Annotated in this window: 48 protein-coding genes and 1 pseudogene; 34 read left to right on the top strand and 15 right to left on the bottom strand. The window is 60.8% G+C overall.

What is annotated here, in order from left to right; translation table 11 throughout:
* The first annotated feature begins 155 nt into the window (after positions 1-155).
* The 18 genes and pseudogenes from polA (at position 156) to nfi (ending at position 21,828) form a co-directional block, all read left to right on the top strand.
* The gene (gene polA, locus BQ4888_RS05520; protein WP_092054720.1) at positions 156-2,828 is read left to right on the top strand and encodes a DNA polymerase I; all 2,673 of its coding nucleotides are present in this window, start codon (positions 156-158) and stop codon (positions 2,826-2,828) included.
* A gap of 93 nt (positions 2,829-2,921) precedes the next feature.
* Complete coding sequence (locus BQ4888_RS05515; RefSeq protein WP_092054717.1) at positions 2,922-3,335, top strand: response regulator; 414 nt, start codon at positions 2,922-2,924, stop codon at positions 3,333-3,335.
* A gap of 133 nt (positions 3,336-3,468) precedes the next feature.
* The gene (locus BQ4888_RS05510; protein WP_092054714.1) at positions 3,469-3,909 is read left to right on the top strand and encodes a FecR family protein; all 441 of its coding nucleotides are present in this window, start codon (positions 3,469-3,471) and stop codon (positions 3,907-3,909) included.
* 124 nt (positions 3,910-4,033) lie between these two features.
* Positions 4,034-4,552, top strand: coding sequence for an OmpA family protein (locus tag BQ4888_RS05505; protein WP_170232966.1), 519 nt, complete (start codon positions 4,034-4,036; stop codon positions 4,550-4,552).
* The gene (locus tag BQ4888_RS05500; RefSeq protein ID WP_092054710.1) at positions 4,552-6,573 is read left to right on the top strand and encodes a CHASE2 domain-containing protein; all 2,022 of its coding nucleotides are present in this window, start codon (positions 4,552-4,554) and stop codon (positions 6,571-6,573) included. Before BQ4888_RS05505 ends, BQ4888_RS05500 begins: the two co-directional genes overlap by 1 nt.
* Positions 6,574-6,690: 117 nt before the next feature.
* Positions 6,691-7,596, top strand: a complete 906-nt coding sequence (locus tag BQ4888_RS05495; RefSeq protein WP_092054707.1) for a SphA family protein — start codon at positions 6,691-6,693, stop codon at positions 7,594-7,596.
* 321 nt (positions 7,597-7,917) lie between these two features.
* The gene (locus BQ4888_RS05490; RefSeq protein WP_170232965.1) at positions 7,918-9,207 is read left to right on the top strand and encodes a sensor histidine kinase; all 1,290 of its coding nucleotides are present in this window, start codon (positions 7,918-7,920) and stop codon (positions 9,205-9,207) included.
* Between the two features lie 127 nt (positions 9,208-9,334).
* Positions 9,335-10,201, top strand: a pseudogene (locus tag BQ4888_RS18020) (NAD(P)-dependent oxidoreductase); the annotation flags it as partial.
* 180 nt (positions 10,202-10,381) lie between these two features.
* A complete protein-coding gene (mgtE, locus tag BQ4888_RS05480; RefSeq protein ID WP_092054698.1) occupies positions 10,382-11,737 on the top strand; it encodes a magnesium transporter in 1,356 nt (451 codons plus the stop codon).
* A 12-nt stretch (positions 11,738-11,749) separates the two neighbouring features.
* Complete coding sequence (gene recO, locus BQ4888_RS05475; RefSeq protein ID WP_092054695.1) at positions 11,750-12,523, top strand: DNA repair protein RecO; 774 nt, start codon at positions 11,750-11,752, stop codon at positions 12,521-12,523.
* A 148-nt stretch (positions 12,524-12,671) separates the two neighbouring features.
* Positions 12,672-13,547 (top strand): glycine--tRNA ligase subunit alpha, encoded by an 876-nt coding sequence (gene glyQ, locus BQ4888_RS05470; protein ID WP_092054692.1) that lies wholly within the window; start codon positions 12,672-12,674, stop codon positions 13,545-13,547.
* Positions 13,547-15,613: a glycine--tRNA ligase subunit beta gene (glyS, locus tag BQ4888_RS05465; RefSeq protein WP_092054689.1), complete on the top strand. Its 2,067-nt coding sequence runs from the start codon at positions 13,547-13,549 to the stop codon at positions 15,611-15,613. Before glyQ ends, glyS begins: the two co-directional genes overlap by 1 nt.
* 69 nt (positions 15,614-15,682) lie before the next feature.
* The gene (gene ppdK / locus BQ4888_RS05460; RefSeq protein WP_092054686.1) at positions 15,683-18,343 is read left to right on the top strand and encodes a pyruvate, phosphate dikinase; all 2,661 of its coding nucleotides are present in this window, start codon (positions 15,683-15,685) and stop codon (positions 18,341-18,343) included.
* A gap of 169 nt (positions 18,344-18,512) precedes the next feature.
* The gene (locus BQ4888_RS05455) at positions 18,513-19,049 is read left to right on the top strand and encodes a YeeE/YedE thiosulfate transporter family protein (RefSeq protein ID WP_170232964.1); all 537 of its coding nucleotides are present in this window, start codon (positions 18,513-18,515) and stop codon (positions 19,047-19,049) included.
* Entirely contained in the window at positions 19,046-19,573 is a 528-nt protein-coding gene (locus tag BQ4888_RS05450) for a YeeE/YedE thiosulfate transporter family protein (RefSeq protein WP_092054683.1), read from the top strand. Before BQ4888_RS05455 ends, BQ4888_RS05450 begins: the two co-directional genes overlap by 4 nt.
* Positions 19,574-19,590: 17 nt before the next feature.
* Positions 19,591-20,580 (top strand): D-2-hydroxyacid dehydrogenase, encoded by a 990-nt coding sequence (locus BQ4888_RS05445; RefSeq protein ID WP_092054745.1) that lies wholly within the window; start codon positions 19,591-19,593, stop codon positions 20,578-20,580.
* Between the two features lie 102 nt (positions 20,581-20,682).
* Positions 20,683-21,135: a hypothetical protein gene (locus BQ4888_RS05440; RefSeq protein WP_092054681.1), complete on the top strand. Its 453-nt coding sequence runs from the start codon at positions 20,683-20,685 to the stop codon at positions 21,133-21,135.
* A 6-nt stretch (positions 21,136-21,141) separates the two neighbouring features.
* Positions 21,142-21,828, top strand: a complete 687-nt coding sequence (nfi, locus tag BQ4888_RS05435) for a deoxyribonuclease V (protein WP_092054678.1) — start codon at positions 21,142-21,144, stop codon at positions 21,826-21,828.
* A gap of 141 nt (positions 21,829-21,969) precedes the next feature.
* On the opposite strand, the gene BQ4888_RS05430 is transcribed toward nfi, so the two are convergent.
* Genes BQ4888_RS05430 through BQ4888_RS05420 form a run of 3 tightly spaced genes read right to left on the bottom strand, consistent with a single transcriptional unit; the run spans position 21,970 to position 24,154 of the window.
* Positions 21,970-22,842, bottom strand: a complete 873-nt coding sequence (locus BQ4888_RS05430) for a Rossmann-like and DUF2520 domain-containing protein (RefSeq protein WP_092054675.1) — start codon at positions 22,840-22,842, stop codon at positions 21,970-21,972.
* On the bottom strand, positions 22,839-23,495 hold the full coding sequence (locus BQ4888_RS05425; protein WP_092054671.1) for a fumarylacetoacetate hydrolase family protein: 657 nt from the start codon (positions 23,493-23,495) through the stop codon (positions 22,839-22,841). The genes BQ4888_RS05430 and BQ4888_RS05425 overlap by 4 nt, the downstream gene beginning before the upstream one ends.
* A gap of 47 nt (positions 23,496-23,542) precedes the next feature.
* Positions 23,543-24,154, bottom strand: a complete 612-nt coding sequence (locus BQ4888_RS05420) for a trimeric intracellular cation channel family protein (protein WP_092054668.1) — start codon at positions 24,152-24,154, stop codon at positions 23,543-23,545.
* 146 nt (positions 24,155-24,300) lie between these two features.
* Between BQ4888_RS05420 and BQ4888_RS05415 the strand changes: the two genes are divergently transcribed.
* Together BQ4888_RS05415 and BQ4888_RS17895 are read left to right on the top strand one after the other, a co-directional pair.
* Positions 24,301-25,488, top strand: a complete 1,188-nt coding sequence (locus BQ4888_RS05415; protein ID WP_170232963.1) for a rhomboid family intramembrane serine protease — start codon at positions 24,301-24,303, stop codon at positions 25,486-25,488.
* A gap of 69 nt (positions 25,489-25,557) precedes the next feature.
* Positions 25,558-25,662: an RCKP-type rubredoxin-like domain-containing protein gene (locus BQ4888_RS17895; protein WP_092054663.1), complete on the top strand. Its 105-nt coding sequence runs from the start codon at positions 25,558-25,560 to the stop codon at positions 25,660-25,662.
* Positions 25,663-25,745: 83 nt separating this feature from the next.
* Here the strand turns inward: BQ4888_RS17895 and BQ4888_RS05405 are convergent, their stop codons facing one another.
* From BQ4888_RS05405 to BQ4888_RS05390, 4 genes are all read right to left on the bottom strand, one after another.
* On the bottom strand, positions 25,746-26,015 hold the full coding sequence (locus BQ4888_RS05405; RefSeq protein WP_092054660.1) for a type II toxin-antitoxin system RelE family toxin: 270 nt from the start codon (positions 26,013-26,015) through the stop codon (positions 25,746-25,748).
* Positions 25,999-26,211 (bottom strand): type II toxin-antitoxin system RelB family antitoxin, encoded by a 213-nt coding sequence (gene relB / locus BQ4888_RS05400; protein ID WP_092054657.1) that lies wholly within the window; start codon positions 26,209-26,211, stop codon positions 25,999-26,001. The genes BQ4888_RS05405 and relB overlap by 17 nt, the downstream gene beginning before the upstream one ends.
* Before the next feature lie 190 nt (positions 26,212-26,401).
* Positions 26,402-33,589, bottom strand: a complete 7,188-nt coding sequence (locus BQ4888_RS05395; protein ID WP_092054655.1) for a CxxxxCH/CxxCH domain c-type cytochrome — start codon at positions 33,587-33,589, stop codon at positions 26,402-26,404.
* A gap of 297 nt (positions 33,590-33,886) precedes the next feature.
* Positions 33,887-34,756, bottom strand: a complete 870-nt coding sequence (locus BQ4888_RS05390; protein WP_092054652.1) for a right-handed parallel beta-helix repeat-containing protein — start codon at positions 34,754-34,756, stop codon at positions 33,887-33,889.
* 313 nt (positions 34,757-35,069) lie between these two features.
* Between BQ4888_RS05390 and BQ4888_RS05385 the strand changes: the two genes are divergently transcribed.
* The 4 genes from BQ4888_RS05385 to hisF all read left to right on the top strand — a co-directional run bounded on the left by BQ4888_RS05385 (position 35,070) and on the right by hisF (position 39,748).
* A complete protein-coding gene (locus BQ4888_RS05385; RefSeq protein ID WP_170232962.1) occupies positions 35,070-36,041 on the top strand; it encodes an ABC transporter substrate-binding protein in 972 nt (323 codons plus the stop codon).
* The gene (locus tag BQ4888_RS05380; protein ID WP_092054646.1) at positions 36,038-38,503 is read left to right on the top strand and encodes an EAL domain-containing protein; all 2,466 of its coding nucleotides are present in this window, start codon (positions 36,038-36,040) and stop codon (positions 38,501-38,503) included. Before BQ4888_RS05385 ends, BQ4888_RS05380 begins: the two co-directional genes overlap by 4 nt.
* An 84-nt stretch (positions 38,504-38,587) precedes the next feature.
* Positions 38,588-38,932 (top strand): zinc ribbon domain-containing protein YjdM, encoded by a 345-nt coding sequence (locus tag BQ4888_RS05375; RefSeq protein ID WP_092054742.1) that lies wholly within the window; start codon positions 38,588-38,590, stop codon positions 38,930-38,932.
* 51 nt (positions 38,933-38,983) lie between these two features.
* On the top strand, positions 38,984-39,748 hold the full coding sequence (gene hisF, locus BQ4888_RS05370; protein WP_092054643.1) for an imidazole glycerol phosphate synthase subunit HisF: 765 nt from the start codon (positions 38,984-38,986) through the stop codon (positions 39,746-39,748).
* Here hisF and BQ4888_RS05365 read toward each other — a convergent pair.
* Positions 39,745-40,116 carry a hypothetical protein gene (locus tag BQ4888_RS05365; RefSeq protein ID WP_092054641.1) on the bottom strand — a complete coding sequence of 124 codons (372 nt, stop codon included), beginning with the start codon at positions 40,114-40,116 and terminating at the stop codon, positions 39,745-39,747. The genes hisF and BQ4888_RS05365 overlap by 4 nt on opposite strands.
* 293 nt (positions 40,117-40,409) lie before the next feature.
* Here BQ4888_RS05365 and BQ4888_RS05360 point away from each other — a divergent pair, with 293 nt between their 5' ends.
* From BQ4888_RS05360 to BQ4888_RS05335, 6 genes are all read left to right on the top strand, one after another.
* On the top strand, positions 40,410-40,883 hold the full coding sequence (locus BQ4888_RS05360; RefSeq protein ID WP_092054638.1) for a YbaK/EbsC family protein: 474 nt from the start codon (positions 40,410-40,412) through the stop codon (positions 40,881-40,883).
* A 28-nt stretch (positions 40,884-40,911) separates the two neighbouring features.
* Positions 40,912-41,394, top strand: a complete 483-nt coding sequence (locus BQ4888_RS05355) for a hypothetical protein (protein ID WP_092054636.1) — start codon at positions 40,912-40,914, stop codon at positions 41,392-41,394.
* Positions 41,395-41,427: 33 nt separating this feature from the next.
* Positions 41,428-41,871: a DMT family transporter gene (locus tag BQ4888_RS05350; RefSeq protein ID WP_092054634.1), complete on the top strand. Its 444-nt coding sequence runs from the start codon at positions 41,428-41,430 to the stop codon at positions 41,869-41,871.
* A gap of 375 nt (positions 41,872-42,246) precedes the next feature.
* Positions 42,247-43,317, top strand: coding sequence for an ABC transporter substrate-binding protein (locus BQ4888_RS05345; protein WP_092054631.1), 1,071 nt, complete (start codon positions 42,247-42,249; stop codon positions 43,315-43,317).
* Entirely contained in the window at positions 43,317-44,471 is a 1,155-nt protein-coding gene (locus BQ4888_RS05340) for a sensor histidine kinase (RefSeq protein ID WP_092054629.1), read from the top strand. Before BQ4888_RS05345 ends, BQ4888_RS05340 begins: the two co-directional genes overlap by 1 nt.
* A 54-nt stretch (positions 44,472-44,525) precedes the next feature.
* Complete coding sequence (locus tag BQ4888_RS05335) at positions 44,526-44,939, top strand: DUF3617 domain-containing protein (protein WP_092054626.1); 414 nt, start codon at positions 44,526-44,528, stop codon at positions 44,937-44,939.
* Between the two features lie 262 nt (positions 44,940-45,201).
* Here BQ4888_RS05335 and BQ4888_RS05330 read toward each other — a convergent pair whose 3' ends face one another.
* The 7 genes from BQ4888_RS05330 to BQ4888_RS05300 form a co-directional block, all read right to left on the bottom strand.
* Positions 45,202-45,840 carry a hypothetical protein gene (locus BQ4888_RS05330; RefSeq protein WP_092054624.1) on the bottom strand — a complete coding sequence of 213 codons (639 nt, stop codon included), beginning with the start codon at positions 45,838-45,840 and terminating at the stop codon, positions 45,202-45,204.
* A 237-nt stretch (positions 45,841-46,077) separates the two neighbouring features.
* On the bottom strand, positions 46,078-47,949 hold the full coding sequence (locus BQ4888_RS05325; RefSeq protein ID WP_092054621.1) for an ATP-binding protein: 1,872 nt from the start codon (positions 47,947-47,949) through the stop codon (positions 46,078-46,080).
* Complete coding sequence (locus BQ4888_RS05320; protein ID WP_092054618.1) at positions 47,949-48,878, bottom strand: substrate-binding domain-containing protein; 930 nt, start codon at positions 48,876-48,878, stop codon at positions 47,949-47,951. Before BQ4888_RS05320 ends, BQ4888_RS05325 begins: the two co-directional genes overlap by 1 nt.
* An 18-nt stretch (positions 48,879-48,896) precedes the next feature.
* Positions 48,897-49,811 carry a substrate-binding domain-containing protein gene (locus BQ4888_RS05315; RefSeq protein ID WP_092054616.1) on the bottom strand — a complete coding sequence of 305 codons (915 nt, stop codon included), beginning with the start codon at positions 49,809-49,811 and terminating at the stop codon, positions 48,897-48,899.
* 207 nt (positions 49,812-50,018) lie between these two features.
* A complete protein-coding gene (locus BQ4888_RS05310; protein WP_092054613.1) occupies positions 50,019-50,849 on the bottom strand; it encodes an SIR2 family NAD-dependent protein deacylase in 831 nt (276 codons plus the stop codon).
* A gap of 47 nt (positions 50,850-50,896) precedes the next feature.
* Positions 50,897-51,379, bottom strand: coding sequence for a Cys-tRNA(Pro) deacylase (gene ybaK, locus BQ4888_RS05305; RefSeq protein ID WP_092054610.1), 483 nt, complete (start codon positions 51,377-51,379; stop codon positions 50,897-50,899).
* Positions 51,380-51,387: 8 nt separating this feature from the next.
* Entirely contained in the window at positions 51,388-52,200 is an 813-nt protein-coding gene (locus BQ4888_RS05300; protein ID WP_240746420.1) for a rhomboid family intramembrane serine protease, read from the bottom strand.
* Between the two features lie 176 nt (positions 52,201-52,376).
* Between BQ4888_RS05300 and BQ4888_RS05295 the strand changes: the two genes are divergently transcribed.
* From BQ4888_RS05295 to mscL, 4 genes are all read left to right on the top strand, one after another.
* The gene (locus BQ4888_RS05295) at positions 52,377-52,601 is read left to right on the top strand and encodes a MoaD/ThiS family protein (RefSeq protein ID WP_092054605.1); all 225 of its coding nucleotides are present in this window, start codon (positions 52,377-52,379) and stop codon (positions 52,599-52,601) included.
* A gap of 47 nt (positions 52,602-52,648) precedes the next feature.
* A complete protein-coding gene (locus BQ4888_RS05290; protein ID WP_092054601.1) occupies positions 52,649-54,478 on the top strand; it encodes an aldehyde ferredoxin oxidoreductase C-terminal domain-containing protein in 1,830 nt (609 codons plus the stop codon).
* Positions 54,479-54,502: 24 nt separating this feature from the next.
* Positions 54,503-56,056 carry an aldehyde dehydrogenase (NADP(+)) gene (locus BQ4888_RS05285; protein ID WP_092054598.1) on the top strand — a complete coding sequence of 518 codons (1,554 nt, stop codon included), beginning with the start codon at positions 54,503-54,505 and terminating at the stop codon, positions 56,054-56,056.
* Positions 56,057-56,184: 128 nt separating this feature from the next.
* Positions 56,185-56,610 (top strand): large conductance mechanosensitive channel protein MscL, encoded by a 426-nt coding sequence (mscL, locus tag BQ4888_RS05280; protein ID WP_092054595.1) that lies wholly within the window; start codon positions 56,185-56,187, stop codon positions 56,608-56,610.
* The last annotated feature ends 678 nt before the right edge of the window (positions 56,611-57,288 follow it).

Here is a 57,288-nt window from a genome sequence, read left to right as displayed (position 1 = left end):
GGATAAGTCCGCTCCTTAATTTTCCAGTGTTCGCCGCAAGCTAATCATTCCGGCGGGGTTTGTCAACCGGGCGAGTCGTCGATAGGGTTTGGCGATCGGCTCTGTCTGTGAAATAATGCCCGCCGCCATCCACTTGAATCCACCGGGAGACTTTCATGACCGACCAGCCCAAACGTCTTTATCTCATCGACGGCTCCAGTTATATCTATCGCGCCTACTTCGCCATCCGCCATCTTTCCAATTCCAAGGGCTTCGCCACCAACGCCGTTCTTGGTTTCATTAACATGCTGCTCAAGGTGGTGCGCGAGCATGCGCCCGACCATCTGGCGGTAGTCTTCGACGCCAAGGGGCCGACCTTCCGCAAGGAGCTTTATCCCGAGTACAAGGCCAACCGCACGGCGATGCCCGAGGATCTGGTGCCGCAGATCCCCTACATCAAGGAGGTGGTGCGGGCCTTCAATATGCCGGCGATCGAGAAGGCGGGCTATGAGGCGGACGACATCATCGCGACCCTGGCGAAAAAGTTCGCCGCCGAGGGCCTGGAGATCACCGTCGTCACCGGCGACAAGGACCTGATGCAGATCGTCAGCGACCGCATTCGCCTGCTCGACACCATGAAGGATAAGGTCTCCGGTCCAGCGGAGGTGGCGGAGCGTTTCGGCGGCACGCCGGACAAGGTCATCGAGGTGCAAGCCCTGGCCGGGGACAGCTCCGACAATATTCCCGGGGTGCCGGGGATCGGTGAGAAGACGGCGGTCAAACTCATCCGCGAATTCGGCACGGTGGAGAATCTGCTGGAGCGCAGCGCCGAGGTGAAGGGGAAGATGGGGGAGAAGCTGCGGCAGTTCGCCGAACAGGCGCGGCTGTCGAAGCAACTGGTGACCCTGGTCGATGATCTGCCTCTGGAGCTCGATTATTCGAGCTTCGCCTTTTCCGAACCGAACCGTGAGGCGCTGACCGCCCTCTTCAAGGAACTGGAATTCCACAAGCTCATCCAGGAATTCTCTACGGAAACCCGCGCCGACGGCAGTGGTTACCGAGGGGTGCTGGATGCGGCCGGACTCGACGAACTGACAGCCGAACTGCGCCGCGCCGGACGTTTCGCCTTCGACACCGAGACGACCAGTCTCGACGCGGTGCGCGCCGATCTGGTCGGCCTCTCCTTTTCGATCAAGGAGAAAGAGGCCTGGTACCTCCCCGTCGGCCATCGCTACCTGGGCGCCCCTGAACAGCTCGACTCCAAACACGTGCTGGAAGCGCTGCGGCCGCTGCTCGAAGATCCCGCATTGTTCAAGATTGGCCAGAACCTCAAGTACGACCTGCTCGTGCTGCGTCGGGCCGGGATCGAAGTCAAAGGACCGTTTTTCGACACCATGATTGCCTCCTATCTGGCCCAGCCCGCCGCCAAGAGCCACGGCATGGATGCTCTGGCCAGCGACCTGCTCGGGCACAAGACCGTCAGTTACGCCGAGGTGGCGGGCAGCGGCAAGAAGCAGATCGGCTTCGCCGAGGTCGAGGTGGAAAAAGCCATCCACTACGCCGCCGAGGATGCCGACATCACCCTGCGTCTGGAGGCAGTGCTCGAACCCAAGTTGAAGGAAATGGAACAGCGCCGGCTTTTCGATGAGGTGGAAATGCCGCTGGTCGAGGTGCTGACGGACATGGAATGGGCCGGCATCCGCATCGACAGCGACTTTCTCGGGGCGCTGTCGAAAGAGATGGAAGGGAAACTTTCGGCCCTGGAACGGGAGATTTACGAACTGGCGGGCGGCCCCTTCAATATCGCCTCGCCCAAGCAGCTCGGCGAGGTGCTTTTTGAGCGGCTGAAACTTCCCAAGGGGAAGAAGACCAAGACCGGCTGGTCCACCGACGTCGAGGTCTTGAGTGCCCTGGCCGAGCAGAATCCCGTGGCGGCGCGCATCCTTGAACACCGCTCGTTGGCCAAGCTCAAGAATACCTACTGCGACGCTCTGCCGAAGCTGGTCAACCCCGATAGCGGGCGCATCCACACCAGTTTCAACCAGGCGGTGACCGCCACCGGCCGGCTCTCTTCCAGCGAGCCGAACCTGCAGAACATCCCGATCCGCACCGAGGAGGGGGGGCGCATCCGCGAGGCCTTCATCCCCGCCGAGGGGAATGTGCTTCTCGCCGCCGACTACTCGCAGATCGAGCTGCGTATTCTTGCCCATCTGGCCGACGAGGCGGTGCTCAAGGAGAGCTTCGCCCAGGGGGAGGACATTCATAAACGCACCGCCAGCGAAGTCTTCGGCGTCTTCCCTGAGATGGTAACGAGCGAAATGCGTCGTCAGGCCAAGACCATCAACTTTGGGGTGATCTACGGCATGGGCGCCTTCAGCCTCGGCAAGGACCTCGGTATCCCGACCCGCGAGGCGCAAGTCTTCATCGACAACTACTTCGCGCGCTATCCCGGCATCAAGACCTTCATGGAGAGCAAGAAGGAGGAGGCTCGCGCGAAACAGTACGTCACCACGTTGCTCGGTCGGCGCTGCGCCGTTCCCGAAATCGCCAGCAGCAACGGCGCGATTCGCTCTTATGCCGAACGCAACGCCATCAACTACCCGATTCAGGGCTCGGCCGCCGACATCGTCAAGGTCGCCATGGTCCGTATCCACCGGCGGCTTACGGAGGAAGGACTACAGACGCGGATGGTGCTGCAGGTGCATGACGAACTGGTTTTCGACGTGCCGGAAGTCGAGCTGGAGCGGGTGCGGGAACTGGTGCGGAGCGAGATGGAAGGGGCGGTGGCGCTGAGCGTGCCGCTGCTGGTCGACATCGGCGTCGGCGCCAACTGGCGCCAGGCCCATTAGCAAGGGTCCGAATGGGCGAAATAATCCCTTGACAGACAGGGTTTATGCCGTCTAATTTTCATGTCGGCCCCCGCTCCGAAGAGGATGGAAACGATGCAAAAAGTTCTCATGATCGACGATGATCAATTGTTTCTCGACTATATCGAGGACTATGTCCGCGAGCGCTATCCGGCGCTGGAGTTCAGTACCTGTCTCGATCCGATCCGCGGCCTGGCAGCGATTCACGAGGGGCTGGCGCTGCTGCTGCTTGACCTGGAGATGCCGGGGCTCGACGGCCGCAAAATGCTTGGCTACGCCGTGGCCAAAGGGGTCGGCCGCAACCGGATTATCATTCTTTCCGGGCGGGACGCCGAATATCTGCACAAACAGTTTCCCATGGGCAGTTGTCTGGCGGTGCTGAACAAGCATGAGATGCGACAGAAAGCCGTTCTCGACATGATTTTCAGTTCCTTGCACGAAAAGTGCGCCAATTCGGTTGAACAAACCCGGCAAGCGGCTCAAGTCTGATTTTCCCCCCGGTCACAAAGCTGTTCCCCGGAGTTTTCCCGCCAAGTTTCTATCCGTCTTTTATGTTAGAATAGCGTGGTTCCGCCAAGGACTCGGTGGATAAGCCATCAACCTGCGAACGTGGAGGGCGTTTATGAAAGAGTTATGTATTCTTCTGGTGCTGCTGGTCTTTTGTCCCACATTTGTCCAGGCTCAGGATGAGCGTATCGGCAGCATCAAGAACGTTGAGGGTGAGGTTTTTGTCCTGCGCGGCGGCGAGACGATCGCGGCGGAGGCGGGGACGGTGCTCTATCGCGCCGATCAGCTAAAAACCGGCGAGACGGGCCGGGTTGGTGTGGTCTTTCGCGATGATACCCGTCTCTCTCTCGGTGGTAACAGCGACCTGGCTGTCGAGCAGTTCGAATTCGCCCCTGGCGAGGGGCGTTTTGGACTGGTGTTGCGTTTGGCCCGGGGGATGGCGGCCTTTGTTTCCGGGCAGATCTCCAAACTCGCGCCCGATGCCGTGCGTCTGGAAACCCCGGTGGGAACGGTGGGGGTGAGGGGAACGCATTTTGTCATGGATATCGTCGGATAACTTGTCGAGAAGGAGGGATCGCCTGATGGAGTTGTTGTCGCGAATACTGGTTGTGTTTTTTGTCTCTGCAGTGCTGGCGGCATGCAGTGCTCCGCAGGCTCCCCCTCAAAGTTTGTTTGTGCTCATGCCGGACGATAGCGGTACGGTCGGGAGCATTACGGTCAGCAATCCACAAGGTTCGCAAACTCTCGGGGAGGCCTGGCAGGCGACGGCTGTCGCCGATTCTGCGGCTTCCCCCGCCGCCCCGACGATCCTCTCTGCCGATGAAGTCAAGGCCCGTTTCCACGACGCCCTGGCGGTGCAACCGGAGCCGGTGCGGCGCTTTATCCTCTATTTCCAAAAAGGCTCCAAGGCGCTTACCGAAGAATCGCAAGCCCTCATCCCCGAGGTTATCGCGACGATCCGCGAGCGCCGCTCGGTCGATACCAGCGTCGTCGGCCACACCGACACGGTCGGTTCCAACGAAGCCAATATGCGTCTTTCCCAGGAGCGCGCCGCGATCATTGCTACGATGTTGACCGATGCCGGGATTGATCCGACGATGCTTGAAACCAGTTCCCACGGCGAGCGCAATCTGCTGGTGTCGACTGACGACGAGGTTTCCGAGCCGCGCAACCGTCGCGTCGAAATTACCGTGCGCTGATGCTGCATCTTCTCGAATCGCGGATCGGTCGCGATCTCATCCGCGGGCGATGGCTCATCCTGCTGGCCGGGGTGGGGCTCACCCTTTTCGCCTGCCTCCTCTCGGTTTGGCGACCGGCACTGGTCAGCGAACTGGACCAGCGGGTCTATGATCTGCTGCTCCGGGTTTCCGCCGAATCCATCGACGATCCCCAGGTGGTCATCGTTGATATCGACGACCCCAGCTTACAAGAGTACGGCCAGTGGCCCTGGCCCCGTTCGCTGCTCGCTCTGCTCTTGGACCAGGTGCGTCACGGCGAACCCCGTGCGGTGGGGGTGGACATGATGCTCGCCGAGCCTGACCGCATGCACCCCGAGGCGTTGGATTCGCAATTGCGGGAATGGCTTGAGGCGTTGTTTCAAACGCCGACACCGCCCTATTCCGATCAGGCCCTGGCCCGGGTTCTCGCCGACGGCCCCTTTGTCCTGGGGTACAAGGTTCATTTCGACGCACCGGGCGCCGGTGTCTGGACCGGCGCCGAACCGTCAGCCTTGGCCCTGCCCGTGCCCGAATCCCGTCTCTTTGAAGCCCGGGGTCGTCTGGGAATTCTGCCAGAACTGGCCGAGAGCATTTCCGCCGCCGGATTTCTCAATGCCGTTGCTGATCGCGACGGCATCTTTCGTCGCATCCCTCTCTTGATCACCGCCCAGGGCGATCTCTACCCCGGACTGGCCCTGGCGACCCTGCTTCTTGCCGACGGCGTGGAAACGCCAGCGCTACTGGCCGGCCGAAATGAACTCTTCCTGCGGTGGGGAGAGCGCCGGGTTCCTCTGGATAAACAGGGTAATTTTCTTGTCGATTTTCCGGCGGCTCGGGGCGGCTGGCAGCGGATATCCGCCGCGACCCTGCTGGATGATCCCCAGGCCGCCGCTCGGCTCAAGGACAAGGTCGTCTTTGTCGGCGTCGCCGCCACCGGCCTTGATACCCGCCTGGTCTCTCCTTTGGGTGAAACCTTTCTCGGGGTGGAAATCCACGCTCGCATTGCTGCCAACATCCTCAACGGCGATTTCATCCGGGTGCCGGGCTGGTTTCCCGGTGCCGACATCCTCATGCTGGTCGTTTCCGGGCTGCTCTTGCCGATCTTGCTCGCCTGGCTTTCGCCGACCGTCGGTCTGCTGCTGACCGCCCTTTCCGGGCTGCTGCTCTGGACCGGAAGCGCCTGGCTGCTCAACCTGCATGGGCTCTTCCTCTCTCCGGTCATGCCGGTTCTACTCATGTGTGCCATCCTCGGCGCCGCGACCCTGCTGCGTTTCCGCTTCGAAGAGCGCCGCTCTCATCAGCATCAGGAACAGACCGAGTTCATGCAGAACTTCATGATGCAGTCGCTCTGTTCCCTGGCCAGCATCCGCGACAGCGAAACCGGAGCGCACATCCTGCGCACGGAAAAATATCTGCGTTCCGTGGCGGAGGAGCTTGGTCATCATCCCCGTTACGGCAAGATTCTCACCCCCGACACCATCGATCTCCTCTGCCGTCTGGCTTCCTTGCACGATATCGGCAAGGTCGGGGTGCCCGATCTGCTGCTGCTCAAGCCCGGGCCGCTAACCTCTGAGGAGTACGAGGAAATCAAGAAGCACACCACCTACGGGCGGCAGGTGATTGATGAGGCGGAACGCCGTGCCGGGGTTTCCGGCAGCCCGGCGTTACAGACGGCGCGGGAAATTGTCTACTGCCATCATGAGTGGTGGGATGGCAGCGGCTATCCCGAAGGGCTCAAGGGGGAGGAAATCCCCCTGCCTGGTCGGTTGATGGCCATCGCCGACGTTTACGACGCCCTGGTCTGCCAACGGGTTTACAAGCCCTCCATCAGTCACGATGCGGCGGTGCGGATCATCCGCCAACGCAGCGGTACCCAATTTGATCCTGAAATTGTGGAAGCCTTTCTCCGGGTCGAAAAAGACTGGAAGCGGATCTACGGGGATTTGAAAGGGCAGGGGGAGAACGAAGAGTTGCCGAACGGCATTGTTGATCCACTGAAGTAGCCGCGGCCGGAGCGTGGCTGTGGGCGAACAAGGTTTTATTTCTTGACAAGCCCTCGGGTGAACGATGATTCTAGGCCGATTCCTATCGGCCTTTTTTCATGTGAACAGGAGCCAGTCATGCGTCGATTCTACCGGTTGAGCATCTTCCTTCTCTTGGGCGTGGTCCTGTCGGCCGGATCCGTCGCCGCCTTCAACCAGCCGTCGGTCAACCTCGGCTTCACCAGTTTTCTCGACGGCGCGCCTCCCGCCGGCAGCGGGCTCTATCTGACCGAATATCTTCAGTACTACACCGCCGACAAACTGGCGGACCTGCCCTTTGACGATCCCTCGGTCGATGTCACCATCAGTCTCACCCAGGCCACCTACCAGTCGGCGACGGAACTTTTCCCCGGCGCCCGCTGGGGGCTCAACGTCATGCTGCCGCTGGTTTTCATCGACAGCGATCCCCTGCCGGAAACGGATTCGGGTTTCGGCGACCTGCTCGTCGGTCCCTTTCTCCAATGGGATCCGATCATGGGTAAGGAGGGGCCGCGGATGCTCAATCGCATCGAGCTGCAGACCATCTGGCCGACCGGGAAGTACGACGAAAAGAGGGCGCTCAATCCCGGCAGCAACCATTTCTCCTTCAATCCTTATTGGTCAGCGACGCTTTTTCTCACCCAGGAAGTGACGGCCTCCTGGCGCATTCACTACCTGTGGAACGACACGAACGACGATCCCTTCGGCGGGGCCGACGAGCTCAAGGCGGGGCAGGCCTGGCACGGGAATTTCACCCTGGATACGGCCGTCTTCCCCAAAACCCTGCGGGTCGGGCTCAACGGCTACTTTTTCGATCAGCTCACTCATACCCGGGTCGACGGCCGCTCCATCGATGACGACGAGCGGGTTTTTGCCGTCGGCCCCGGCGGCATCTGGCATATCAGCCCCGACATGCACCTCTTTTTCAATGTCTATAAAGAATTCGAGGCGGAAAATCGGCCGGAGGGAGAGCGCTATAACCTGCGCTTCGTCTGGCATCTGTAAGTTTGATCCACCCGGGGAAAAGCGTCTTCGGAAAGGTGTTCCTGATTGCCCAATTTTTAATTTTCACTTAAAAAAGTTTCCAATGGGGGGTTACTCGATTCAGGGTGTTTATGTAACAATAGTCGATGATGTGGCCGTGGAACTGTTTCCATTGGAGAATCAACGATGTCACAAACACCTGATTTATGGCGTCTTCTTCGTGCTTTCCTGGTTGGCTCCCTGGTTGTTTGCGGTGTTTTCCATTTGGCTGAAGGGCGAAATGACGGAATCGATTTCCTTCACGCCTATGTGTTCCCGCTGCTCGTGGGTGGAGCCCTGGGTGTGGCCGGATTTTTCCTGGGGCGCTTTCGCGCCCGGCGAGAGCTCTTTTCACGACAGGAAGGACTCACCCGGATCATGGTGATGATCTTGAGTACCCTGGGGGGCGCCCTGTTGCTGGTGGCACTCTCCGCGCTGCAGAAGGTGATGGCGGGCTTTCCTCTCCAACCGAAAGCTTTCATCGTCCCCTTTGTTTTCGGTTCCGGCAGCGGGGTGTTGCTCGGGCTCTATCTGCAGAAGATCAAGACCTCCCTGCGCCAACAGACCCGGAGTCGGCGGCGTTTGAGCCTCATTCTGCGCTCCCTGCACGATGGCGTCATCGTTACCGATCCTTCGGGGCGCATCGAGTTGATGAATTCGGCGTCGCGGGAACTGCTCCCCGGAATCGAAGCCCTTTCTGCCGTCGAGACGCTTGAACTCGCCCTGCCGCGACTGGTTTGTCCGCTGGATAAATCCAGGGAGTCCCTCCTCTCCTCCGACTGTCCCGTCTTGCTCGCGACCCGACAGGGCGGCAAGGTGTTGCGGGGCAAGTTCGCGAGCCTTCATGACGCGGATGGGGCGGATACCGGTTCGGTGCTGGTGTTGCAGGATGTCACCTTCGAGCACAAGATCGAGCGCTTGAAGTCGGAATTCATCATTGCCGCCGCTCATGAACTGAAGACCCCGATTACGGTACTCAGCGGCTTCGCCGAAATGTTACAGGACGAGCTCCTTTCCCCCGAACAGCGTCAGGATGGATTGCGCCGGATCTATGAAAATTCCTGGCGTCTCAACCACATCCTCGACGTGCTGCTCGATATCAGTTGCGTCGATTCGGGGCTGCCGCTGCCGCTCGAACGGCGGATCCATCCCGTAGCCGAGCTGCTCGACGATGTGCGGGAGTACTGTCAGGGGCTATCAACCAACCAGCGTTTTGATTTTTCCCTGATCGCTTCCGACAGTCGTCTCGATATCGACCGGGTTAAAGTCGAACAAATTTTCACCAGCCTGGTGAGCAATGCCGTCAAGTTTTCGCCGAATCCCGGAGTTGTCCGCATCATGGGCCAACCCGAGGCGGGTTTTTACCGCTTCGAGGTGGTCGACCAGGGGACGGGCATGAACGACGAGGAAAGGTGCCGTGTTTTCGACCGCTTTTTCCGGGCCGACGCCTCCGATACGGCGCTGGGCGGCATCGGACTGGGCATGAGCCTGGTCAAGGCCATCGTCGAGGCGCATGGGGGAAAGATCTCCCTGGAAAGTCAGCCGGGACTCGGTACCCGGGTCGCCTTTTCCTTGCCTTTGGCGCAAGTTTGAACACGCAGCCGGCGCCTGCAGTTGCCTTTGTTTCGGCGGTTTCTGATTTATTTACTCTTGTTTTTTTGTGGATTTGCGGTATAGATAATCCGAATGTGTTTCATTTTCGAGTCTTACGGGGAGGTCGCGGATGGTCAAGGATATCGGTTTTATCGGTCTAGGTACAGTCGGGCGTCACATCGCCGCCAATCTGTTGAAAGCACATTATAAACTGACGGTTTACGACACCAAGTCGGACGCAGTTAGCGATCTGGTCAAACAGGGCGCCAAATCGGCAGCGAGCCCTTTCGAGGTGGCGCAGAACAAGGACATGCTCATTGTCGTGTTGCCCGAAAAGGAAGAAGTCAGTGCGGCCCTGAACGGCAAGGAAGGTTTTATGGAAGGCCTCAAGCCGGGGGCTATCCTGGTCGATATGGGCACCCATTCCCTGGAGGCGACCCTGGATCTGGCCGCCAGATCCTCCGCTAAGGGCGTACAGTTTCTCGAAGCGCCGATCTGGGGGACCAAGGAACACGCCATCAGCGGCCTGCTGACGGTCCTCACCGGCGGCGATCACACCCTGCTCAGTCGCTGCCGCGAAGTCTTTTCCCATTTCGCCCTGAACATCATCCATGTGGGCGAGGTCGGTGCCGCGACGCGCATGAAGTTTGTGGTTAACTTGGTGCAGTCCGAGTTGATGGTGGCGCTGGCCGAGGGCCTGGTGCTGGGTGAAAAACTCGGTTTCAACGCCGAGAAGATCCTCGAAGTCCTTGAATCGGGCGGCGTGGCCTCGCCGCTCTTCAACGCCAAGGGGCGGTCCATCGCCCGGGGGGATTTCTCCCGCAACCTGGCTTTGAAGTACGTTTATGAAGGCCTGATGCAGGCCAAGGAAGTGGCGGATAAATCGAGCCTTGAGTTGCCAGCGGCCAATGCGGTAGCGAAGGTTTATGAAAAGGCGGTCAAGGCCGGTCGGGGCGAGGAAGATTTCTCGGCGGTTATCAAGGAACTCGGCTAGGCCGTTTGGGCCGTTTGCTTCACACATAACACACACAAAAAAGCCTCGCACCTGCGAGGCTTTTTTGTGTCTGGATGCCGCTTTTCCCTCGGGTGGCGAGTCGTTGACACTCTCGCCGGGGGGGTGCTAGTATCGAACCTTCCTTAATCCGCGCAGCGCCGCCGGGGGAGATCGACCGCCATGGACCAGAAACTGCAAATGCTCCTCGACACCGTCCGCAAGCTGATCCGGCGCGGCGCCTATCCTCATATCACCAAGGTTCTCGCCAAGTCCCATCCTGCCGATATCGCCCATCTTTTCCGCTATCTCGACCTCAAGGAACAGCGCATCCTCTTCAATCTGCTGGCTGATCCGGAAATCTCGGCCTACGTTCTTTCCGAGCTCGACCATGCCACCGGCGCCCAGCTGCTGGAACAGATCGATAAGGAAACGATCACCGAAGTGTTGCAGGAGATGCCCTACGACGACGCCGTCGACATCATCCGCAACATGCCTGAGGAGCTGGCCGAGGAAGTGCTGCAGAGCATGGAGGTCGAGCACTCGGAAGAGATCGAGGAGCTGCTCAAATACGATGAGGATACCGCCGGTGGCATCATGGCCACCGAGATCTTCTCTCTACGCGAGGAAATGACGGTTCGGGAGGCGATCGAGGCGGTACAGGGCGCCGAAGACATCGAGATGGTCTTCTATCTCTACGTCACCGACGAATATAATCATCTGGTTGGGGTTTTATCCTTGCGTCAGTTGTTGACCGTGCCGCCGACGGCCCGGCTCAAGGATATCATGACCGCCGATGTCATCAGCGTGCGCACCGATATCGACCAGGAAGAGGTGGCCCATTTGGTGGCCAAATACAACATCCTGGCGATTCCCGTCGTCGACGAGGGGAACAAGCTGATGGGGATCATCACCGTCGATGACGTCATCGACGTTATGCGCGAGGAGGCCACCGAGGACATCTACAAGATGGCCGGCTCCAGCGACGAGGAATTGCTGTACGGATACAAATCTTTCAAAATCGCCCGTCTGCGCCTGCCCTGGCTGATCACCAACCTTTTTGGCGGAGTGATCACCGGCTATCTGATGTGGCTGTTTAAGGCGACCCTGGAGGAAGTTATCGCCCTTATTTCCTTCATCCCGGTCATCACCGGCATGGGTGGCAACGTCGGTGGTCAGTCGGCGACCATCGTCGTGCGTGGCTTCGCCACTGGCCGCGTCGACGTTTCCACCATGCGCCAGGTTTTCCTGAAAGAGTTGCGGGTGGGGGTCATCATGGGTGTGGTCTGCGGTACGACCATCGGCCTGGTCGCCTTTTTCTGGCACCATAATCCCTATCTGGGGCTGGTAGTCGGTCTGGCCATGGTGACCGCCATGTCCGTAGCGGCGACCATGGGCGTCGTAGCCCCGTTTTTTTTCAAGCGTGTTGGGGTCGATCCGGCCATCGCTTCCACTCCCTTTGTGCAGACCGCCAACGATATTACCGGCATTCTCATCTATTTCGGCACCGCCACCCTTTTTCTCAGCTACCTGCGTTAGCTGTCACCGCCGATGCGCTTCTTCCGTTCCGAGGCGATCGTGCTGCGCCATCTCGACTATGGCGAGGCCGATCGCATCGTCACCTTTTTTGCTCCCGGTCATGGCCGACTACGTGGTTTCGCGCGGGGAGCCCGCAACAGCCGGCGGCGCTTCGCGGCTTCTTTGGAACCTTTTGCCGGCGTGATTCTTCATTGGGCGACTCCCCGTTCCGGGGGGCTGGTCACTCTGAAGGAATCGGAATTGGTCGACCTTCGCGCCGGACTGCGCACCGACCTGCCGGCCATCGCTCTGGCGGGCTACGCCTGCGAACTGATCGAGGCGTTCTTCGCCGAAGGAGAGGCCCAGGATGAGGTCTATGCGCTCCTCAAGTCGCTGCTCGATTTCCTTGCCGCCGCCGGGGGAAGTTCGACGGCGCGGTTGTTGTTCGAGTTGCGTCTGCTCAATCTCTCCGGTTACATTCCCCACCTGCTCCATTGCTCTGCCTGCTTCGGTTCCCTGCCCGGACCCCATGTGAGCTTTTCTGCCCGGCGCGGCGGCAGCCTCTGCCCGGACTGCGCAGGGCGTGAGCAAGGACTTTCCCTGGACCTTCTGACCCTCGGTTCCGTCTCGCGGCTGATTCATGCCCCTGCGACCGTTTTCGACGGCATTCGCCTGGGCGAGCGGACCCTGCGCGAGGGGCGGGAACTGGTGGCGAACACCCTGGAGTGCCATCTTTGCCGGCCGTTGCGTTCGCAAAACTTTCTAGAGGGGATATTGCTCGACCTGGGGGCGGGCAAAGGGGGCTAAATACCCTTTCTAGCGATGATTCCAGCTTGACAGTCCGGGTTGGAAAAAGCTAGTATTCGATTTTTTTAAGCAGGTCCCGAGCCAGGGATTTAATCCGGGTTGGGACGGTCGACGGTTGGGCCGGTCTCAGCTTCTTTCTGGAGGTCGCGTGACGTTTCAAGATCTGATTCTCTCCTTGCAGAATTACTGGGCCGGGCAAGGATGCATCATTCAGCAGCCCTACGATGTGGAAAAAGGTGCCGGCACGTTCAACCCCGCGACATTTCTTCGGGTTCTTGGCCCCGAACCCTGGAAGGTCGCCTATGTCGAACCCTCCCGCCGCCCCACCGACGGCCGCTACGGCGAAAATCCCAACCGTCTTCAGCACTACTACCAGTTCCAGGTCATCCTCAAACCCTCGCCGATGAACATCCTCGATCTTTATCTCGACTCCCTCAAGAGCTTCGGGATCGACCCCAAGGCCCATGACATCCGTTTCGTTGAAGATGACTGGGAGTCCCCGACCCTCGGCGCCTGGGGCCTGGGCTGGGAGGTCTGGCTGGATGGTATGGAGATCACCCAGTTCACCTATTTCCAGCAGGCGGGCGGCATCGATCTCAAGCCCGTTTCGGGCGAGATCACTTACGGTTGCGAACGCATCGCCATGTATCTGCAAGGGGTCGATAACGTTTATGACCTCGAATGGGTCAAGGGGGTCAAATATGGCGACGTTCACCATCGGAGCGAGGTCGAGTTTTCGACCTACAACTTCGAAGAGGCCGACGTCGATATGCTCCTCAAGCTCTTCACCATGTATGAAAAAGAATGCATCCGCCTGGTGGAGCGCGGCCTGGTTCTTCCCGCCTACGACTACGTCATGAAATGTTCCCACTCTTTCAATCTGCTCGATGCCCGGGGGGCGATTTCGGTCACCGAACGGGCCAACTACATCGGCCGGGTTCGTAATGTGGCCAAACTCTGCGCCGAAGGCTATCTGCAACTGCGTGAGAAACTCGGCTTCCCGCTGCTGAAAGGAGGCCGCTGATGGCTCAGGAACTGCTGCTTGAAATAGGAACCGAGGAGATCCCCGCAGGATTCCTGCCCAAGGCCATGGCTGATATGGCCGCCTTGATCCGCACGGAACTGGAGAACGCCCAACTCGCCTTTGGTGCCATCCGCACCCTGGCCACGCCCCGGCGCCTGTTGTTGGTGGTCGAGGGGGTCGAGGAACATCAACCGACTCTGCGCAGCGAAGTGATGGGGCCGGCCAAGAGCGTCGCCTTCGCTGCCGACGGCAAGCCGACCAAGGCCGGCGAGGGCTTCGCCCGCGGTCAGGGGGTCACCGTCGACCAGTTGGTTATTGTCGAGACAGAAAAAGGGGCCTATGTCTGCGCCAAGAAGGAACAGGCCGGTCGGCCCACGGCGGAATTGTTGACAGAAATCCTGCCCCGGCTGATTCAGGCCATTCCCTTCAAGAAATCGATGCGCTGGAAGGATCTCGAGGTTCGCTTCGCCCGCCCGGTGCACTGGATCGTCGCTCTTTACGGTGGCGCCGTGGTCCCCTTCGCTTTCGGCAATATCGCGAGCGGCAACGAGTCGCGGGGACATCGCTTCATGGCTCCCGGCACCTTTTCCGTCAAGGACTTCAGCCAGTATCTGCAGGAGTGCGAACGCCATTTCGTCATCGTCGACCCGGAAAAGCGCAAGACGATCATCCGCGCCGAGGTCGCCCGTCTGGCCAAGGAGGCCGGGGGGGAAGTGCTTGCCGACGAGGAACTGCTGGAGCAGGTCTCCTACCTGGTGGAATATCCCAGCGCCGTCCTCGGCACCTTCAATCCCGACTTTCTGCAAGTGCCGAAAGAGGTGCTGATTACCTCCATGCGCAGCCATCAGCGCTATTTCTCCCTGGTGGATGCCGCCGGCAAGCTGATGCCGGCCTTCATCACCATCAACAACACCCTGGCCCCCGATCCTGCGGTGGTGGTGCGGGGAAACGAGCGGGTGCTCCGTGCCCGCCTTTCTGACGCCCGCTTCTTTTTTGAGGAAGACAAGAAGGTTCCCCTCGCGGATCGCGTCGAAGCACTCAAGTCGGTGGTCTATCAGGCCAAGCTTGGCACCTCTTTCGAGAAAATGGAGCGTTTTCGGGCCCTCGCCGTCGGTCTTGCCGAGCAGCTGGCGCCGACCCTCAAGGAGCAGGCCGCCCGCGCCGCCACCCTGTGCAAGGCCGACCTGGTTTCCGGTATGGTCGGCGAGTTTCCCGAAGTGCAGGGGGTGATGGGACGCGAGTACGCCCTGCTTGAAGGGGAGGATGCCGAAGTCGCCCAGGCGATCTACGAGCACTACCTGCCGACCCAGGCCGGCGGCTCCATCCCTTCCGCCGACCTCGGCGCCTTTGTCTCCATCGCCGACAAGCTCGATACCCTCTGCGGCTGTTTCGGCGTCGGTCTCATTCCTACCGGCACCGCCGACCCCTACGCCCTGCGGCGCAGCGCCATCGGCATTCTCAATATCATTCTCGGGCGCGGCTACCGTCTTTCCCTGCCGGAACTTGTCGATCGCAGCCTCGATCTGCTGACCGCCAAGCTGACCCGCCCCCGCCCCGAGGTCCGCGCCGACGTCCTCGAATTTCTCCGCCTGCGTCTGGTCAATCTGCTCACCGGGCAGGGCTATCCCCAGGATGTGGTCGACGCGGTCCTTTCCGCCTCCTTTGCCGATGTCGCCGACGCCCTGGCTCGGGTCAAGGCTCTGGCCGAGCTCAAAGGGCGTGAAGATTTCGAGCCGCTGGCCGTTGCCTTTAAGCGGGTTGTCAATATAATTAAAGGTGGCGTCGATACGCCCGTGGCGCCGGCGCTTTTCGCCTCTCCCTGCGAGGGGGCTTTGTTTGAAGCGACCGGGCAGGCGGCCGGTCAGGTCGCCCAGGCGGTCGCGGCTGGGGATTATGCCGCGGCTTTGCGTGCCATCGCCGGTCTGCGCGGCACGGTAGACGGCTTTTTTGAGGGCGTCATGGTCATGGCCGACCAGGACGCCGTGCGTATCAATCGCCTGGCGCTGCTCACCGGCGTCGCCAGGCTGTTCGAGGGGATCGCGGATTTTTCCCGGATCGCCGCATAAGGGCCGGGGAGCCCGTTACTTGGCCGGGGCAGGTCCCGGCGCTAAAAACTTTTCAGGAGGAGACGGTTGATGGCTGTGAAGTATGTGTACTTTTTTGGCGACGGGAAAGCCGAGGGCAAGGGCGACATGAAAAACCTGCTGGGCGGCAAGGGTGCCAACCTGGCGGAAATGACCTCCATCGGGCTGCCGGTTCCGGCGGGTTTCACCATCACCACCGAGGTCTGCACCGAGTTCTACAAGAACAATCGCCAGTATCCGGCGGAACTTAAAAGGGAAGTCGAGGAGAAGCTCAAGCAGGTCGAGACCCTGATGGGCAAAAAATTCGGTGACCGCAAGAATCCGCTGCTGGTGTCGGTACGCTCCGGCGCCCGCGCCTCCATGCCCGGCATGATGGACACCGTCCTCAACCTCGGCCTCAACGACGAGACCGTGCAGGGGATCATCGAGCAGAGCGGCGACCCCCGCTTCGCCTACGACTCCTACCGCCGCTTCATTCAGATGTACTCCGACGTTGTCATGGAAATGGACGGCGACATCCTCGAACATCTCCTTGAGCAGAAAAAAGAAGCTCGCGGGGTGGAACTCGACACCGATCTGACCGCCGACGATCTCAAGGATCTGGTTGTGAAGTTCAAGCAGAAGGTCAAGGAAGAGCTCGGCCGCGACTTCCCCGAGAATCCCGAGGAGCAGCTCTGGGGCGCCATCGGCGCGGTTTTCGGCTCGTGGATGAACCCCCGCGCCATCACCTACCGCAAGCTTAACAACATCCCCGCTGAGTGGGGGACCGCCGTCAACGTCCAGTCCATGGTCTACGGCAACATGGGGGATGACTGTGCCACCGGCGTCGCCTTCACCCGCGACCCCTCCACCGGCGAGAACTACTTCTACGGCGAATATCTGGTCAACGCCCAGGGCGAAGACGTCGTCGCCGGCATCCGCACTCCGCAGCCGATTAATAAGGCCAAACACAAGCCCGGTGACCTGCCGGCGATGGAAGATGTGCTCCCCGACTGCTACGCCCAGCTGGCGAAGATCCGCGACATCCTCGAGAAGCATTACAAGGATATGCAGGATATCGAGTTCACCATCGAAAAGGGCAAGCTCTACATGCTGCAAACCCGTAACGGCAAACGCACCGCCAATGCGGCGGTGAAGATTGCCGTCGACATGGTCAAGGAAGGGCTGATTGACGACAAGGAAGGGGTCCTGCGTGTCGAACCCTCCCAACTCGACCAGCTGCTTCATCCCTCCCTCGACCCCAAGGCGGCCAAGACAGTGATCGCCAAGGGTCTGCCCGCTTCCCCCGGCGCTGCCTGCGGCGAAGTCGTCTTCTCCGCCGATGAGGCCGAGAACGCCGCCAAAATGGGCCTCAAGGTCATTCTGGTGCGGGTCGAAACCAGCCCCGAGGACATCCACGGCATGCACGCCGCCCAGGGGATCCTCACCGCCCGCGGCGGCATGACCTCGCACGCGGCGGTCGTTGCTCGCGGCATGGGTAAATGCTGCGTGGCCGGCTGTGGCGACATCGTTGTCAATTATCGCGAGCAGCAGTTCACCGCCAAGGGCGGCGTGATTATCAAGAAGGGCGACATCATCACCCTCGACGGCTCCACCGGCGAAGTCATCCTCGGTCAGGTGCCGACCGTTCAGCCGGAACTGACCGGCGACTTCGGTCAGCTCATGCAGTGGGTCGATAAGTACCGCAAGCTCAAGGTCCGCACCAACGCCGACACCCCGCAGGATGCCAAGGTCGCCCGTGAGTTCGGCGCCGAGGGGATCGGCCTGTGCCGCACCGAGCATATGTTCTTCGATGCCGACCGCATCATGGCCGTGCGTGAAATGATCCTTTCCGAAGATGTCGAAGGCCGCAAGCGTGCCCTGATCAAGATCCTGCCCATGCAGAAAAGCGACTTCATTGGCCTCTTCCGCGAAATGAAGGGGCTGCCGGTCACCATCCGCCTGCTCGATCCGCCGCTGCACGAGTTCCTGCCGCAGAAGGATTCGGAGATCGACGAGCTCGCCAAGGTCATGAATGTGACCGCCCAGACCCTCAAGAACAAAGTGGAATTCCTCCACGAGTTCAACCCGATGCTCGGCCATCGCGGCTGCCGTCTCGGCATCACCTTCCCCGAGATCTATGATATGCAAGTTCAGGGGATCATGGAAGCGGCCTGCGAGCTGATCAAGAACGAAGGCTTCTCGATCATCCCCGAGATCATGATCCCGCTGGTCGGCGAGGTGAAGGAACTGGCGATTCTCAAGGCCAACGCGGTGCGCGTGTGCGATGAGGTCATCGCCCGCTACGGCGTCAAGGTCGAATATCTGATCGGCACCATGATCGAGCTGCCCCGCGCCGCCCTGACCGCCGATGCCATCGCCAAGGAAGCCGAGTTCTTCTCCTTTGGCACCAACGACCTGACCCAAACGACCTACGGCCTCTCCCGCGACGACGCCGGCAAGTTCCTGCCCTTCTACGTCGAAAGCGAGATTTATCCCAACGACCCCTTCGTCGCCCTCGACCAGGCCGGCGTCGGCCAGTTGGTGAAGATGGGTTGCGAAAAGGGCCGGGCCACCCGCCCCAACATCAAGCTCGGCATCTGCGGCGAGCACGGCGGCGAGCCGTCGAGCGTCATCTTCTGTCACCATATCGGCCTCGACTACGTCTCTTGTTCTCCTTTCCGGGTGCCCATCGCCCGCCTCGCCGCCGCCCACGCGGCGCTGAAAGGCTAATCGGTCACTCGCCTGACCCCTGCTGCAAACCCGACGCCCCCGGTGGTTTTCCACCGGGGGCGTCGTTGTCTGTGAATACTTGTTTTGCCAAAAAGATTTGTTAATCTTTCTGGGCTGTTATCATTCGTGATTGCGGATGTGGACCTCTGTGAACGAAAGGAGCCTTGTTATGTATTCGCGTTTTTCGTCGCCATCCGACGGCGGTTGGAACCCCTATCTGGCCGGGGCGCTATCCGGTCTGGTGTCGGTCTTTTCCGTGTGGTTCGCCGGAAAGTTCCTCGGCGCTTCCACGACCTTTGTGCGCGTCGCCGGCATGGTGGAGAACGTTTTCTCCCCGGAGCGGGTGGCGCAGATGGATTATTTCATCAAGACCGTGCCCAAGATTGATTGGCAATGGATGTTCGTGGTCGGCATCTTCATCGGTGCCTTGATCGCCTCCTTGAGCGATCGCAGCTTTCGCGTACAGGCTTTGCCCAACCTCTGGCAAGAGCGCTTCGGTGCCGCCAGTACCGGCCGGCGCGCGTTCTTTGCCTTTAGTGGCGGCACCATCGCCATGTTCGGCGCCCGTTTGGCCGGCGGCTGACCGAGTGGTCACGGGCTGAGCGGTTCGCTCCAGCTAGCAATTAGCGGTTTTGTTTCCCTGGTCTGCTTTTTCATCGGTGGCATTATCGTCGCCCGTCTCATCTACGGGGGGAAAGCGTCATGAAAATGCTCATCTACGGTCTGGTGACGGGTATCGCCTTCGGTTTCATTCTGCAGAAGGGGCGGGTGTTGCGCTACGACAAGCAGATTGGCGCCCTCTTGTTCAGGGATATGACCATCATCAAGTTCATGCTGACGAGCGTGCTGGTCGGCATGGTCGGCGTCTATCTGTTGGTCGATCTCGGCCTGGCCCAACTTAGCATCAAAGCGACGGTGCTCGGCGGCAACATCCTCGGTGGGCTGATCTTCGGCCTCGGCTGGGGGCTGCTCGGCTACTGCCCCGGCACTTCGGCGGGGGCCCTCGGGGAAGGGCGCTGGGACGCCGTCTGGGGGCTCTTCGGCATGATCGCCGGCGCCGCCCTCTACGCCGAAGCCTTCCCCCTGATGCAGCGCACCGTGCTGACCTGGGGCAATTTCGGCAAGATCAGCCTGCCGCAAGTTCTGGGGATCAATCACTGGCCGGTCATCATCGTCTTTATCGTCGGAGGGCTGCTGTTGTTCCGTTTTATTGAGAAAAAGGGTTTGTGAGGTTGCGAATGGGGACCATGAAAATTGTCGTGCTGGACGGATACGCCCTCAACCCCGGCGACCTGAGTTGGGACGGGCTGAACGCCTTGGGGGATTGCGTCGTTTACGAGCGGACGCCGGTCGAGCAGATCGTCGAGCGGGCCGCCGGGGCCTGGGCGGTATTGACCAACAAGACGGTCCTTTCGGCGACGACCCTCGCGGCTTTGCCCGACTTGCGCTATATCGGCGTACTCGCCACCGGCTATAACGTGGTCGATGTCGAGGCGGCCGCCCGCCAGGGGATCGCCGTGACCAACGTCCCCGCCTACGGTGCCGCCTCGGTGGCGCAACTGGTCTTCGCCCTGCTGCTGGAGATGTGTTCGCAGGTCGGCCATCATGCCCGGCTGGTGCGGGAGGGGGCCTGGACGCGTTCCCCCGATTTCGCCTTCTGGGACCGGCCGTTGATCGAATTGGAGGGGCTGACGTTAGGGATCGTCGGTTTCGGCGATATCGGACGCAAGGTGGCGGCCCTGGGCCGGGCCTTCGGCATGGAGATTCTCGTGCACACCAAACATCCGGAAAAATACCGGGGGCAAGGGGCGGATGTCGCCTTCGCTGAACTCGATGACCTGTTCGCCCGTAGTGACGTAGTCAGTCTCCATTGCCCGCTGACGGCGGAGACCGAACGGTTGGTCGACACCCGGCGTCTGGCGCTGATGAAATCGACCGCCCGGCTCATCAACACCGGGCGCGGCGCCCTCGTCGACGAGGCGACTCTGGCGGCGGCTCTCAACGACGATCGGCTGGCCGGAGCCGGTCTCGATGTCCTCTGCCAGGAGCCGCCGCCCGCCGACAATCCGCTTCTGCAAGCGCGAAACTGCTTCATCACTCCGCACGTCGCCTGGGCGACCGGTGCCGCCCGTGGCCGGTTGCTGGCGGGGGCGGTCGGTAATCTCCGCGATTTTCTTGCCGGTGTTCCGCGCAATGTGGTGAACGGCGTCGGCCCTGCCGCGCCACCCGTTCCTTGACAGGACCGTCGTCGCGATGCTATAAATCTCTTCACAACTTGAACCTATAACGGCCACGGGACGCTGCGCCTGTGGCCTTTTCTTTCGTTAAGGACAAGCGTCATGCCCGGTAAAAAACGTTCCGCAGGAGATTATATCGATGCCCGCTGCACCAAGTGCCGGGTCATTACCAACCACACCATCATCGCCATGGTCGGCGAGCAAGTGGTGCGTGTGCAGTGTAATACCTGCGGCGGAACCCATAACTATCACGCGCCCAAAGCAGAGAAGCCGGCGGGGGAAGTGAAAACCCGCAAGCCGGCAACCGCAAAGGCGCCCAAAGAAGCCAAGTCCGCCCTCTCCAAGGCGGTGCTGCTGGAGCAGGCCCAGTGGCAGGACGCCAGCCGCGATGCCGATCCGGCCAGTGCCGTGCCTTACCGGATGGATGCGAGCTTCAAGGTGAACAACTGGGTGAGCCACCCGACCTTCGGCTTCGGCCTGGTCCTCGCGGTAACGGGGAACAAGGTGGAAATTCTCTTTCAGGATGGGAAAAAGCTGCTGCGCTGCCAGGGGTAGGGTGGGATGGATTTTGCCGTGCTGCACGACTGGGATCTCGACCCCCGCCAGGCGGTGGCCCTGCAACGGGAGCTGGCGCAGCAGGTCCGGTTGATGCCGACGGTCGCCGAATCACCGGCGACGGTGGCGGGAGTGGATGTCTCCTACGAGAAGCACGGCGACCACTTTTTCGCCGCTGTCGTCGTCCTCGATTTTGCGACCCTGAACGTCGTCGATCAGGCCTGGGCCGACGGCTGGGTCGACTTTCCCTATATTCCCGGCCTCCTCTCCTTCCGCGAACTACCGGTTCTGCTCGCGGCCTTCCACCGACTCAAGACCGTTCCCGACGTCGTGCTGGTCGACGGCCAGGGCATCGCCCACCCCCGCCGTATCGGGCTGGCGAGCCATCTCGGCCTGTGGCTGAATCTGCCGACCGTCGGCTGCGCCAAAAGTCGCCTCTGCGGCGTTCATGACGAACCGGGAGTGATGCGGGGGGAGGCGGCGCCGCTGCTGCTTGCGGATGAAGTGGTGGGGATGGTGCTGCGGACGCGGGAGCGGGTCAAACCCCTGTACGTTTCCCCCGGTCATCTGACCGACGTTGCGAGCGCCACCCGCCTGACCCTGGCCTGCACCCGCCGCTACCGCATGCCCGAGCCGACCCGCCTGGCCCATCATTTGACGAATCAACTACGCAGAGCCGCTTTGTCCAGTTGATACAGAACCTGAAATACACAGAGGCGCGGAGTTCTCAGAGAAATCGACTTATTGAATGAAGCGAAAGCTTCGGCGAGTACGCTTTGACGATTTGTTTTTCTCGGCGTTCCTGGTGTCTCCGTGGTGTAATTGTTTTTTGGTTTATCCTTTCAGCAACTCCCGCAACGCGCCCGCCCGTTCCTCCCCCAAGCTTCCCTTCCGTAATGCCAGGTTGACCGTTTCTCGTCCGAGAATCCGATAAACCTCCCGCAGTTCTTCCGGCAGTTCCGCCAGGGCCTCCAGGTGCCGGGCCACGGTTCCGACATCGCCGCGAGCGATGGGGCCGGTCAGCGCCCGGGGGGGATCGAGGGCGGTGAGGTTGTGCACCGTTCCGTGCAGCAGGGGGATGAGCAGCTTGACGGCCTCCTCCTCGGGGAACCCACAGTGCGCGAGAATCCGCCCCGACAGGGAGGCGAGGGTGACGAGATAGTTGGAGGCGACACAGGCGGCAGCGTGGTAGAGGGCTTTCTGTTCGCCGCGAATGCGGAAGGGGCTGCCACCCATGTCCCGCACCAGTTGTTCGCCGAAGGCGAGGAGGTCTTCATCCCCTTCCACCGAAAACGGGCTGCCGGGCAGATTGCGGACACCGGCGACGGCGTCGGCAAAGGTTTGCAGCGGGTGCAAGGAGAGGGCGCGGACCTGGGAGCCTTCTCCCGCGTTGAGGATGGCGGCGGCATGCAGGCCGCTGAAATGGATCAGCACCGCCCCCTCGGCCAGCTGACCTTCCCGGCGCAAGCCCGACGCTGCTGTCGCGAGGGCGTCGTCGGGGACCGCCAGCAGCACGACGTTGCCCTGGGCGGCGCGGGCAAGGTCGGTGGTTGCCGCGTTCCGGCTGCCGACGAAACGGGCGGCGGCCAGGGCGCGAGCGGCATCGCGGCCGATGACGGCGCGCACCGAATGGCCGGCCTCGGCGAGCAGGGCGGTCACCGCTTGTCCCAGGCGGCCGGGGCCGATCAGGACAATGCGTTGCTTCATTGTACCGGAGTCTCCAGACAGCCGACCTTCTCGATCTCCGCCAGCATGCGGTCGCCGCTCTTCACCGCGCCGACGCCGGATGGGGTGCCGGTGAGAATCACATCCCCTTCCTCCAGGGTGAAGATTTCCGATACCGCCTGAATGATCTCGGGGATGCGCCGCATCATCTGCGCGGTGTTGCCGTCCTGCCGCAGCTGCTCGTTGACCTTGAGGGTGATGCGCAGATTGTGCGGGTCGCCTACCTCGGCGGCGGGAACGAAATCCGAAAGGGGGCAGGCGGTATCGAAACCCTTGGCGATTTCCCAGGGCAGGCCTTTCTGTTTCAGTTCGTTCTGCACGTCGCGCAAGGTCATGTCGAGGGCGACGCCGTAACCGGCGACGTGATTCAGGGCCTCTTTGGCGCTGATGTTCTTCCCCCACTTGCCGATCAGTACCGCCAGTTCCACCTCGTGCTGGCAGTCCTGGGAGAAGGCGGGAATGACGACCGCTTCGTGCCGGCCGATGATGCTGCTGGCGGGCTTGATGAAAAGCACCGGCTTCTCGGGCACGGCGTTGCCGAGTTCCTTGATATGTTCCGAGTAGTTGCGGGCCAGGCAGATGACCTTGCCGACGCGCAGGGTTTTCGAGGTTCCTTTCAGGCGGACGGTATGCATGCAGGGTCCTTTCGTATGGTCATTTGGGTGGGATAGAAGAAGATGATTCAGTTCGGCACTTTGGCCTTGGGCAGCGACCAGTTGTGGCGGATCGCCAGTAGGCGTAGGAGGATGACGGTCAAGGCCGCCAAGGATGCCGTCAGGCTCGGGTGCAGAGCGGTCTTGTGCAGCACCGTCATGAGTACCGCCCCCGCCAGACAGGCCGAGGCGTAGACCTCTTTGCGCAGAATCAGCGGAATGCGGTTGGAGAGGACGTCGCGGGTGACCCCGCCGGCGGTGGCGGTCATGATCCCCATGGTCACCGCGCCGATAAAACCCATGTTGAAATCGAGGGCCTTGCCGGTGCCGATGACGACGAAGGTGCCGAGGCCGACAGCGTCGAAATAAAGCAGGGGATTTTTAAAGGCGTCGAAGCGGTGGTGTTGGAAGAAGACCAGCAGGGAAATCCCCAGGGAGATGTAAAGATAGGTTTCGTTCTTGAAGCAAAAGGGGGGGAAGTCACCGAGGAGGATATCGCGCAGGGTGCCGCCGCCGGTGGCGGTGACGGTACCGAGGACCAGCACCCCGAGCAGGTCCATGTTGCGACGCACACCGGCCAGGGCGCCGGAGGCGGCAAACGCGGCGGTGCCGATGAGATCGAGGGCGTAGAGAAAGCTCACAGTGGGTAACCTCCGGTGGCGGTAAAATAATATTTTACCCGGGAAAAAGCAAGGCTGGTTTCCGGGTGCCGAGCGTGCTAGTCTCTTGGCTTCGCCGGTGGGTGCCGATGCCACGTCGCCGGACTTCATTCGCGAGGGCTTGCGTCATGTTACTGCCGGTCGGCGATACCCCCAACCCGCCGGGGATCCCCTATGCCACCTATCTGCTCATCGGCCTCAACGTCGCCGTTTTCTTGCTCATTGCTGTCCCTTTAAGCGGCACCCGTCCCGAACTCGCCGACCCCCTGTTGCACGAATACCTGCGCGTCGCCGGCGCCAAAACACCCCAGGCGGCGCGCATCCTTTTCCAGCAGCTCAGCGCCTACGACCTCTACGTCTTCCGCCACGGTTTTCGCCCCGGTTCTCCCGATCTGAGCACGCTCTTCAGCGCCATGTTCCTGCACGGCGGCTGGATGCACCTGTTCGGCAACATGCTCTTTCTCTACATCTTCGGCGACAACGTCGAGCATCGCCTCGGCCGCTTCCGTTTTCTGCTCGCCTATCTCGGCATGGGGGTCCTCTCGACCCTCTTCTTCGCCCTCTTCGTCCCAAGCTCGCAGGTCCCCTTGGTCGGCGCCTCGGGGGCGATCTCCGGGGTCCTCGGCTGCTATTACTTGTGGTTCCCCCGCAACCAGATCAAGATCTTCGTCTTCCTCTTTCCCCTTCTCGTTACCACCTTTCTCGTCCCGGCGCGGCTGGTTCTCGGTTTCTATCTGCTGGTCGACAACCTCCTGCCCTTTCTCCTCGACGCCGGCGGTAACGGCGGTGTCGCCCACGGCGCTCACATCGGCGGTTTCATCGCCGGTCTTGCCATCGCCTGGGGACTCGATCGCGCGCCCGAACGCCGTTGGCGGCGCGGTTCGGAGGTCGCGGCCGGAGCCGGCGGCGATCCCGGGGAAAATCTCCGTCAGGCCTTGGTCGGCGATGATCTGGCCCTGGCCGATGCCCTCTACCGGCAACTCGGCGACCGTCAGGCGCGGGCGCGCCTCGCCTCGGAAACCTGGCTCGATCTCGGGGAATTCTATCTCACCCATCGCCGCTTCGACCCGGCCCTCGGCCTCTTCCGTCGCTTCATCGCCGAGCGCCCGGCCGACCCCGGCCTCGACCGCGCCTATCTCGGCGCCGGCAAGGCTCTCATCCACCAGCCCCGCTGCATCACCAGCGCCTACCACTACTTTCTCGCCGCCCTCGACCTCGCCCGCACCCCCGAACGGGCCGAGGAAGCCCGCCTGCATCTGCGCGGCATCGAACGGCTGGGGGGAAAGGGGCCGGGGACGCGGCAGGAAAAATGTTGACAGGAATAAGGTTATGGATAAAATAGGACCGTAATAGTCTTAATTATTCAGCCACGAAAGGAGAGCAATATGGCGATCTGGCGCTGCGAGCAATGCGGTTTTGAGAAGGAAGGCCGCTGCAAGCCGAAAAAATGCCCCACCTGCAACGCCCCGACCAACTTCGTCAAGAAGTAGGGGAAGGGAGAGAAGCGAGGAAAACGCGTCGGGCCGGGAGGTTGCTCCCGGCCCGACGCGTTTTTGAAGGATGTAGTTTTGGGTTACTTGTAGACCTCGCGACGGTGGCCGATGCGCAACACCAGAATGCGGATCGTCTGATCCTGAATATCGCAGATCAGACGGTAATCGCCGATACGGTATTTCCAGAAACGACCCAGTTCGTTGCCGCGCAGAGCCGCGCCCAGGCAACGGGGGGCGTCCAAAGGCGCGATGCGTTCGCGTAACACCTTGAGAATCCGTTTTTGCACCGACCGGTCGAGCTGGGCCAGGTCGTCGACCGCTCCCGGATCGAACTCAATCCGCCAGGCCAAGAGTACGCTCCACCTCGTCCAGGGGGATGGCCGGCCGGTTTTCCCGCAGGCGTTCCTCGGCCAGATAATGATCTTCAAGGGCGGCCAGATACTCGGTCAGTGCTTCGCGCACATAGTAGGTCTTGGTGCGGCCGGTTTTTCGGGCCAGTTCCTCCAGGCGATTTTCGATGTCGGCGGGGATTCTTACCGCGAGCATGGGCGGTCCTCCTTTTTTGTCATACGCGTATAGCATAGTCCTGCTGACAACTCCGGTCAACGGTTGTCTGACAACATGGTTGTCTGGGGCACTTTGTCGAGAAGTAGGGGAGGGGGAAAGTCGATGAAAACGCATCGGGCCGGGAGAATTCTCCCGGCCCGACGTGTTTTTTGAGCCTGAGTTTAAGGGGTTAGTTACCCGGGCGTGAAATATAGGTCGGATCCTTGCTCCCTTTGTGTTCGACGTTGTTCAGGTTGTCAAAAACCCAGGGCGTGACTTTGTTCCAACCCCCGCGAAGTCGGCTGTCGTCGGCCTCGGTCGCTCCTTCGCTACGCCTGCCGTCGAAGCGGTGGCAGGTTTGGGCCGAGGCGTAGTAGGCGGCGGGCATGTTGCGGTCCACGAAGTCGAGGGCGCTCGCCGTATATAAGGTCTGCGTGTTGGGTATCGACTGACTGTCGTCCCAGGTGTTGTGGCGAATGTCGAGACAGTTGGTGATCATCAGCTTCGGCAGTCGCGAGGCGTGCGGGTTGTGGCACTTGGAGCAGCTGAACTGGTGATACATCTGGTCGGTGGTGACGTCATCCACGGTCGCACCCCAGTCGTAAGCATTGAAAGAATAGGCATTAGTAGGTACCAGAGGGTTGTATTTGCCGGTATATGGACCGCGATATCCTGCTGCGAGTTTTGATTCATCTGCTTGGGACGACATGGCCATGTCAGCAACTAAATTAGTTTTCCAGAGCGTATCCGAAATTGACCGTCCAGAGTAAATCACATTTACAGGCTCTGGTCGGCCGTGGCTGTAGTCGAAAATGTTCGCCGCCATCGAGAAGGTTCCGCCGATCGCGGCATTGCTGTGGCCGTTGGTTCCCAGCCAGAGCTTGCCTTCCTCGAGGTCGGTTTCCGGTTTCCGCTGGTCCATCTCATCGACATTCGTGCCGTGGCACAGGGTGCAGAGTCCGGCGGAAGATTCCAGGGTCCAGCCGGCGGTCGGATATTGGGCGGATACTGGTGTTGTCTTGCCAGTGCCGGGACGAACATTGTTCTGATCGATGTAATACCCGCCCAACTGGTTGTAGGCGGTACCGCCACGAGGAACTGCTCCCATTATCGTGTTTGCGGCATAGACTTTATTATAAGGCGCGCCATCTTCCTCATAGGGATTGCCCATCCAGGTGCCCCGCAAATAGGGGGGGCCGGTCATGGTGTCGCCGGGGGTCAGATTCAGGTTGTGCACGTCATGGCAATAGGAACAACGGATCTTGTCGACCGGGTCGGCGACTTCGTCATAACGGCCCCTTGTGGAGTTCCAGACGACCTGTGAGGTGCCGGTCGGGTTGGCTGTATGGATTGACTGGATTTTCCCCCGTTTGTAGTAGAAGGGGTCGTTGTTAGTCAACCCGTAGCCGCTCGACCAGGTGGCCCCGACCCAGCTGGTTTGATTCAGTTTGCCGTAGTGATAGGGACTGCTGCCGGTTGACGTCCGGTTGTTGTATTCCCATTCCGAAACCACGGGACTTTGATCTTCATGGCATCCCCAACAGGTTTCGGCGAGGGTGTCGATGAGCGAACCGTCGTTCATGGCCGAGCGACCGCCGATGACTTTACGCAGATGGATGCCGCCCGAACGGTAGTTGATGCCTACCGCCGAATTGTTGTTGATCAGCAGCGCCTCCGCCGTACCCGAGTTGATACCGTCGGGGGACTGGGGGTGCCCCGCCACATGGCAGTAAATACAATCCCGAACCGTGCCGCCGTCCTTGACGTGACCGATTTCGCTGGTTCCCGCGCCGACGACATAGCTCTTACCGGCCATGCCGTGACAGTTGTTGCATTTCGTTCCCGGTTCGGCCCAGCGGGCGCCGGTGTCGTGACAGAAGGTGTTGTTCAGGCTGCTGCACGAAACCCCTTTCCCATCGCCGATCAGATCGTAACTGACCGTGGCTTTTTCCGTATTGCTCTTGTCCGCCGAGACGTCGAAGCGGATGTCGACGACGCGATCGGCATGCAGGCCGGATTCCATCGTTTCCCGGTGGCAGAGTCGACAGGAATCCCCCTTGGCGAAACGGAAAGAGGCGTTCAGGTGGCGTTCATGGGCGCCGACGTAACGGTCGCTTGTGGTCGTGCCGCCGTGATTGGCCACCGGCGGCGAGGCCTTGACCTGATCACTGGGGATGCCGTCGGTGCTGTCGTCCCAGGGTCGGTTGTACGGGTCGAGATTGCGGCTATCCGGGGCGGCCAGACCGTTGGCGCCGTGGCAGTCGGCGCAGTGCGGTTCCTTCTTCGCGGCGCTGGTGTCGCTTTCCCATTTGGGGGAGAAGGTGCCGTGGCAGCCCGAGGCATTTACCGCCGTGAAATTCATGCATGTGCCGCTGTCGGTGTTGACGAGGGGCAGATCCGGATTGAAGGTGGCACCGCCGTTGTAGCCGCCGGCCCCATCCGTATCCTGGTAGATCAGACTGCCCCCCTGGGAAACGCTGACGCCCGCGCCGCCGCTCTGTAGCGCCAGTTTTTGCAGGGCAAGCTGGTTGCCCCCGGCATCCCGACCCCATCCGATATTGACGAAACCGTCATAGTGGCGGCCATCGTAGAGGCGGACATCATTCCCTTCCGGATTCGTGCCGTCGCCATGGCATTTGGCGCAGTCATCCAGGGTGTAGCCGTGCTCGCGGTGGGTGCCGCGGGTGTCCGGTTCATCGGGCGGGGTCGAATGGCAGACCCCGCAGTAATATTGGCCGCTCTTGTGCGTTTCCACCGGGCTCAAGGGCGAGCAGTTGTCGTCGGCGGTAAAGACGATGTTGTCTTCTCCCCGGTCACAGGCCTTAAGCGCCAGCGAATAGTCGATATCCGGCGCCATGTTGAGAACCTCGAAGGATTCGCCGATGCCGGAGAAGTTCGGCACGGGGGCTCCGTCCGCTTTCACCGTATTCACGTCATTCCAGTTCGAATCGTTCAATAGCCCGTTTGCCGTTTTGCGGAAGCGGATGTCGTAGTAGGCCGCCCGGCTGCCGTGATTAACGCCGTCGTTGCCGACGGCAATCCATTCCAGGTAGATCGATCCCTGTTTGGGTCGGGTTTCGATATGATTGATCGTCGGCGCGGCCGGTGGTTCGTCGTCCTGGCTGTTGTTGAGGGTAACGGATGCCGGATCGCTGAGGGTGTGGCTTGACCAAGCCTTACTCCCCGGCACCGCTTCATAGAGGAAGTCGTCGGAAGCCTCGACTTTGACCTGACAATTGAAGGTCGCTCCGCTCAGGCCGTCGCCGACGGTATCCCAGCGGATGCCGGTGGGGGCATCGGCATCTTTCAAGTTCAGCCCGATGATATAGGGCCAACTCGTTCCCCCGTCGCAAGACCCATAAATATCGTAGTGAAGGCTTTGTCCACCGTCGCCGCCATCGGTCGAGGGATTCCATCTGACTTGAACATACCCGCCCGTAGCCCGACTGAGGGCCTGGATGACCGGTTTGCTCGGTGCCCGGTTGATCGGCTGGGCATTGAAGAGGATTTGTCCCTTGGTGGTGCTGCTGCCCCAGGTGAAGGTGATCGCCGAGCTGCTTCCCGAAGAGGTGGTTCGCTTGATCTGCACCGCGAGTCTGGCACCAGCCGGCACCTGCCCGGCCGCGCTGGCCAAGCCGATATTCATGACCCGTCTGGCCCGTCGGCCGATGCCGACGGAAATAGGGTTGCCCAGGGTTTGGAAACTACCGTTGTTATACCCCAGTTGAATGCTGAAGCTCTGAGGAGATCTCCGATCCTCGTTTTTGACCTGCATGGCGAAGCTGATCCCCTGCACCCAGGTCGGTCGTGTCGTGTTGATGGCGGAAGGTGCGGTGAAAGTGACACTGCCGGTTCCGGTCAGTTGAATCGTGCCGTCGGTTACCCCCCAATCGGGTGCCGTTGGGCTGGCCTGGGGCGTCAGCGTACTGGCGCCGTTCATCAGGTAGAGGTTGGTGATATTCGGTTCCTGGGGCAATTGGGTGGGCAACGCCATGGCGACCTCGCGGTTGCCGTCGACATTGGGCGTGGCCACGGCATCCTGGGCGCGAACCAGGAAGTTATAGAGACTGCCGCTGCCCAGCCCGCTCACCTGATAGTGCAGGGCGTGGGTGGTGGTCATATAGATAACGTAGTCGCCTCCTCCGGGGACGGGCGGGTTTTCACCCTGCCAGACCCCATAACTGAACGAGCTGACGCCGCCGGCCAAGGCATTGGCGTCCGGTTCGGGCAGGGTGCCGCCGTGAGCGAGGTGGGTTTTGAGGGAATACTCGCTCCAGTAGACCCGATAGGTAATGGGCAGAGTGTGGTCGCGGGCCGCATTCCAGGAGAGGTTGATGGTACCGCCGCTGTCGTGGCTGCGGGCGGAATCGAGCCCCCAGAAGATGGGCGGGACGTCGTCCGCATGGGCCGTCGTTGCCGAATCGGTCGAGACCAGGGGCGAATAGAGCCCGTTGTGGATAAAGGTCTCGCGAAGTCCGTCATGGTTCAGGTCGTCGTAACGGGGCTGGTCCTTGGCGCGTACCGCGAACCAATAAGACGATCCCGGAGTCAGTCCGTCCACCACCATGCTCTGCGAAGACCCGCGACGCAGCGGGCTTGGAGCCCCGCCGGCACGGGTAGCGGCGTTGAGATTCCCGGCGTTGATCGGTCCGGACGTGCTGTAGTACACCTCGTATTCATAGGCGGTGCCGTCCATGTCGCCGTTGTCGCCGGGAGCAAGCCAAGTCAAAAGAACCGTGCCCGGTTTGTCGGTCACTCCCCCCTGGTGGTCGGGCGTCGGGTCATGGGTGGCGGCGGTCAATGAACCGACCGTTCCCGGCGGTTGCTCATCGCCGTACCACTGCGGGGTGAAGGGCGCGTTGCTGTGACAGGCGATATTGGAGCAGGAGCCGTGCCTGACGGCCGAGTCCCCACGGTAACCGTAGAGGAATTGGCGGTAGTTCCCATCCTTGTCGAGCGGATATTCCCAGGCGGGTGTGCTCAGGTTTTCCAGTTGGTAGATGAAACCGTCATCGGGGTTGGTGTCATAGGAACTCCCCCAGTCGGTTGTCGCGGGGTTGCTGGCGTCCGACACCACGCCTTTGCCGTCGGCGAAGGGGTAAACAAAACCGCCGAAAACCTCGGTGCGGGCGTTTTTGTGCTGGACCGAAGCCATGATGCCGCCGGCATCTTTCATCGGGTGGCAGAACTTGCAGGTATTGTTGTAGTCCTCCTGGATCGGGGTGGCGTTGGGGTCGCCGGTGCGGGCCTGGGCCAGCAGTTTGCCGATGGTGATGTTGTGCTGCGGATGGGCGCCCGCGCGGTTCGGATAATTCACAGGATCGGAACTGGGATTGTTGGGCCACCAGTTGTTCGAAGTGTCGCCGTGACAGCCGGCGATACCGGAGGAACAGCCGCCGACAATCTTGTATGCGCCGCTCACTTCGGCATAGGGGAATGCCGTCGATTCCGGAAAGACCCGACTTTCGGCATTAGGCGGATACAGGCTGGAATCGTGGCAGGCCTGACAGTAAATGTAGTTTGTGGATTCGACGGTCGTTCGTGTCGGATCGACTTCGTTGTCGGAGTCGTTCAGGGTAATCGCGCCGTCTTTATGCAGATCTGAACGGGAGGGATAGACATGGCAGTCTTCGCAGGCCGCCCCTGGTTTCACGGCACCCTGACTGTTATGAGAGGTCCCCATGATCGAGGCCTGCGCACCGCTTGTCCCCGCGTGACTGGTTCCCTCTACCCAGGCGCCGAAGACGCCGTGACAGGTTTTACAGTTGCCGGGAAGTTCGCTGTCCGTCGTCCACCCTTCCGGCAGGGCATCGAAGGCTTCCGTACTCCACAGGCGCGCCCATTTGCCGCCGTCGCTATGGCAGTCGGTGGTACAGGTATTGTCGGTTTCGTCATCCAGACCTTCAAGATTAACGGTTACATCCGGCGAGAAGGCGAAGGTGGCGGTTGCCGGCGTGTTGGCCACTCCGTTCAAGTGGACATCTGTCGGGGTTTCGGTATGGCAGGAAATACAACCATAGGAACCGCCGCCGAAACTACCGTTGTGAGCTTCCACGTCGGGAGCATTCGTGTCGGCAAGATGCAGACCGCTGACGGGATCGGCGATGGCCGAGGAGTTGGGGGTGGTGCGATCTTCCGTATGACAGATCAGGCAGGAAGTGGAACCGCCTGCATACCAGCCGTGCGCGGTCGCAGTGGTTTTGTTGTTATGGCAGTCGATATTGCTGCAAGTGGCTGTTGTCGGCGTGGTGTAGTCATAGTTGAAGGCGGCGAGGGGGGCGCCGTCCGCCGCCCCGTCCCAGATGCGCAGAAAAGCGACTTCGGCATGGTCGCCGTCGCCGTGATCGGCATCGGCTCCGGGGTTGGCGTGGCAATAGGCACAAAGAGCCTTCTGTTTTTCGCTGGAAGTCCCGTTGCCGGTCGTGTTGAGAAGTTCGGCGATGGATTCGTTGTAAATCTTGGCGGCTAACGCCTGCATGTGGGCCGTATGTTCGCCGGCGTCGTTGGCGGAATTGACCGTATCCGTTGTTTCGCCGGTGCTGCTGGGCCAGAAATTGCCGGAAGTGGCGCCGGCGATGTCCCCGCCGTGGCAGCCATCGCAGCCGCTGCCCATGAATCCCTGGCTGTGCTTGTGGCAGCGAACACAGTTTGTCTCATTCTGGTGGGTATTGCTGGTGTTGTTGCTGATTGAGAAATTATGGAATTTGTTCAGGCTGTGACAGACCTCACAGATGCGGTTGGAATCGGTGCGGGCGCCGCTGTCGTCGCCGAAATGGGCGCTGCCGTCGCGGGCGTCGAGAAATTCCACGGCGCTGCCGGGGAAGTCGTGTGTCGGAGAATTGGCGGCGGTGACTGTTTCTTTGACACGCTTGATGTTGCCGGTGCTGGTGGTGTGGCAGGTGGAGCAGGAGATTTCGCCGTAGCGGCTGTTTTCGTCGATCAGTCCCCAGTTGCCCCCCCATTTACCGGAGCCGGTGGAGACGGCGTTGTGCAGCAGCCTATTGTAAGGCTTGAGACCGGTCAGGGTCTGGACGAGATTGCTGCCGCCGTCGGGATCGCTGATGGTGACGCGGATCTGGTAGCTGACGGCGTTGTCGAGACCGGTGATCTCGTAATTATAAGGGTTGATGCTGTGGGCCAGGGCCTGGCTGCCGAGCAGGCTGCTCCAGTCGCCGCCGTCCTCATCCCATTCGATCAGCGCCGTGTTGTCGCCGTTGGCGTCGCCGCTGTACGGAATATTGACGGTGATCTTCGCCGCTCCGGCGACTTTGGTCGCCTTCCCCGGCGTCGCCGTCGCCGGTCCGGCGGTGGTGGCGTTGTCCGCCCGACTCGCGCCGGGCAGGGCGAGCAGCAGCAGAACCCCGGTCACGAGTGCCATGAAGTAGGGAATCCATCGGTTTGAACGGGTTTTCACGGTAGCGGTCGACTGGTTCATGGCGGCCCTTTTCCGGTGGGTATTAAATATGGTAATAAATCTTTGAAGTAGTTAATTTTAAAGAATTCTTAGATTGTTGACCCATACGGTAGTAAAAGCAGTTTTCGTGCCATGACAAGATTTTGTCAAGGGCGGGAAAGATGAGGCTTTGCGAGAGGATGAAAGGTGCGGTTTGGCCGGTGTATGCTTGCAAATGGCGGAATGCCGCCGCCGGTTCGGTTAAATGGCGATTAGGGAAGATTAAGGCGAGGTTCGGGGACGGTGGAAGGGGAGTTCAACCGGTTCGGTCAACGGTTCCGGGGCGGCGACCCGGCCGAGGTGGGGGTCGTAACTTTGGTCGAAAAAGGTGGTCTCGATGGCCTTGGGGTCGGCGGTGCCCCACCAGTTGCGGGGGAAGCTGACGTCGGTCGGCTGCTCCAGTCCCATCTTCACCTGATACTGGCGGCTGCCGGTGAGGTTGTTGTATTCGACGAGGGCGCGGTTGTCGGAGCGGGTGACAACGAAGATGCCGATGTCGTTGTCGCGGATGTCGTTGTGGTGGATGTGGGCCTGGCTGCGCCGCTCTTCGTAGCGCAGGCCGTGGCGGTTGTCGTGGATGAGGTTGCCCGCCACCTCGATGTTGACGGTGGAAAAGCGCACGCCATCGAGGTTGTGACGGAAGGTCGAGTTTTTGACGGAAGCTTTGCAGAAATGAACCTGGATGCCGCTGTAGGCGTATTCGGAGATGATGTGCTCGATCTCTCCCAGCTGGCAGAAGTCGAGATAGAGAAACTTCCAGTCCGCCGGTTTCGGCGCGGCGGCGCCGCTGGTGAAGAGGATCGGCGAAGCAGCCGTCCCCTTGGCGATCAGGCTCCCCTCGATGAGCAGTTCCGAGTCGCCGATATCGTCGCCGTCGCGGTCGAGAGGCATGAAGACGATCCGGGCGCCGGGCAGAATGGTGAGTTTGGCCCCCTTTTTCACCAACGTCACCCCGGTGATGCGCACCTCGCCGCTCCAGACCGCCTCGTCGGAAATGACGGCGTCGGTCAGCTCCAACGGCGGCGGAGCAGGGCGGGCGCAGGCGCAGAGCAGAAGCAGGGCGAGGATGCCGAATATTTTCGCCGGTTTCATGGGATGAAAAACTTTCTTTCCGTAAGAAGGGACGGGCGTTAGGTCTCCGACGTTAGCACAGAGGGGCGGCTTTTGTCAGCAATCCGCGCGTCTGTTTGGCGAAGGCCCCCCAGTCCCTCCTCAGGGAGAGGTTTTATTCGTCCTCTGTCGGCGGTGATCTGAACCACAAAGCGGTCGCGGCGTCGGCCGCTTGTTCGCTGGACAGGATTAAGGGTTTTCCCGGATGATCTCCTCCCGCGCCATGTGGTTTGGCCGTGGTCCGGATATTGCAGAAATCGGAGTGGATTCTAACCTTTTCGTGGAGAACCCAGCCATGAGCCGTCTCTTTTTTCTGCCGGTCGTCGTCGCGGCCTGTCTGCTGCTTCCCTTTGCGGCGCCGGCGGCAGGGAAAAAAGTCCTCTATGTCGACTCCTATCACGCCGACTATATCTGGAGCGCCGACATCTTGCGTGGTGTCAAGAATGTGCTCGAATCCCGTCGGGATATTGACCTGCGCGTTTTTTACATGGACACCAAGCGGAATAAGAGCGTGGATGAGGTCATCGCCGCGGCTTTGGCCGCCAAAAATATTATTGAAGAGTGGCAACCGGATGTGGTCATTGCCGCCGACGACAATGCCTCGCGCTATCTGATCGCCCCCTTCTACAAGTTTTCCCCACTCCCCTTCGTCTTCTGCGGGCTGAATTGGGACGCCGACCTCTACGGCTTTCCCCTGCCCAATGTCACGGGGATGCTGGAGGTCGCCCTGTACGAGGACACGATGGAAGCCCTGCGCGGTTTGGCGCGGGGGGAGCGGATCGGCTATCTCGCCTCGGATACCGAATCGGAACGCAAGGAACTGGACAATATCCGCAAACGATTCGGTTCCGATTTCACGGTGCGCCTGGTGACGACTTTCACCGATCTGCAAGCGGCCTTTGTCGAACTGCAACAGTCCTGCGATATGCTGATCCTTCAGGAATGCCGTTCGGTGGAGGGGTTCGATCATGCCGCAATGATGCGCTTTATCGAGGAACAGACGCAGATACCCAGCGCCGCCATGCAGAAATATCTCATGCACTATGCGCTGATCACCTTCGCGAAAGTGGGGGAGGAGCAGGGGGAGTGGGCGGCGCGAACGGCGCTCGCCATCCTCGGCGGCAAGGCGCCGGGAATGATTCCCCTCGCAGAAAACCGCCAGGCGCGGATTTTTCTCAACATGGAAGTCGCCCATCGGCTGAATTTGAAATTTCCCCGTGAGCTTCTCGACGGGGCGACCTTTACCAGCGAGGTGCCTCCGGAATGAAAACCCGCAGCGTCCTGGTCAAAATTCTGGCGGTCATCGTGATCGCCTTCGGCCTCAGCGCCGCGGCGGTGCTTGTCCTCGCTCATCGGCAAGTGCAGGACATCATCGACTGGAGTCAGAGCAAGGAATACGGCGAGCGCATCGCCGGCATGCTCGGTATTCTGGATCAGCACTACCAACGCCTGTTGTTGACCCAGCGGGAAGAGGTCTATCGTCAGGATTTTCAGGATATGGCCCTCAAGGCGCTGAGCGCCGCCTATTTCCATCCCGAGGAACTCTCGGTTCAGCCCTGTATTATCGACGCCGACGGCAACCCCCTGCTGCATCCCGGGAAAGATCCTCTCCATCAGGCTCTCCCCTTGCATCTGGTGACCGCTGCCCAGGTGTTCGAGCAGACCTTCTCCACCGCGACCGAGGAGCAGGCCTGGGCCATTTTTCAGACCTACGCCCCCTGGGGCTGGCGGGTCGGGTATATCGTCCCATTGCCGGTGAAATACGCCATGGTCCGCGATCTCGACCAGGGGCTGGCGATAACCATGCTGGGCACGATCTTCCTGGCGGGCTGCGTCCTGACGCTTATCATTCGCCGCCAGCTCCGGCCGGTCAGCGAGCTGACCCGAGCCTCTCTGGCCATTGCCGAGGGGCGCTTCGATCTGCCGATCCAAATCGACGGCAAGGATGAAATCGCCCTGCTGGCGAAACAGTTCGACCGCATGCGAACCTCGATCCATGAGACCATGGCAGAACTCCAGAGCAGCCAGGCCGCGACCGAACGGGAGCGAAAATTTCTCAAGGATCTCATCGACGCCATCCCCGACCTGATTTTTTTCAAGGATCCCAATTCAGTTTACATCGGCTGCAATCGCGCCTTCGCCGAGGGCTTCATCGGCCTGCCGCCGGGTGAGATCATCGGCCGCACCGATCTCGATTTTATCCGTGATCGGGAACTGGCGACGTTATTCCGGGAGAAGGACCGGGAGACGATGGCGTTGGGCGCGACCCGCGTCAACGACGAATGGATCACCCTCAGCAATGGCCGCCGGATTCTGATCGAAACGGCAAAGACCCCCTTCTACCATGTGGACGGCAGCCTTGGCGGGCTGATCGGCGTTTCCCGCGATGTCACCGAGCGCCGCCGTAACGAAGAGCAGCTCAGGCATCTCGCCACCCACGACGAACTGACCGGGTTGGCCAACCGCACCCTGTTGCAGGACCGCCTGGAGCAGTCCGTGCATTATGCCAACCGTTCCGGTCGGGTGGTGGCCGTTCTGCTCCTCGATCTCGACCGCTTCAACGTCATCAACGACAGCCTCGGTCACGACTTCGGCGACAAGCTGCTGTGCCTGCTCGCCCAACGGCTGCAACAGGTGGTGCGCGAAGCGGACACCGTGGCCCGCCTGGGCGGGGATGAATTCGCCGTCCTGTTGGCCGAGGTCGCCGACAGCGAGGATGTGGGGATGGTCGCGGCCAAGATCCTGGAGCATGTGGCCGAACCGCTGTGGGTCGACAATCGGGAAGTGCTGCTGACGGCGAGCCTCGGTATCAGCCTTTATCCCCAGGACAGCAAGGACGCGGTCACCCTGATCCGTAATGCCGATCTGGCCATGTACCGGGCCAAGAAGGACGGCCGCAACAGCTTTTCCTTCTACGATCCCGAGATGAACCTGCGGGTGCAGGAGACCCTGGAGTTGGAAACCGATCTGCGCCAGGCGTTGGATCGCGAGGAGTTTCTGCTTCATTACCAGCCCAAGGTCGATCTGGCGAGCGGTGCCGTTATCGGCTGCGAGGCCCTGGTGCGCTGGCGTCATCCTCGGCGGGGGCTGGTTCCGCCCAACGATTTCATTCCCCTGGCCGAAGAGACCGGGCTGATCGTCCCCTTGGGCGCCTGGGTCTTGCGCGAGGCCTGCCGACAGGCGCGACGCTGGAAGGAGGCGGAGCTGCCGCCGGTGAGCGTGGCGGTGAACCTGTCGGCCCGTCAGTTCCGACAGGGGGATCTGCCGGAACTGGTCGCGGACGTTCTCGCCGAAACCGGACTCGATCCCCACCTTCTCGATCTGGAGCTGACCGAAAGCATGGTCATGGACAATCCCGTCAAGGCCGGGCGGGCCATGCTCGATCTGAAAAAACTCGGGGTGAGCCTCAGCCTGGACGATTTCGGCACCGGTTATTCGAGCCTGAATTACCTGCGCCGCTTCCCGGTCGATTGCCTGAAGATCGACCGCTCCTTCATCCGCGATGTCGTTGACGATCCGAGCGGCGCCTCGGTCGTCACCAGCGTCATCAGCATCGCCCACAACCTGGGCATGGCCGCCGTCGCCGAGGGGGTCGAGAACGAGGATCAACTGCGCTTCCTCGCCTCCTGCGGCTGCGACACCTATCAGGGTTACTTCTTCAGCAAACCCATCCCCGCCGAGGAATTTGTCGCCTTATTGCAGCGGGAAACCCTTCCCGCCGGCGAATAGTTCCCAATTAGGCGGAACTGGTGTATGCTTTTTGCCATTTTCTTCCTGCCCAAAATCCCGTTTCTATCGACCAAAGGATGGACCATGAGCACTGTACCCGAATGCCCGGAATGCCGGTCCCGCTTCGCCTACGAAGATCGCGGCCTCTACGTTTGCCCCGAATGCGGCCATGAGTGGGCGGCGGCGGAGGAAGCCCCGACGGAGGAAGTCGCCCCGGTCGTGCGCGACGCCCACGGCAATGCGCTCGACGCCGGCGATAACGTCACCCTGATCAAGGATTTGAAGGTCAAGGGGTCGTCTTCCGTGATCAAGGTCGGCACCAAGGTGAAAATCCTGCGCCTGGTCGAGGGGGATCATGATATCGATTGCCGCATCGACGGTTTCGGTGGGATGATGCTGAAATCGGAGTTCGTGAAAAAATCCGGGTAGGCCGGGCCGCCCATTTATTTCAATCCGCAACCAACGAGAGAGAGGCCAACCATGTCGCTGATCAAGATTATGCCCTGTCTGGACATGAAGGACGGGCGCGTCGTCAAGGGAGTGAATTTTGTTGATTTGAAAGATGCCGGCGATCCGGTAGAAAATGCCAAGTTCTATCAAAGCGAGGGGGCCGATGAGCTGGCCATGCTCGATATCGCCGCGACCCTGGAAAACCGCAAGACCCGGTTGGAGTGGGTGGAGAAGGTGGCCGAGGTGATCAGTATTCCGCTGACCGTCGGCGGGGGGATCGGCAGCCTGGAGGATATCCGCCTGACCCTGGCCGCCGGTGCGTCCAAGGTGTCGATGAACAGCGCCGCCGTCAAGGATCCCGAGCTGGTACGCAACGCCGCGCGGGAATTCGGTGCCGAGCGCATCACCGTCGCCGTCGACGCGCGGCGGAATCCGGCCATGCCTTCGGGTTTTGAGCTGGTCGTCGCTGGCGGCACCAAGCCGGTCGGCAAGGACGCCGTCGCCTGGGCGCGGGAGTGCCAGGAGCTGGGCGCCGGAACCATTCTGCCGACGAGCATGGACGGCGACGGCACCCGCGCCGGTTATGACCTGGAGTTCACCCGGGCGATCGCCGACGCGGTCAACGTTCCGGTAGTCGCTTCCGGTGGCGCCGGAACGCTGGAGCATTTTTACGAGGGGGCGGTTCAGGGGGGCGCGCAGATCCTGCTGGCGGCCTCGGTCTTTCACTTCCGCACGTTCCGCATCCAGGAAGTGAAGGACTATCTGCGTGGACGGGGGTTGTCGGTTACCCCTTAGCGTTCGCAGACTTTTTTCACGGCATTCCAGTTGATCCACAGGGCCAGGCCCACGAACGCCGTCACCGCGGTTCCGGCCAGGCCCCGGCTGTAGCCGTTGTTGAGGGTATCGAAGACGAGAACCGCGAAAAAGCAGCCTCCGATCAGCAGATCCGCCTTGGGCGCCCAGGTCGGCCGGGCGTTCCAGGCGGCGCTGAGAATGTAGACGTTCATCAGGCCGTACCCGCCGGCGACATAGGCGAAGGACTTTTGCCAGTCGGAGGCGATGTCGTTGAGGGTGACGCTGACGGCGTAGAAAACGCACAGGAAGGAGGTCAGAACACTGAAGGCGATATGGCCGTAGAGCAGGCCGGTATCCGGTTTTTTCATGATCGTCTCTCTCGGTTGGGGGATGTCGGCGGTTGGGGAAAGATTAGCAAAAGAACCGGCAAAAAGCCAACGGGACAAGCGTTTCGGCCGGCGGTCGTTCCCCCCTCTTTCTACTAAAGAGTACGTTGGCTACTCGTGAGCTTTTTTTCCCCCACCCAACCCTCCCCCGCTGGGGGAGGGCAAAGAGTTCTCCCCCCGGAGGGGGGAGGAAGGAGGGGGGGGAGTTGCCAGGTCCCGAGTTAGTAAGGCTGAACGCTGAAAATGCGCAGGGACGGTTTCGTCCGGGAGCACCCATGCCCACGATTGATGATGTCGAACGCTATCTGGCCCCTTACGGGATTCAGGTGTTGCGCTTCGCTGCGCCGACCCCCACGGTGGAGGCGGCGGCGGCCGCCGTCGGCTGCGCCCCGGCGGAGATCGCCAAGAGCATGCTGCTGCTGGTCGGCGGTCGGCCGCTGCTGGTGGTGGCCTGCGGCGACGCCAGGGTCAAGAGTTCGAAGCTCAAACAGGCGGTCGGGCTTTCCGGCAAAGTCAGCTTCCCCGGGCCGGAGGAGGTGCGGCGTCATACCGGCTACGCCCCCGGCGGGGTCTGCCCCTTTCTCTTGCCGAAAGAGTTGCCCGTGCTGCTCGATCTCTCGCTGCGGCGTTTTGACCGCATCTATCCCGCTGCCGGGGACGATCACTCGGCGGTGGCGATCTCCAGCGAACAACTCGCCGAACTGACCGGCGGGCGCTTCGCCGAGGTCTGTGATTGCGCACAACCGTAAAGAGACGGACTACAGGAGGTGAAAGCCGATGGTGGAAGTGTTGATGCTGATCGTTTCAATCTTTGTCGGTCTACTGCTCGTCGCTGGGGCGGCCGCCCTGCTGGTGCGGGCGCGGCTGGCCAAGACCCGCCAGGTGCTGGAACGGCGGGTGCGGGGGGATGGGGATTTCGTCCAGCTGCTGGTGGACAACGCCCGCTACAGCGGCGCCGATTCCGGCTATTCGAAGGTAAAAAACAACGGCGTGCTGATCGTCGGAGATCGCTGCCTGTACTTTCAACATTTCATCGAGAAGTCGCCCTCCATCGTTTTGCCCCTGACTGAGATTCAGGATGTCACCCTGGAGGCCACCTTTCGCGGTGAGCTGCCGGCGCTGGCCACCGGCGGTTATCTGGTGCTGCATACGACGGATAACAACCGCATCGGCTTTCTGCTCAAGGATCCGGAAAGCGTACAGACCAAGATTTATGAGCTGCGCAATCGCGGAGAGAGTGCGACGCCGCTGCAAGGCTGATTTTCGGGGCGGTTTCCGCTCGCGGAGGGAGAGATGAAAACATTCTGGTTCATTGCCCTGGCCTTTCTGGTCGGCGGCCTGCTCCCCATTCAAGGGGGCTTCAACGCGCGCATGGGGCAAATGCTCGCCCATCCCCTGCAATCGTCTTTGATCTCTTTTGCCGTGGGCACGCTCTTTCTCGCCCTTTGTCTGGTGCTGCCCGGCATCGGCTTGCCCGGCTGGGGAGAGATTCGCGAGGTTCCCTGGTATCTGCTCACCGGTGGTTTCATGGGGGCGATTTTCGTGACCTTGGTGCTGCTGCTGATCCCCCGCATCGGCGTGGCCAACGTGGTCGTCGCCTCCCTCGCCGGGCAGTTGCTCGTTTCGATGCTTCTCGACCATTTCGGCTGGCTCGGCGTACCGCCCCATCCTCTGGGGATTCCCCGAATGTTGGGGGGCTTTTGTTTGCTGCTGGGGGTGTTTCTGGTTCGTTATTGACGGCGACGGGGAAGGCTGGGGGAGGAAAAACGGCGGGCGGCGATAACGCTTGCGGCATAACGGCCGGCACGGGGTGACGCGTTCCCCTGCCACAAGGAGCGCGTCGGGCGTCGACCGCGAGGGGAGGCCCGGCGGCGGGCCCCGCCATGGGCGAAAATCGCCGCCCGCCGAGGTGGGTGCTACGATTGTTTATTGCGTAACACTTATGCCACGCCTTGCCCCGACAGTCAACGGAGAAAAGCCGGCCCGGTTCCTCGCTTTTACGAAGCCGGGCGGAGCCTGTAAGAATTTTAACCAGCAAAGTGACAGAGGCGGCAATTCCGTTTACTATTTCAGGGTCATTCAGTCCGATTCCTCTCTCTGGCGGAGGCACCCTTGATACGGGTTTTCCCCCTTGTTCCGCGGATGCTGGTCGGTGCCTTTCTGTTCGCGGCGACCGCCGTTTCTTCGGCCGCGCCCCTTCCACAAAAGGAGGCGCGGGTCCTCGTCCTGCACTCCTACCACGCCGGCCAAAGTTGGACGGAGAGCGTCATGCAGGGGATCCGCGAGGTCTTCGCCCCGGAGTCTCCGGCGATCCGCCTCCATGCCGAATACCTGGATACCAAACGCAACCCCGACCCCGCCTATCTCGACGCCTTCGATAAACTGCTCCGGAGCAAACTCGCCGGTCTCTCCTTCGATCTAATTCTGGTGTCGGATAACGATGCCCTCGATCTGGCCCTAAGCTACCGGGATGAACTTTATCCCCATCTTCCCATCGTCTTCTGCGGCATCAACAACTTCACGCCTGAGATGATCGCCGACCGCGCCGGCATCACCGGCGTGGTGGAGGAACCGAGTTATCGGGAAACCCTGGAACTGGCCCTGCGCTTTCATCCCCGCACCCGCGAGGTCATCGTCGTCGGGCGGGACGACACCCTGACCGAACGATTGATTCTCGAAGACCAGGCCCAAGCTTTGCGGGCTCTGGAAGGGCGGGTACGTGCCGACTTCTGGATCAATCTTAGAGCCGAGGAGTTGCAGGCGCGGCTACCCGAACTCCAGGACGGCCGGATCGTCATGCTTGCCACCACTCTGCGCAACCGAGCGGGACGGGTTCTTTCCTACGGCGAAAGCTGTCGTCTGGTGCGCGCCGTCTGTCCCGTTCCTCTTTACGGCGGCTGGGATTTTTTTCTCGGCAAGGGGATCGTCGGCGGCCGTCTGGTCAGCGGGCTACGGCAGGGGCGGCTGGCGGCGGAGATGGGCCTGAATATCCTGCGCGGGGCGGACCCGACGACGCTCCCCGTGGTCGATACCGAGTCAAACAACGCCTATATGTTCGATTATCTCGAATTGCGGCGCTTCGCCATTCCCGAATCGACCCTGCCGGATGACGCCCTGGTCATCAACAGCCCCCCTCCTTCTATCCCGTTGGTAGGCGGGAATTCTGGATTTTTCTTGGCCTGATGGTCGCTTTGGTGGTCCTGAGCCTGCTGCTCTCGCGGGCCAATTATCGGCTGAAACAGGCCAAGGCCGGGCTGCGCCGGGTGCTGGCCAAAGCGGAAGAAGAGCGCGACCGGATCGACGCCATCCTCCGTTCCCTCGCCGATCCGCTGCTGCTGCTCGATCTGCGCGGGCGGATCTTGCAGGTCAATGCCGTGGCGGAGAGCCTCTTTTCTTCCGCCGTCGCCGGCCGGACGCTGGTGGAGGTTATCGATGATGCCCGGTTGAGGGAACTCGTGGAAAACACCCTGAAGGGAGATGGGAAGGAGGGGGCCGTCGATCTGGAACTTTACCATCCGGAATATGCCGCCCCGCGCATCTTCCAGGCACGACTCTTTCCTGTGGCCGGGCCCGGGCGGGAACAGGCGGGGGCGGTGGCCGTTCTGCAGGATGTGACCCGGCTGCGGGAGATGGATCGCATGAAGAGCGACTTCATCTCCACCGCCGCCCATGAGTTGCGCACCCCGATCACGGTCATCCTTGGTTTCTGTGAACTGCTGGCCTCGGGGCGCGACTTTTCCGAGGAAGAGCGACAGGATTTTTTACAGACGATCATCAGTCGCGCCGAATGGCTGTCACGGCTGGTCAACGAACTCCTCGATCTGAGCCGGTTGGAGCGGGGCGGGAGGATCGCTTTGCAGACGACGGAATGCGCCGTGGACGAACTCCTGCGGCCTTTGGTCGAGCAGTATCGGACCCTTTATCCCCGGCACGAATTTTCACTTTTTCTCCCCACGCCGGCACCGCGTCTGTATGTCGACGGTGGAAAGATCAGCCAGGTTCTGGATAACCTGCTCAGCAACGCGGTGAAATATTCCCCGGAGGGAGGCCCGGTGAAAATCCGTGGGGAGATCGATGGCGAAAACTGTTGTCTGACCGTGAGCGACCAGGGCATCGGCATGTCGCCCCAACAGTCGGCGCGCATGTTCGAAACGTTTTACCGGGCCGATTTCAGCAATACGGCCGTCGGCGGACTGGGTCTGGGGATGGCTATCGTCCGGGGGATCGTCGAAGCGCATGGCGGACAGATCCGGGTGGAAAGCGCCCCGGATAAGGGAACGAAGGTGGTTGTGTGCCTGCCGCTGACGCGTCTTGACGCCGGCGGGCCGTTGACGTAGGGTTTTGGTATTCACAGCCGGCGCGAAGGCGCCCAATTTTCAGGGAGGTTGTTTATGTGGAAGAAACTGCTTTTTTTCCTGTTCCTTTGCGCCGCGGGCCTAAGCCCAGTGTGGGCCGCCGGTTCGGTCGACATGCAGGAGGGCCAGTGGGAGATCACCACGCGGGTGGAGATGCCCGGCATCCCGGTGCAGATTCCGCCCATGACCTTCAGTCAATGTATCACCCAGCAGGATCTGGTTCCCAAGAACGAGCAGCCGGACAACGAATGTACCATGACCCACAACCAGATCGACGATAATACCGTGGTCTGGAGCGTCGTCTGCAAGGGGGAGGGGGGAGAAACCCGGGGAGACGGACAGATTACCTATCATGGCGATCACTTCGAGGGGAGCATGCAGATGTCCATGCCCGAGGGGATGACCATGACCAATCATATGAGCGGCAAGCGCATCGGTCCCTGTCGTTAGGCGGCTGATGAAAAACGCCCCTCCGCGGCGTGGGTTCGGCGGCATGGCGCTTTGTGATCGATCGCGCTTTCCCCTAAAAAAGACATCGGATTCTACAGGGATGAAAGGGATAGACAGGATAGGGTCTTTTCGGTTTTATCCCTTTCATCCCCTTCATCCCTGTAAAAATGAGGTGTTCGGCACAATTCCAGAATGCAAGAAGGGCGACTCTAAGGGGTCGCCCTTCTTGCGTTGCGAAACCTGTCGGCTAATGGCGACAGGGTCAGTCGCGGTCGTGCCGCCGATCCCGATCCTTCCCTTTGTCCTTGCCCCGGTCATGACCGCGGTCATGGTGATCCCGGTCATGACGATCCCGCCGGTCCCAATCTTTGCGGTCACGTTTGTCTCGGTCTCTGCGGTCACGCTTGTCCCAGTCTTTACGATCATGTTTGTCCCAGTCTTTACGGTCACGACGATCGACTGGACGATAGACCTGTCCCCGGTAATCACCCCGGGATTGATGTTCCCGATAGCGGCGGTATTCCCGGTCGCGGTGGATGACGATATCCTTGTGCTTGTGCTTGCGCAGGCCATAGGGGAGAAGGTCGCCACGAACCGGGGTCCAGGGGCCGTTGTAATGGCGGCCGCGATGCCAGTTTTTGCCGTGGTAGACGTAGTAGAGACCGTCGATATAGACCATGTCATAGGGGATATCGATGGCGATGGAAAGACCCAATCCCGGCGGGGCGAGGAAAACCGGCGGGGCGGGGATCATGAAGTTGGGAACGGAAACCGCGGGAAGGCCGTAGACCGGACGCCGGCTGCCGACGTTGAGGTTCAGGTTGAAGCCGACATCTGCGGCTTCGACCGTCGTGGCGGTGAGCAGAAGTGCCGTGCAACAAAGGATATTGCGGATTTTCATAGAAACACTCCAATAAAGGGTTTGGGGGTAGCGTTGGAAAATATAGACGCCTGGGATTTTAATGCAGCAACCCTGCCAGTTTTGGCGGTGTTGCTATCTGTCTGAAATTTTTAAGTTATCATCAGATGGACGCGGATACGACAGCTGTTTTTGTCGCCGATAGCAGACAGTTTTGAAAGACATTCGCAAAAAATAGGACCAATTCCACTGTCGACTGTCGCAAAAAAACGACAGGGATCAGATTGCAAACTCCACTTCCGGCAACTCGGGGTCGCCGGTACCTTCCAGCAACGGCAGGGTAAAGGTAAAGGTCGTGCCCTGGCCGCAATGGCTGCACGCGCTGATATGGCCGCCGTGGGCTTCGACGATGGCCCGGGTGATGTAGAGACCCAGTCCGGTCCCGGAAGGGGCGGTTTCGCGACTGTCGACGCGGAAGAATTTATCGAAGATTTTTTCCCGCAACTCCTCGCTCAGACCGATCCCCTCGTCCGCCACGGCGATGCGTAACATACGCTTTTCGACGGTGCCGCTGAGGCTGATGCGCCCCTCGGGGGGGGAATATTTCACGGCATTGCTCACCAGGTTTTCGATGACCTGGGAAATACGGTCTTCATCGGCCAACACGGCCGGACAGTTTTCAGGGAAGCGTACTTCAAAGCGCTGCCGGTTGCCGCGCTGGTTGCGCAAGACGGCATGAACCAGTTGATCGACTTGGCAGGCGCCGAGGTTCAGGGGGAGATCGCGCCCGGCTTCGATGCGGCTGACATCGAGAAACTGGTCGACCAGACGGGAGAGGAATTCGGCCCGTTCGTGGATGATGCCCAGGCATTCTTCTCGATTCCCGCTCATTTCCCCTTCGGGTAGCTGTAACAGTTCGCAGAAACCCAGAATGGCCGCCAGCGGGGTCTGGAATTCATGGGCGGTCGTCGAAACGAATTCCCGGCGCATCTGGTCGATTTCCCGCTCGTGGGTGACATCGATCATCACCCCGACCAGTCCGCCGATGTGACCGGAATTGTCCTGGTAGGTGGTCTTTTTGTAGATCGCCTGCCGGGGGCGCAACCCGGCCGCCATGACCGGCAACTCGTATTGGCAGGTGCCGGGGTTGGTGAAAAGGTCTCCGTCGGCCTCAAGGTGAACCCGAGCCTCCTCTTCCGGAAAGATTTCGTCGACCCTGTGACCGACGATTCTGTCCCGAGGAATGCCGTAGAACTCTTCAAAGGCCCGATTGCAGCCGAGGTAAATCCCTTCGGTATTTTTATAGAAAACCGGTTCGGGCAGTTCGTTCATCAGCGTCGCCAAAAACTTGAGCTGCGAGGCAAGCTTGCCCTCCGCCTGCCGCCGCCGGTCCACCTCCTCGGCGAGCAGGCGGTTGCGTTCGAGCAGCTCTTGCTGGGCGTCGCGCAGCTTTTCGCTCATGGCGTTGAAGGAACGGGCCAACTCGCCGATTTCGTCCTGTCCGTCTTCGGCGATCCGCTGGCCGAAGCGCCCGGCGGTCAACTCTCGGACGGCATAGGTGAATTGCCCCAGAGGGCGCACCAGGGCCGCCGACAGCGGCAAGCTCAAGAGCAGGCTGAGCCCGGCCAACAGCAGGGAGGCCAGGGCGATGTCGCGGGTCAGTCGCTGGACGGCGCTGTTTACCGGTTGCGCCGAGATGCCGACGTGCACCTGGCCGAGGCCGCCCCGGCCCACCGGAACCGCCACATCGTAAATCTTCCCCTGTTCCGTGGCGAGGTGGGTAATGCTGTGGTCTTCGTGCGGGGGGAGGGGGTTCACATCGAGCAGCGCCGAGGGAAACCCGTTGCTGAAGGTATGGGCAAAGACTTCACCGTTGCGCGGGTCGCGGAAGAAGATATAGACGATATCTTCCTCGGTCGCCTGCGCCTGGATGGCATTAAGCTTGATGGTCAAAGGGTCGCGGGTGAGAATCGGGGCGATGCTCTGTTGGGCTAGATGGCGGGCGATGGAAATGCCGCGTTTTTCCAGCTCGCTGCGCAATTCCTGGGAATACTCGAAGGTGACGAACAGCACCAGGGCCAGGCCAAAGAAGAGGGAGAGGCCAGCAAAGGTCAGATAGATTTTTTTGCGCAATCCCGTAAGAAAGGGCATCAGGGGGTTTCCTGTCCAATCGTGTTCAACATCTGGCGGATGGTGTCGTAAGCGCCGTCGTCGATGGGGGTGAAGCGGTCGATATGCATCCCTTGCAGGATCGTTTGCCCTTGAGGATCCTGATGCATGGTCAGCAGCGCCTGGCGGAACTTTTCTCGTAGCTCCTGGGGAACGTGTGGCGCGGCGACCACCGGCGGAATGGCGAAGGGGCCGAAACGCTCCACGACGCGCACGCGCCTGTGCAATTTCGGGTCGGCGGCGCTGAGATAATCCCAGATCAGGCTGTCGACGGCGGCACCATCGACCAGACTCTCGGATACAGCATGAATCGAGCGGTCATGGGCATAGGTGTAGCTGAAGGAGACAAAAAAGGACTCGGGGGTGTGCCCTCGTTGCGCCAGTTGGTTGCCGGGAACCAGGCAGCCGCTGTTGGACTGGGGATCGGTGAAGGCGAAGCTCTTGCCCTGAAGGTCGTCCAGGCTTTTCGCCGGGCTGCTCGCGGGGACGATCAGGTTGGAATAGTAGGCCGCTTCGCCGTTGACCACCGGCGCGGCCAGCAGTTCGAGCCCGAAGGCTTCCCGCCCTTCGACATAGGGGCCGCTGCAGACGAAGGCGACATCGACGTCACCGTTTTTCAGCATGGTATTGAGTTTCCCGTAATTGCCGGGATCGACGACGGTGATTGTCAGATCGAGCCGGTTGCTCAGATAATCGACCAGCTGCCGGTAATAGACGTAGCCCTGTTCGGGAGTGATGATCGAGCCGATGCTGAGGCGCAGCGCTCGCGGATTCGAGCGTTGTTCGATTTCGGGCAGATCAACCCGGTCGGCGAGATTGATTTTTTGTGCCGAGCCGCGGTCGCAGGCCGAACACAGTAGCAGCCAGGGCAGGCCGCAGAGCAGCATAGTCCGGAAATATTTATGAAACATGCCCCCTCCCTGTTTCCGTTATGGCATCCCCTTGAATTGACGCACCGAGTCATAGGCGCCGTCGTTCGTGGGAACGAATCGATCGATATGCATGCCGGCGAGAATCGCCTGGCCCCGTTCGTTTTTGTGCAGCTCCAGCAGGGACTGACGCACCTGGCGACGCAATTCCCCGTCGGTGTGGGGGGCGGCGACCACCGGCGGGATGCCGTAGGGGCCGTAGCGGGCGAGTACCCGAACTTTCATCGCCAGTTTCGGGTCGCGAGAGCGCAGATAATCCCAGATGAAGCTGTTGACCGAGGCCGCATCCACCAGGCCGTAGGCGACGGCGAGGATGGACTGGTCGTGGGCGTAGGTGTAGCGGACGTTGGCGAAAAACTCCTCCGGCGTCGTCCCCAGACTTTCCAGTTCCCTGGCCACGACCAGGCCGCCGGTGCGGGAATGGGGATCGACAAAAGCCATCTTTTTTCCGCGCAGGTCGGCGAGGCTTTGCGCCGGGCTGTCTTCGGGCACTATCAGGTTCGCGTCATAAAGCGGCTTGCCGTCCACCAATGGGGCGGCTAGCAACTCCAGGCCGAAGCGTTTTTGCCCCTCGACGTAGGTACCGCTGCAGACAAAGGCGACATCGACCTTGCCGGTTTCGAGCAGGGTGAGAAGTTTTTCGTAACTGCCCGGATCGACCACGTTGATGGGGCGTCCCAGCTCTTTGGTGAGATAGTCGATCAGCTGCTCGTAATAGACGTACCCCTGGGCCGGAGTGACGATCGAGCCGATACTCAGGTTCAGCGCCGGTTCTCCAGGGTCGTAGGAAGGAGGGTTCGTCGTCTCTCGGCGGCTGAGGTCGACGCTGCGCGGCGCTTCTCCCTCGCAAGCGGTCAGGACCAGCAGCAGGGGGAGGCAGCAACAGAAAAAAATGCATTTCGCCCAGCGGACCATCGCATTCTCCTAACGCGTTGTTTCACAATGTTCGTGTACACAGGGTAAGAGGGGAAGTTGGGGTAAATTAATCAATCTTTTGTAAGTTTACGGTGGACGCGAAAAAAAACACAAGTCGCGCGGATATTTTTTATCATCAATAGGGGATAAGCCGCCCATGCGCGGAGGTATAGGGCGTCGGATCGAAGGGACTGCCGCAGAAGAAGTTTAGGGGTGTCCCAGCGCCCGGTCGATGCCGGTGAGCCCTTCCAGGGCGCCGGTGGCGATGGAGATGTGCGGCGAGCGGATATGGGGTTCGCGGGGGTTGATGCGAATCACCGTTGCGTTTCCGCGTTCGCCGAGGCGCTCGCTGGTGTAACGGATGGTGGGGATGGCGCTGCCTGCACCCATTTCGATGATCGCCAGGCGCTCTTTGCGGTGCTGTTCGAGGAAGATGTCGAAGCGCATCTGCTGGCCGTGGCTGCGCCCGCCGATCCAGGAGAAGTCGCTGAACATGAGGATGTTGGGGCGGGCGGTGCCGCCACAGCGGGGGCAGAGGGGGATGTGTTTGGCGCGCATGGTCGCGAAATCGATGGGAATTTCTTCCCGGTTGCTCCAGATTGCCGAAGAGCAGGGGGTGAGGCATTGCAGATGGTGGATGGAGCCGTGAACTTCGAGCATCTGCTCTTCGGCGAAACCGGCTTTCTGGAACTGGCCGTCGACGTTGGAAGTGACGACGAAGGTGTCGAGTTCGAAACGCTCGGCCCATTGCCGCAGCAGGTGAAAACCGGCGTGGGGGACGGTACTCCGGTAGAGGTTGGTGCGGTGGCCGTAGAAGCCCCAGCCGAAGGCCGGATCGCGGTGGAAGTGCGCGGGATTGGCGGCATCGACGAAACTCAGGCCGAGCCGTTCGTACATGGGATAGGCGTTCCAGAACCCCTGATCGCCGCGAAAATCGGGCAGCCCCGAATCGACCCCCATCCCCGCCCCGGCGGTAACGACCAGCGCCTCGGCGCCTCTGACCGCCTCAGCCGCCCGCTGGAACAGTTCCGAATTCATGTAGCCCTCCTCGATAAGGGGTTTGCCTTCAGTCTTCAGCCTTCAGCCTAAATCCCTACCTTAACCAACCTCGGTTGCAGCACCCGAATCAGTTCCCGGGGATCGAGCCCAATGAGAAAGCCCCGTTTGCCGCCGTTGATGTAGATGCGCGGCAGCTCGGTGATGGTCTCCTCCAGATAGACTGGCATCGCCTTGCGCGTGGCGAAAGGGGAGGTGCCGCCGACCTGATAGCCCGAGTGCTTGTCCGCCGTCGCCGGCGCGCAGGGGGAGACGGTCTTGCAGCCGATCTGGCGGGCCAGTTCCTTGGTCGAGACCTGGCGGTCGCCGTGCATCAGCACGATGAGCGGCCGGGCCGCCTCATCCTCCATCACCAGGGTCTTGATAACGGCGTGTTCATCGACGCCCAGTTCCCGGGAGGAGACGGCGGTGCCGCCCTTGTCCTCGTAGGCGTAGAGATGTTCGGTGAAGGCCGCCTTTTTCTCACGCAGCAGGCGGATCGCCGGAGTGACGGGAAATTTCTCCTTGGCCATGAGCGTTCCTAATTTGCAGCGCCGGCGAGGGAGAGGGCCAGCATGATCAGACTATAGATGATGGCCGCCAGGCAGGCGAGGGCGAGCAGGTTGAAGAATTTCGCCGCCGGGCTTTTGGGCAGATAACGCAGGGGCATGACCAGACCGAGGGCCGCGCCGCCAAGGGCACCGCCGAGATGCCCGGCGTTGTCGGCGCCGACCAGCAGGCCGAAGATGAAGGCGTAGACCGCCCAGCGGAACATGAAGTCGCGGATATAACGACCCGGTTGACCAAGGCGGTGATAGTAGGCGACGGCGAAGCCGATCAGGCCGAAGAGCGAGCCGGAAGCGCCCACCACCGGCGTCATGGGATGCCAGAGGTAGCCGAGGATCGTGGCGGTCAGCGCGGTCAGGGTGTAGAGGACCAGGAAGCGCGCCTTGCCCAGTTCCGATTCGATGAGCGGCCCGACCTGATGCAGCACCATCATGTTGAAGCCGATGTGCAGGATGCCGCCGTGGGTGAAGGCGTAGGTCAGGCAGCGCCACCACTCCCCCTGCTGCAGGACCAGCGGCCAGAACTGGCCGCCCCAATGGATCAGCAGTTGGGTCGGCGGCGCCAGCAGCACCCGGCCACCGAGGCCGAGGGCGGTACCCTGCACGATCATCAGCGAGAAGAGGATGAGATTGCCGACGAGAATCAGTTTGCTCAGGGAAAAGGCCGCGCCGCCGCTGGTCGGTTGCCCCTTGAGCAGGCTCTTGAAGTCCCGCTCCCAACGCATGATCCGCCACTGCCAGCGGGTGCCGTTCATCCCCAGTCCGTCGAAAAAGCGTTTCCAGTCCAAAAGAAAAAGTTCCTTCCTTGATAAGTGAATTGTTTCGAAAATATTGCAGAAACGCTCCAAAGGTTCAAGCTTTTCCGGGCAGGGAAGACTTGAATTCGCCCTTTGAATTGTGCAAACTTACATTTTGGATTTAAAGACATTCATTGGATTCGGATGTCGTTGTCGGAGGATTCTTCATGCATATTGTCGTCAGACTTCACGGTTCCTTCCGGGTGGGGCGCTTTCGCGAGGAACTTCGCCCCTACCCTGAAGGGACTACGGCGGCGCAGGTGGTGCTCGATCTCGATATCCCGCTGAACCAGCCGGACATCGTCATCGTCAACGACGAGCGCGCCACCCTCGACCGGGTGCTGCGCGACGGCGATCTGCTCGCCCTCTTTCCCCTGGTGGCCGGCGGCTAGCCCGCTCTATCGATTTTCAGCCCTTTTCTCCGTTGCGAGGTGTGCCCATGCGCATTGAAACGAACGATCCGGTCTCCAATCCTTCGCGGATTTCCTACCATCGCTGCACCGTCGATCTGGCCGACGGCAAAATGGTTTTCGAGGATGTTCCCTGCGCCAACCTGGAAGATGTGCTGGGCGGTTTCGGGCGCTCCTTTCAACTGCTGGCCGAGCGGCAAATCCGCGAGGCCTATTGCCTGGAAAATCCCCTGATCGTCAACACCGGCCTCTTGACCGGTTCGGCGATCATGACCGGAATGCGCACCTATTTTTCCGGCTACAGCCCCCTCAAGCATTCGGACCGGGGACTGCCGGCCGCCATGTGGTCGGCCTCCAGCGGCAAATTCGGTTACAAGCTGAAGTGGACCGGGTTGGATGAGATCATTTTCGAGCACTGCTCGCCGACCCCGGTCTACGCGGTGATTTCCGAAAGCGACCAGGGGCCGAGGCTGGAACTGAAACCGGCCGGGCACCTGCTCGGGCTGACCACCCACGAGAAGATCATGGCCCTGCGCCGGGAGTACCCCGACGCCCACTTCGCCGCCATCGGTCCGGCCGGGGAGAATTATCGCGCCAACTACATGGGGGCGGTGGCCCTGAGCACCGAGAACCAGCTCAAAAGCGGCGACGACAAGTGCCGCTTCGCCGGACGCGGGGGGATGGGCAGTCTGATGGGCTACAAAAACCTTGTCGCCCTGGTGGCGCAAAGCCGCGACAAGCTCGACAAGCCGACGGCGGAGATCGCCGCCATCAACAAAGAGATCGTCCACGGCGGCGGCTCAGCCCGCTTCCAGCCCATCGCCCAGGGGGGGAACGGCGGCACCTGGGCCTCTTATGAGGTGTTGCAGGCCTTTTACGCCGTGCCCGAGAACAATTTCCAGCCCAAGGGGAACGACGGAGTCGAGCAGGTCTTTCGCGAAAACGTGGTCAAGGATCTGGAGGTCGCCTCGGCCGGCTGTTTCCGCTGCGGCATCCGCTGCCACAACAACATCTACCGCCGCGAGCCGAACGGGGGCAAGGGCGAATTCCTCGCCAAATTCGACTTCGAACCCCTCAATTTGCTCGGGACCAATTTGGGTCTGCACCACGGCGAGCCGGCGGGGGAGTTGATCCAGATGGCCGACAACCTCGGCATGGATGCCATCTCCCTCGGCACCACCATCGCCTATGTGCTCGATTACAACCAGCGCCATCCGGATACCCCCCTGCTCAATGGCGCGACCTTCGGCGAGCTGGATAAAATCAAGGAGTTGATCCATCTGGCCGGAACCGGCAAGGCGCCGGAAATCGGCGGCGGCTCCAAGCGCCTTTCCCGGCATTTGGGCGAAACCGGCTATGCCATCCAGGTCAAAGGGATGGAGCTCCCTGCCTATCTGCCGGAAACCAATCCTGGTTACGCCTGGGCCATCGCCGGCGGGCACATGTCGATGGGCACCTACCTGCTGCTGGTGCGCCAGGGCAAGACCGATCTCGACTACTGGGTCGACGCCATCACCCAAACCGGCCTGCTCATCGTCGGCTACGACATGATCGGCCTGTGCAAGTTCGTCGGGGTGCCCATCGACCATCCTCTCATTGTCCGCGCCGTCAAGGAGGCGACCGGCCTCGAAGTGACCTCCGAGGAACTCAACGCCGCTGTGCGGCGGGCGTTCTTGTTGGGGTTGGCCCTGGAGCGGCGGCAGGGGTATGAAAAATCTGAATACGCGCTGCCGTCCATTGTTTTCGATCAGCCCAACCCCAACGTCAAGCTGCCCAAGTTCATCACCCGGGAGTTCTTCGCCGCCCTGCAAGAGCGTGTGTGGTCGGTCTTTGATGCGGAACTGCCCAAGCTCTCCTGATCTTTGACGAAAGGGCAACTGACCATGAGAATCACCGGATGTCAGCTGATCGACGGCGAGGAGCCGGTTTCCTGTGGAGAAACCTTCCAGGCCGTGAATCCCGCCACCGGCGAAACGCTGGAGCCGCCCTTCTGCGAAGGGACGGCCCGGGATGTGGATCGCGCCGCCTTGGCGGCCGAGCGCGATTTCGATACCTTCCGGAACGCCTCGGCGGAGCGGCGGGCGGTTTTGCTGGAGACCGTCGGCGAGGAACTGCTGGCCCTGGGGGATGAGCTGCTCGACCGGGCCGGGGCGGAAACCGGCCTGCCCCGGCCCCGCCTCGAAGGGGAACAGCTGCGCACGGTGAATCAGCTGCGGCTTTTCGCGCAAGTCGTCCGAGCCGGAGATTATCGCGGTATTCGTATCGATCCGGGTGACCCGGACCGGACGCCGTTGCCCAAGCCCGATCTGCGCCTGCGTTATATTCCCCTGGGGCCGGTGGCGGTCTTCGGCGCCAGTAATTTCCCCCTGGCCTTTTCTGTCGCCGGCGGCGATACCGCCTCGGCGCTGGCGGCGGGCTGTCCGGTGCTGGCCAAGGGGCACCCTGCTCATCCCGGCACCTCGGAACTCGCCGGGCGGGCCATCGTCGCTGCCTTGCGTCGTTGTCACCTGCCGGCCGGGGTTTTTGCCTTGGTTCAGGGAAGTTCCCACTCGTTGGGCGCTTCCCTGGCGGTACATCCGCTGGTGCGGGCGGTGGCCTTCACCGGTTCGCTCAAAGGGGGTCGGGCGCTTTTCAATCTCGCGGCGGCGCGGAATGAGCCGATACCAGTCTTCGCCGAAATGGGGAGCAGCAACCCTCAGTTTCTGCTCCCCGAAGCCTTACGGGAGCGGGGGGCGGAGATCGCCGCCGGGTTCGCCGAGGCGCTGACTTTGGGGGTCGGGCAGTTCTGTACCAATCCGGGGTTGCTCTTCGCCATCGCCGGGTCGGATCTGGAGACCTTCGCCTCTCGGGTCTCCGCCATGCTCGGGGAAAAATCCGCCGGGGTCATGCTGCATCGTGGGATTCGCGAGGCGTATCTTTCCGAGGTTGGTCGCCGTTCCCGCATTGCGGGCGTTCGGCCGTTCGGGGAGGTGGGGGAAGCCGCCTCTGGCGCGTGTCTGGCCGCCCCGGTCCTGCTGCGCACGGATTTCGCCTCTTTTTACAAGGAGCGGGAACTGTCCGAGGAGATTTTCGGGCCGGCGGCGGTGCTGGTCGCGTGCGCCGACCGGGATGAGTTGGTGACCGCGGCGCGGCGGCTGCGCGGTCAACTGACCGCCACGTTGCACGGCACCGCCGGTGATTTTTCCGCCTTTTCCGAACTGCCGGGCATTCTCGAAGTCAAAGCCGGGCGTCTGATCTGCAACGGTTTCCCCACGGGGGTCGAGGTCAGTCCGGCCATGGTCCATGGCGGTCCCTATCCGGCCACCACCGACAGCCGTTTTACCTCTGTCGGCACGGCGGCCATCCAGCGTTTTTTGCGTCCGGTCTGCTATCAGAATTTTCCCCCCGCGTTGCTTCCCGATGGTTTGGGGACCTCCAGAAAAGGCCACACCGACTAGAGGATTCGGATCATATCTATCTGAAATTATATTATTTTGCGGTCTCAGTAGAGGTTGATTTTTTTTAAAAAAGGGCTATCATTTGCGCTGGGCCATTAATTCATTTCCATCATTTAAACGGAGGATCTATGTCGCTGGTTAAGGAATTCAAAGAGTTTGCAGTCAAGGGCAATGCCGTGGATATGGCGGTCGGTATCATCGTCGGCGCCGCCTTCGGCAAGATCGTCACTTCGATCGTCAACGACATCATCATGCCGCCTATCGGCAAACTGCTCGGTGGGGTCAATTTTACCGGACTCTTTATCAACCTCGGGAGCGAAACCTACGCGACCCTGGCCGACGCCAAAGCGGCTGGCGCCGCGACTCTCAACTACGGGGCTTTCCTGCAGACCGTGGTCGATTTTGTCATCGTCGCTTTCGCTATCTTCATGCTGGTCAAAGGGATCAACTCTCTGCGCAAGAAGGAAGAAGAAGCTCCCGCCGAGCCGCCGGCACCGCCGGAGGATGTGGTTCTGCTGCGGGAAATCCGCGACGCCCTGCAAAAACGGGGATAATTCCCTGCCCATCCATCATTCGGTTTTATCTGCCGTAAATACCGCGCAACCGCGGTTGCACTAAGCAGCCGCGGTTGCGTCCCCTCCTCGGTCGTTCCCTCCCTGTTTTCACCGCATTCCCCCCTCTGAAGCGCAGCCCAGGTTGCGTTTTTGTTTTCTCCGTTTTCTTTGACGCTTTCGATTTTTCTTCATGAAATCGGTCGGTTGCGAAATTCCGTCCAGCTTGGCACTGCCCTTGCTCTTAAACCGAACAAGTCGACGGAGTTTCTCTCCGTTGGATAAAAACGTTTCATGGCGGAGTATGTTCCCCGTCGGAGAACGCATAAATCGATACCCCGGTTTTTTCTGAGAAGAAAGGAGGGTGCGCGAGGGGGGTGATACATGGGTGGCTTTCGTATCTGGGGCAAGAAATCGAAAAAAGAAGAAGACCTAAACTCAAGGGAAGAAGAAGGAGGAAAAAAATGAGGAGAAGTTTCGGGAAAAAATTGGCGACGCTGCTGGGTATTTCGTTTTTTGTCGCATCTGCGGCTCAGGCTGGTGTCATCAACGGCGGCGGTGTAAATCATTTTGTGTAAATGGTTTGGTTTTCGGTTATCAGTAAGCTGGCATTCTGTCTTCGAACAGGATGGAAAACCGGTTGAGGGCCGCCTTCCAGTCCCGGATCGGCAGGGTCCATTT

The sequence above is a fragment of the Desulfuromonas acetexigens genome (assembly GCF_900111775.1).
GTDB lineage: Bacteria > Desulfobacterota > Desulfuromonadia > Desulfuromonadales > Trichloromonadaceae > Trichloromonas > Trichloromonas acetexigens.
Note: the sequence above shows the minus strand (reverse complement) of the source record. Positions and strands in the feature narration are given on the sequence as shown.

What these genes read in the sequence shown, in the direction of transcription:
- polA (WP_092054720.1), top strand. Translation starts at nt 156, where the DNA reads ATGACCGACCAGCCCAAACGTCTTTATCTCATCGACGGCTCCAGTTAT.
- BQ4888_RS05515 (WP_092054717.1), top strand. Translation starts at nt 2,922, where the DNA reads ATGCAAAAAGTTCTCATGATCGACGATGATCAATTGTTTCTCGACTAT.
- BQ4888_RS05510 (WP_092054714.1), top strand. Translation starts at nt 3,469, where the DNA reads ATGAAAGAGTTATGTATTCTTCTGGTGCTGCTGGTCTTTTGTCCCACA.
- BQ4888_RS05505 (WP_170232966.1), top strand. Translation starts at nt 4,034, where the DNA reads ATGCCGGACGATAGCGGTACGGTCGGGAGCATTACGGTCAGCAATCCA.
- BQ4888_RS05500 (WP_092054710.1), top strand. Translation starts at nt 4,552, where the DNA reads ATGCTGCATCTTCTCGAATCGCGGATCGGTCGCGATCTCATCCGCGGG.
- BQ4888_RS05495 (WP_092054707.1), top strand. Translation starts at nt 6,691, where the DNA reads ATGCGTCGATTCTACCGGTTGAGCATCTTCCTTCTCTTGGGCGTGGTC.
- mgtE (WP_092054698.1), top strand. Translation starts at nt 10,382, where the DNA reads ATGGACCAGAAACTGCAAATGCTCCTCGACACCGTCCGCAAGCTGATC.
- recO (WP_092054695.1), top strand. Translation starts at nt 11,750, where the DNA reads ATGCGCTTCTTCCGTTCCGAGGCGATCGTGCTGCGCCATCTCGACTAT.
- glyS (WP_092054689.1), top strand. Translation starts at nt 13,547, where the DNA reads ATGGCTCAGGAACTGCTGCTTGAAATAGGAACCGAGGAGATCCCCGCA.
- ppdK (WP_092054686.1), top strand. Translation starts at nt 15,683, where the DNA reads ATGGCTGTGAAGTATGTGTACTTTTTTGGCGACGGGAAAGCCGAGGGC.
- BQ4888_RS05450 (WP_092054683.1), top strand. Translation starts at nt 19,046, where the DNA reads ATGAAAATGCTCATCTACGGTCTGGTGACGGGTATCGCCTTCGGTTTC.
- BQ4888_RS05445 (WP_092054745.1), top strand. Translation starts at nt 19,591, where the DNA reads ATGAAAATTGTCGTGCTGGACGGATACGCCCTCAACCCCGGCGACCTG.
- BQ4888_RS05440 (WP_092054681.1), top strand. Translation starts at nt 20,683, where the DNA reads ATGCCCGGTAAAAAACGTTCCGCAGGAGATTATATCGATGCCCGCTGC.
- nfi (WP_092054678.1), top strand. Translation starts at nt 21,142, where the DNA reads ATGGATTTTGCCGTGCTGCACGACTGGGATCTCGACCCCCGCCAGGCG.
- BQ4888_RS05430 (WP_092054675.1), bottom strand. Translation starts at nt 22,842, where the DNA reads ATGAAGCAACGCATTGTCCTGATCGGCCCCGGCCGCCTGGGACAAGCG.
- BQ4888_RS05425 (WP_092054671.1), bottom strand. Translation starts at nt 23,495, where the DNA reads ATGCATACCGTCCGCCTGAAAGGAACCTCGAAAACCCTGCGCGTCGGC.
- BQ4888_RS05415 (WP_170232963.1), top strand. Translation starts at nt 24,301, where the DNA reads ATGTTACTGCCGGTCGGCGATACCCCCAACCCGCCGGGGATCCCCTAT.
- BQ4888_RS17895 (WP_092054663.1), top strand. Translation starts at nt 25,558, where the DNA reads ATGGCGATCTGGCGCTGCGAGCAATGCGGTTTTGAGAAGGAAGGCCGC.
- relB (WP_092054657.1), bottom strand. Translation starts at nt 26,211, where the DNA reads ATGCTCGCGGTAAGAATCCCCGCCGACATCGAAAATCGCCTGGAGGAA.
- BQ4888_RS05395 (WP_092054655.1), bottom strand. Translation starts at nt 33,589, where the DNA reads ATGGCACTCGTGACCGGGGTTCTGCTGCTGCTCGCCCTGCCCGGCGCG.
- BQ4888_RS05390 (WP_092054652.1), bottom strand. Translation starts at nt 34,756, where the DNA reads ATGAAACCGGCGAAAATATTCGGCATCCTCGCCCTGCTTCTGCTCTGC.
- BQ4888_RS05385 (WP_170232962.1), top strand. Translation starts at nt 35,070, where the DNA reads ATGAGCCGTCTCTTTTTTCTGCCGGTCGTCGTCGCGGCCTGTCTGCTG.
- BQ4888_RS05380 (WP_092054646.1), top strand. Translation starts at nt 36,038, where the DNA reads ATGAAAACCCGCAGCGTCCTGGTCAAAATTCTGGCGGTCATCGTGATC.
- BQ4888_RS05375 (WP_092054742.1), top strand. Translation starts at nt 38,588, where the DNA reads ATGAGCACTGTACCCGAATGCCCGGAATGCCGGTCCCGCTTCGCCTAC.
- hisF (WP_092054643.1), top strand. Translation starts at nt 38,984, where the DNA reads ATGTCGCTGATCAAGATTATGCCCTGTCTGGACATGAAGGACGGGCGC.
- BQ4888_RS05365 (WP_092054641.1), bottom strand. Translation starts at nt 40,116, where the DNA reads ATGAAAAAACCGGATACCGGCCTGCTCTACGGCCATATCGCCTTCAGT.
- BQ4888_RS05360 (WP_092054638.1), top strand. Translation starts at nt 40,410, where the DNA reads ATGCCCACGATTGATGATGTCGAACGCTATCTGGCCCCTTACGGGATT.
- BQ4888_RS05355 (WP_092054636.1), top strand. Translation starts at nt 40,912, where the DNA reads ATGGTGGAAGTGTTGATGCTGATCGTTTCAATCTTTGTCGGTCTACTG.
- BQ4888_RS05350 (WP_092054634.1), top strand. Translation starts at nt 41,428, where the DNA reads ATGAAAACATTCTGGTTCATTGCCCTGGCCTTTCTGGTCGGCGGCCTG.
- BQ4888_RS05340 (WP_092054629.1), top strand. Translation starts at nt 43,317, where the DNA reads ATGGTCGCTTTGGTGGTCCTGAGCCTGCTGCTCTCGCGGGCCAATTAT.
- BQ4888_RS05335 (WP_092054626.1), top strand. Translation starts at nt 44,526, where the DNA reads ATGTGGAAGAAACTGCTTTTTTTCCTGTTCCTTTGCGCCGCGGGCCTA.
- BQ4888_RS05330 (WP_092054624.1), bottom strand. Translation starts at nt 45,840, where the DNA reads ATGAAAATCCGCAATATCCTTTGTTGCACGGCACTTCTGCTCACCGCC.
- BQ4888_RS05325 (WP_092054621.1), bottom strand. Translation starts at nt 47,949, where the DNA reads ATGCCCTTTCTTACGGGATTGCGCAAAAAAATCTATCTGACCTTTGCT.
- BQ4888_RS05320 (WP_092054618.1), bottom strand. Translation starts at nt 48,878, where the DNA reads ATGTTTCATAAATATTTCCGGACTATGCTGCTCTGCGGCCTGCCCTGG.
- BQ4888_RS05315 (WP_092054616.1), bottom strand. Translation starts at nt 49,811, where the DNA reads ATGGTCCGCTGGGCGAAATGCATTTTTTTCTGTTGCTGCCTCCCCCTG.
- BQ4888_RS05310 (WP_092054613.1), bottom strand. Translation starts at nt 50,849, where the DNA reads ATGAATTCGGAACTGTTCCAGCGGGCGGCTGAGGCGGTCAGAGGCGCC.
- ybaK (WP_092054610.1), bottom strand. Translation starts at nt 51,379, where the DNA reads ATGGCCAAGGAGAAATTTCCCGTCACTCCGGCGATCCGCCTGCTGCGT.
- BQ4888_RS05295 (WP_092054605.1), top strand. Translation starts at nt 52,377, where the DNA reads ATGCATATTGTCGTCAGACTTCACGGTTCCTTCCGGGTGGGGCGCTTT.
- BQ4888_RS05290 (WP_092054601.1), top strand. Translation starts at nt 52,649, where the DNA reads ATGCGCATTGAAACGAACGATCCGGTCTCCAATCCTTCGCGGATTTCC.
- BQ4888_RS05285 (WP_092054598.1), top strand. Translation starts at nt 54,503, where the DNA reads ATGAGAATCACCGGATGTCAGCTGATCGACGGCGAGGAGCCGGTTTCC.
- mscL (WP_092054595.1), top strand. Translation starts at nt 56,185, where the DNA reads ATGTCGCTGGTTAAGGAATTCAAAGAGTTTGCAGTCAAGGGCAATGCC.